The 57,671-nt window shown below is 45.3% G+C and carries 55 protein-coding genes and 2 tRNA genes (2 of these 57 running past the window's edge); 22 read left to right on the forward strand and 35 right to left on the reverse strand.

The window, feature by feature from the left end:
- From QUA53_RS00775 to QUA53_RS00815, 9 genes are all read left to right on the forward strand, one after another.
- On the forward strand, positions 1-325 hold the 3' portion of the coding sequence (locus tag QUA53_RS00775; RefSeq protein ID WP_333094359.1) for a hypothetical protein. It extends 119 nt beyond the left edge of the window; the window shows 325 of its 444 coding nt (coding positions 120-444); its start codon lies off the left edge, out of view; its stop codon occupies positions 323-325.
- A gap of 45 nt (positions 326-370) precedes the next feature.
- Positions 371-796 carry a hypothetical protein gene (locus tag QUA53_RS00780; protein WP_333094360.1) on the forward strand — a complete coding sequence of 142 codons (426 nt, stop codon included), beginning with the start codon at positions 371-373 and terminating at the stop codon, positions 794-796.
- Between the two features lie 196 nt (positions 797-992).
- Positions 993-1,532, forward strand: coding sequence for a Uma2 family endonuclease (locus tag QUA53_RS00785; RefSeq protein ID WP_333094361.1), 540 nt, complete (start codon positions 993-995; stop codon positions 1,530-1,532).
- Positions 1,533-1,728: 196 nt separating this feature from the next.
- Positions 1,729-2,910, forward strand: coding sequence for a GTPase (locus QUA53_RS00790; RefSeq protein WP_333094362.1), 1,182 nt, complete (start codon positions 1,729-1,731; stop codon positions 2,908-2,910).
- A 146-nt stretch (positions 2,911-3,056) separates the two neighbouring features.
- Positions 3,057-3,596 carry a Uma2 family endonuclease gene (locus tag QUA53_RS00795; RefSeq protein ID WP_333094364.1) on the forward strand — a complete coding sequence of 180 codons (540 nt, stop codon included), beginning with the start codon at positions 3,057-3,059 and terminating at the stop codon, positions 3,594-3,596.
- Positions 3,597-3,840: 244 nt separating this feature from the next.
- A complete protein-coding gene (locus tag QUA53_RS00800) occupies positions 3,841-4,158 on the forward strand; it encodes a 2Fe-2S iron-sulfur cluster-binding protein (RefSeq protein ID WP_333037336.1) in 318 nt (105 codons plus the stop codon).
- Positions 4,159-4,215: 57 nt separating this feature from the next.
- Positions 4,216-4,407, forward strand: a complete 192-nt coding sequence (locus QUA53_RS00805) for a hypothetical protein (protein WP_190738159.1) — start codon at positions 4,216-4,218, stop codon at positions 4,405-4,407.
- A complete protein-coding gene (locus QUA53_RS00810; protein WP_333094366.1) occupies positions 4,404-5,486 on the forward strand; it encodes a DUF3326 domain-containing protein in 1,083 nt (360 codons plus the stop codon). Before QUA53_RS00805 ends, QUA53_RS00810 begins: the two co-directional genes overlap by 4 nt.
- 31 nt (positions 5,487-5,517) lie before the next feature.
- Positions 5,518-6,111, forward strand: a complete 594-nt coding sequence (locus tag QUA53_RS00815; RefSeq protein ID WP_333094367.1) for a CPBP family intramembrane glutamic endopeptidase — start codon at positions 5,518-5,520, stop codon at positions 6,109-6,111.
- A 167-nt stretch (positions 6,112-6,278) separates the two neighbouring features.
- On the opposite strand, the gene QUA53_RS00820 is transcribed toward QUA53_RS00815, so the two are convergent.
- From QUA53_RS00820 to radA, 8 genes are all read right to left on the reverse strand, one after another.
- Positions 6,279-6,683 (reverse strand): TIGR02588 family protein, encoded by a 405-nt coding sequence (locus QUA53_RS00820; protein WP_333094368.1) that lies wholly within the window; start codon positions 6,681-6,683, stop codon positions 6,279-6,281.
- Complete coding sequence (locus QUA53_RS00825; protein ID WP_333094369.1) at positions 6,680-7,534, reverse strand: TIGR02587 family membrane protein; 855 nt, start codon at positions 7,532-7,534, stop codon at positions 6,680-6,682. Before QUA53_RS00825 ends, QUA53_RS00820 begins: the two co-directional genes overlap by 4 nt.
- A gap of 56 nt (positions 7,535-7,590) precedes the next feature.
- A complete protein-coding gene (locus QUA53_RS00830) occupies positions 7,591-7,920 on the reverse strand; it encodes a type II toxin-antitoxin system PemK/MazF family toxin (RefSeq protein WP_333094370.1) in 330 nt (109 codons plus the stop codon).
- A gap of 3 nt (positions 7,921-7,923) precedes the next feature.
- A complete protein-coding gene (locus QUA53_RS00835) occupies positions 7,924-8,145 on the reverse strand; it encodes a hypothetical protein (protein WP_333094371.1) in 222 nt (73 codons plus the stop codon).
- A gap of 140 nt (positions 8,146-8,285) precedes the next feature.
- Positions 8,286-8,486 carry a hypothetical protein gene (locus tag QUA53_RS00840; protein ID WP_333094372.1) on the reverse strand — a complete coding sequence of 67 codons (201 nt, stop codon included), beginning with the start codon at positions 8,484-8,486 and terminating at the stop codon, positions 8,286-8,288.
- A 31-nt stretch (positions 8,487-8,517) separates the two neighbouring features.
- Positions 8,518-8,904, reverse strand: a complete 387-nt coding sequence (locus QUA53_RS00845; protein ID WP_333094373.1) for a type II toxin-antitoxin system VapC family toxin — start codon at positions 8,902-8,904, stop codon at positions 8,518-8,520.
- On the reverse strand, positions 8,901-9,131 hold the full coding sequence (locus QUA53_RS00850; RefSeq protein ID WP_333094374.1) for a type II toxin-antitoxin system prevent-host-death family antitoxin: 231 nt from the start codon (positions 9,129-9,131) through the stop codon (positions 8,901-8,903). The genes QUA53_RS00845 and QUA53_RS00850 overlap by 4 nt, the downstream gene beginning before the upstream one ends.
- A gap of 45 nt (positions 9,132-9,176) precedes the next feature.
- Positions 9,177-10,712: a DNA repair protein RadA gene (gene radA, locus QUA53_RS00855; protein WP_333094375.1), complete on the reverse strand. Its 1,536-nt coding sequence runs from the start codon at positions 10,710-10,712 to the stop codon at positions 9,177-9,179.
- 164 nt (positions 10,713-10,876) lie between these two features.
- Between radA and rpaB the strand changes: the two genes are divergently transcribed.
- Both rpaB and QUA53_RS00865 read left to right on the forward strand, forming a co-directional pair.
- Positions 10,877-11,608, forward strand: a complete 732-nt coding sequence (rpaB, locus tag QUA53_RS00860) for a response regulator transcription factor RpaB (RefSeq protein ID WP_071587789.1) — start codon at positions 10,877-10,879, stop codon at positions 11,606-11,608.
- Between the two features lie 83 nt (positions 11,609-11,691).
- Positions 11,692-12,333, forward strand: coding sequence for a cofactor assembly of complex C subunit B (locus QUA53_RS00865; protein WP_333094377.1), 642 nt, complete (start codon positions 11,692-11,694; stop codon positions 12,331-12,333).
- Between the two features lie 151 nt (positions 12,334-12,484).
- Here QUA53_RS00865 and QUA53_RS00870 read toward each other — a convergent pair whose 3' ends face one another.
- Together QUA53_RS00870 and QUA53_RS00875 are read right to left on the reverse strand one after the other, a co-directional pair.
- The gene (locus QUA53_RS00870; RefSeq protein WP_333248611.1) at positions 12,485-13,033 is read right to left on the reverse strand and encodes a transposase; all 549 of its coding nucleotides are present in this window, start codon (positions 13,031-13,033) and stop codon (positions 12,485-12,487) included.
- Between the two features lie 66 nt (positions 13,034-13,099).
- Positions 13,100-13,399 carry an IS110 family transposase gene (locus QUA53_RS00875; RefSeq protein ID WP_333094415.1) on the reverse strand — a complete coding sequence of 100 codons (300 nt, stop codon included), beginning with the start codon at positions 13,397-13,399 and terminating at the stop codon, positions 13,100-13,102.
- Between the two features lie 520 nt (positions 13,400-13,919).
- Between QUA53_RS00875 and QUA53_RS29105 the strand changes: the two genes are divergently transcribed.
- Positions 13,920-14,111, forward strand: a complete 192-nt coding sequence (locus QUA53_RS29105) for a DUF2809 domain-containing protein (RefSeq protein WP_445304906.1) — start codon at positions 13,920-13,922, stop codon at positions 14,109-14,111.
- A 128-nt stretch (positions 14,112-14,239) separates the two neighbouring features.
- On the opposite strand, the gene QUA53_RS00880 is transcribed toward QUA53_RS29105, so the two are convergent.
- Positions 14,240-15,346, reverse strand: coding sequence for an N-acetylmuramoyl-L-alanine amidase-like domain-containing protein (locus QUA53_RS00880; protein ID WP_333094379.1), 1,107 nt, complete (start codon positions 15,344-15,346; stop codon positions 14,240-14,242).
- A gap of 179 nt (positions 15,347-15,525) precedes the next feature.
- On the opposite strand from QUA53_RS00880, the gene QUA53_RS00885 reads away from it, so the two are divergent.
- Positions 15,526-17,028, forward strand: coding sequence for a serine hydrolase (locus QUA53_RS00885; protein ID WP_333094380.1), 1,503 nt, complete (start codon positions 15,526-15,528; stop codon positions 17,026-17,028).
- Between the two features lie 477 nt (positions 17,029-17,505).
- On the opposite strand, the gene QUA53_RS00890 is transcribed toward QUA53_RS00885, so the two are convergent.
- Both QUA53_RS00890 and QUA53_RS00895 read right to left on the reverse strand, forming a co-directional pair.
- Positions 17,506-17,577: transfer RNA gene (locus QUA53_RS00890), tRNA-Gln, on the reverse strand.
- Between the two features lie 101 nt (positions 17,578-17,678).
- Positions 17,679-20,486 (reverse strand): GAF domain-containing protein, encoded by a 2,808-nt coding sequence (locus QUA53_RS00895; RefSeq protein ID WP_333094381.1) that lies wholly within the window; start codon positions 20,484-20,486, stop codon positions 17,679-17,681.
- A gap of 740 nt (positions 20,487-21,226) precedes the next feature.
- Between QUA53_RS00895 and QUA53_RS00900 the strand changes: the two genes are divergently transcribed.
- Complete coding sequence (locus tag QUA53_RS00900; protein ID WP_015175702.1) at positions 21,227-21,613, forward strand: response regulator; 387 nt, start codon at positions 21,227-21,229, stop codon at positions 21,611-21,613.
- 147 nt (positions 21,614-21,760) lie between these two features.
- On the opposite strand, the gene cheB is transcribed toward QUA53_RS00900, so the two are convergent.
- The 10 genes from cheB to QUA53_RS00950 form a co-directional block, all read right to left on the reverse strand.
- Entirely contained in the window at positions 21,761-22,846 is a 1,086-nt protein-coding gene (gene cheB / locus QUA53_RS00905) for a chemotaxis-specific protein-glutamate methyltransferase CheB (RefSeq protein WP_333094382.1), read from the reverse strand.
- A gap of 269 nt (positions 22,847-23,115) precedes the next feature.
- Positions 23,116-25,605, reverse strand: coding sequence for a hybrid sensor histidine kinase/response regulator (locus QUA53_RS00910; protein ID WP_333094418.1), 2,490 nt, complete (start codon positions 25,603-25,605; stop codon positions 23,116-23,118).
- 105 nt (positions 25,606-25,710) lie between these two features.
- Positions 25,711-27,420, reverse strand: coding sequence for a methyl-accepting chemotaxis protein (locus QUA53_RS00915; protein WP_445305226.1), 1,710 nt, complete (start codon positions 27,418-27,420; stop codon positions 25,711-25,713).
- Between the two features lie 497 nt (positions 27,421-27,917).
- The gene (locus QUA53_RS00920; RefSeq protein WP_333094384.1) at positions 27,918-29,378 is read right to left on the reverse strand and encodes a methyl-accepting chemotaxis protein; all 1,461 of its coding nucleotides are present in this window, start codon (positions 29,376-29,378) and stop codon (positions 27,918-27,920) included.
- Positions 29,379-29,926: 548 nt separating this feature from the next.
- A complete protein-coding gene (locus QUA53_RS00925; RefSeq protein ID WP_333094385.1) occupies positions 29,927-31,057 on the reverse strand; it encodes a chemotaxis protein CheW in 1,131 nt (376 codons plus the stop codon).
- 3 nt (positions 31,058-31,060) lie between these two features.
- A complete protein-coding gene (locus QUA53_RS00930) occupies positions 31,061-32,737 on the reverse strand; it encodes a CheR family methyltransferase (RefSeq protein WP_333094386.1) in 1,677 nt (558 codons plus the stop codon).
- 381 nt (positions 32,738-33,118) lie between these two features.
- A complete protein-coding gene (locus QUA53_RS00935; RefSeq protein WP_333094387.1) occupies positions 33,119-34,885 on the reverse strand; it encodes a R3H domain-containing nucleic acid-binding protein in 1,767 nt (588 codons plus the stop codon).
- A 136-nt stretch (positions 34,886-35,021) separates the two neighbouring features.
- Positions 35,022-36,173, reverse strand: a complete 1,152-nt coding sequence (ldpA, locus tag QUA53_RS00940) for a circadian clock protein LdpA (RefSeq protein WP_333094389.1) — start codon at positions 36,171-36,173, stop codon at positions 35,022-35,024.
- Positions 36,174-36,599: 426 nt separating this feature from the next.
- Positions 36,600-37,922 carry a four-carbon acid sugar kinase family protein gene (locus QUA53_RS00945; RefSeq protein ID WP_333094390.1) on the reverse strand — a complete coding sequence of 441 codons (1,323 nt, stop codon included), beginning with the start codon at positions 37,920-37,922 and terminating at the stop codon, positions 36,600-36,602.
- Between the two features lie 210 nt (positions 37,923-38,132).
- On the reverse strand, positions 38,133-38,801 hold the full coding sequence (locus QUA53_RS00950; RefSeq protein ID WP_333094391.1) for a hypothetical protein: 669 nt from the start codon (positions 38,799-38,801) through the stop codon (positions 38,133-38,135).
- 96 nt (positions 38,802-38,897) lie between these two features.
- Between QUA53_RS00950 and QUA53_RS00955 the strand changes: the two genes are divergently transcribed.
- On the forward strand, positions 38,898-40,070 hold the full coding sequence (locus QUA53_RS00955) for an IscS subfamily cysteine desulfurase (protein ID WP_333094392.1): 1,173 nt from the start codon (positions 38,898-38,900) through the stop codon (positions 40,068-40,070).
- A gap of 133 nt (positions 40,071-40,203) precedes the next feature.
- Here the strand turns inward: QUA53_RS00955 and QUA53_RS00960 are convergent, their stop codons facing one another.
- The gene (locus tag QUA53_RS00960; protein WP_333094393.1) at positions 40,204-41,208 is read right to left on the reverse strand and encodes a glycosyltransferase family 2 protein; all 1,005 of its coding nucleotides are present in this window, start codon (positions 41,206-41,208) and stop codon (positions 40,204-40,206) included.
- 52 nt (positions 41,209-41,260) lie between these two features.
- Positions 41,261-41,992 carry a C40 family peptidase gene (locus QUA53_RS00965; RefSeq protein WP_333094395.1) on the reverse strand — a complete coding sequence of 244 codons (732 nt, stop codon included), beginning with the start codon at positions 41,990-41,992 and terminating at the stop codon, positions 41,261-41,263.
- A 108-nt stretch (positions 41,993-42,100) separates the two neighbouring features.
- Between QUA53_RS00965 and QUA53_RS00970 the strand changes: the two genes are divergently transcribed.
- Positions 42,101-43,039: a serine hydrolase gene (locus QUA53_RS00970; RefSeq protein ID WP_333094396.1), complete on the forward strand. Its 939-nt coding sequence runs from the start codon at positions 42,101-42,103 to the stop codon at positions 43,037-43,039.
- Between the two features lie 157 nt (positions 43,040-43,196).
- On the opposite strand, the gene QUA53_RS00975 is transcribed toward QUA53_RS00970, so the two are convergent.
- The 4 genes from QUA53_RS00975 to alr form a co-directional block, all read right to left on the reverse strand.
- A tRNA-Ser gene (locus QUA53_RS00975) sits at positions 43,197-43,285 on the reverse strand.
- Positions 43,286-43,382: 97 nt separating this feature from the next.
- A complete protein-coding gene (locus QUA53_RS00980) occupies positions 43,383-44,522 on the reverse strand; it encodes a patatin-like phospholipase family protein (RefSeq protein ID WP_333094397.1) in 1,140 nt (379 codons plus the stop codon).
- A gap of 47 nt (positions 44,523-44,569) precedes the next feature.
- Positions 44,570-45,418 (reverse strand): mechanosensitive ion channel family protein, encoded by an 849-nt coding sequence (locus QUA53_RS00985; protein ID WP_333037311.1) that lies wholly within the window; start codon positions 45,416-45,418, stop codon positions 44,570-44,572.
- A gap of 211 nt (positions 45,419-45,629) precedes the next feature.
- A complete protein-coding gene (gene alr / locus QUA53_RS00990) occupies positions 45,630-46,832 on the reverse strand; it encodes an alanine racemase (protein ID WP_333094398.1) in 1,203 nt (400 codons plus the stop codon).
- Between the two features lie 134 nt (positions 46,833-46,966).
- Here alr and QUA53_RS00995 point away from each other — a divergent pair, with 134 nt between their 5' ends.
- Positions 46,967-48,532, forward strand: a complete 1,566-nt coding sequence (locus QUA53_RS00995) for a peptidoglycan-binding protein (RefSeq protein ID WP_333094399.1) — start codon at positions 46,967-46,969, stop codon at positions 48,530-48,532.
- A gap of 96 nt (positions 48,533-48,628) precedes the next feature.
- Here QUA53_RS00995 and QUA53_RS01000 read toward each other — a convergent pair whose 3' ends face one another.
- From QUA53_RS01000 to QUA53_RS01010, 3 genes are all read right to left on the reverse strand, one after another.
- Positions 48,629-49,666: an S-layer homology domain-containing protein gene (locus QUA53_RS01000; protein ID WP_333094400.1), complete on the reverse strand. Its 1,038-nt coding sequence runs from the start codon at positions 49,664-49,666 to the stop codon at positions 48,629-48,631.
- Between the two features lie 77 nt (positions 49,667-49,743).
- Complete coding sequence (locus QUA53_RS01005) at positions 49,744-51,177, reverse strand: DUF3370 domain-containing protein (protein WP_333094401.1); 1,434 nt, start codon at positions 51,175-51,177, stop codon at positions 49,744-49,746.
- A gap of 12 nt (positions 51,178-51,189) precedes the next feature.
- On the reverse strand, positions 51,190-52,032 hold the full coding sequence (locus QUA53_RS01010) for a Uma2 family endonuclease (protein ID WP_333094402.1): 843 nt from the start codon (positions 52,030-52,032) through the stop codon (positions 51,190-51,192).
- A 203-nt stretch (positions 52,033-52,235) separates the two neighbouring features.
- Between QUA53_RS01010 and QUA53_RS01015 the strand changes: the two genes are divergently transcribed.
- The 4 genes from QUA53_RS01015 to QUA53_RS01030 all read left to right on the forward strand — a co-directional run bounded on the left by QUA53_RS01015 (position 52,236) and on the right by QUA53_RS01030 (position 53,970).
- Positions 52,236-52,466, forward strand: a complete 231-nt coding sequence (locus QUA53_RS01015; protein ID WP_249069860.1) for an addiction module protein — start codon at positions 52,236-52,238, stop codon at positions 52,464-52,466.
- Positions 52,463-53,371: a hypothetical protein gene (locus QUA53_RS01020; protein ID WP_333094403.1), complete on the forward strand. Its 909-nt coding sequence runs from the start codon at positions 52,463-52,465 to the stop codon at positions 53,369-53,371. Before QUA53_RS01015 ends, QUA53_RS01020 begins: the two co-directional genes overlap by 4 nt.
- A gap of 111 nt (positions 53,372-53,482) precedes the next feature.
- Positions 53,483-53,578: a type II toxin-antitoxin system HigB family toxin gene (locus QUA53_RS01025; protein ID WP_333094419.1), complete on the forward strand. Its 96-nt coding sequence runs from the start codon at positions 53,483-53,485 to the stop codon at positions 53,576-53,578.
- 14 nt (positions 53,579-53,592) lie between these two features.
- Positions 53,593-53,970 carry a transcriptional regulator gene (locus tag QUA53_RS01030; protein ID WP_333094404.1) on the forward strand — a complete coding sequence of 126 codons (378 nt, stop codon included), beginning with the start codon at positions 53,593-53,595 and terminating at the stop codon, positions 53,968-53,970.
- A gap of 97 nt (positions 53,971-54,067) precedes the next feature.
- On the opposite strand, the gene QUA53_RS01035 is transcribed toward QUA53_RS01030, so the two are convergent.
- From QUA53_RS01035 to QUA53_RS01045, 3 genes are all read right to left on the reverse strand, one after another.
- A complete protein-coding gene (locus QUA53_RS01035; protein ID WP_333094405.1) occupies positions 54,068-54,952 on the reverse strand; it encodes a hypothetical protein in 885 nt (294 codons plus the stop codon).
- Between the two features lie 118 nt (positions 54,953-55,070).
- On the reverse strand, positions 55,071-55,676 hold the full coding sequence (locus QUA53_RS01040; protein WP_333094406.1) for a DUF1517 domain-containing protein: 606 nt from the start codon (positions 55,674-55,676) through the stop codon (positions 55,071-55,073).
- Positions 55,677-56,133: 457 nt separating this feature from the next.
- Positions 56,134-56,679 (reverse strand): hypothetical protein, encoded by a 546-nt coding sequence (locus QUA53_RS01045; protein WP_333094407.1) that lies wholly within the window; start codon positions 56,677-56,679, stop codon positions 56,134-56,136.
- Between the two features lie 357 nt (positions 56,680-57,036).
- Between QUA53_RS01045 and rfbB the strand changes: the two genes are divergently transcribed.
- On the forward strand, positions 57,037-57,671 hold the 5' portion of the coding sequence (gene rfbB / locus QUA53_RS01050; protein ID WP_333094408.1) for a dTDP-glucose 4,6-dehydratase. 472 nt of this gene lie beyond the right edge of the window; only the first 635 of its 1,107 coding nucleotides appear in the window; its start codon is at positions 57,037-57,039; the stop codon falls past the right edge of the window.

Consider the following 57,671-nt stretch of genomic DNA (forward strand, 5'->3'; position numbering starts at 1 on the left):
CTGGGCGCATATCCTGTACGTGCACGCCAAAGGCATGAGTCGGTTTGTCAGTTATGCGGACTTTCCGCCTGTTTTGGGAGTGGAATCGCCCTCTGGTTTAGATTTTGGTTATTGGAAGCGCCGTTGGGCGAGTCAGAAAGAGAGACACGCACCGGATTTTTGGGTGGATTTTTATGCGGCGAGATTTCAGAAAGCTGTTTCTGTTTCTGAATTGTTGGAGTGGGGGGAAATGGTGGGGGTGATTAAGTTTATGTTGCGATCAATAGCCGTGGAGTCGCTGCGAAAGGTTTACGCACAAGAGAAATCTCTCCTGGAACATTTCTAACTGCTATTTTTTTAAACTAGAATTACGAACTAATTTTCTGCTTAGATGCGAGAACAAGATGCTGAATCCGTACTGGCTTGGGTGAAAAATAAATTGTCGCCTAAAACCACGGCACCGGAAGACTTTAACTGGCTTTTGTTAGCCGATGTTTTCTCCGCTAATGCTCGAAACAGTCAAAATGGTTCAGGTTTGCCCGATCGCACATGGGCAGAAGTAGCAACCGCAATTTACGATCGCCTAGCCGATGATGCCGATCGCAAAAAACCAGGTAGCGGTGAGTTTTTTATAATTTCCTCAATGATGCTGCGGGCTGGGGCGATAGAAAAACACGGAGTAATTTCCGGTCATCCTGTTCTCGATGTTAACTTAATTCTACAAGGGTTTTGGAACAACATCAAAGAGTCCTGCGAAGATGTGGAAAAAAAGCACCTAATTGGAAAACGCTACCCATTCCAGAAATTCGCGAGTTAAGACAACTTAAAAATCGCTTAAAAGCGATAGCAGCACTCACTGACAGCGATCGATATGTTTTAGATGAAAATCTCAACAGTTGGCTTTCCCTGCGGGAGAAACTACCGTAAAAGTGCGGGTACTCATCACGCAACAACTTCTCACCGTATCAGCCATAATAGTAACAAGTGAGTTTGGTAAAAGCGAGGAAATAACTATGGTCACTGCTACTGCTGTACAAGATAATTTTACTTTAGAAGAGTTCATCACCGAGCCGCCCGACAACATGGAATTGGTAGATGGCAAACTTGTGGAGAAAAATGGCATGACACTAAAGACGGGTAAAATTCAGTTAAGCCTGGGGGATGCTTGGAAAAATTACAAAGATTCTAGCGGACAAGGTGGAGAAGCTTATGTCGAGGTTCCTTGCCGCACCAACCAACAAATTCGCCGTCCCGATGTCGCTTATCTCACACCCGAATTAGTTGCACAGTTTGGCAATCTTGCCACTTTACCCCAAAGTTTCCCTTTAATTGCCGAAATAGTTTCACCCACCGATATCGCTGAAGATGTCTTTCTCAAAGCACAGGAATATTTAGAATCTAGCTGTCAGGAAGTCTGGTTAGTTTTTCCCGAAAGTCGTTTAATATTCGTGATGAATCAAAATCAAATATTGACATTTAGATCCGGCGATACCGCCCGCACCCAACAAATCCTCATAGGTTTTAGCATCGAGGTCGATCGATTGCTAGCTTAAACTAAATTCTACAACCTTTCATGTAGCAGCACGCGACACAAAACTCTCCTCTACCCGTTGCACCAGTGCTGAAATCAAATTGCTACAATATGTTTAAGACTCCCCCAGTCCGCCTTCGCGGACTTCGTTTGTAGAGCATCGAAATTCTCTTCGGTGGTATTGAATTAATATCCCACCCTTATCGGAGCAAACCGCCATGTCAGACGACTTTTCCTTAGACGAGCTTTTAAATAGAAGTTACTACGCCTTCAAAGACGCAGAAAACCAAGTGGGACAGTGCAATGTTTTAGTCATCGGCAAAACCGGTGTCGGCAAAAGTACCCTAATAAATTCCGTTTTTCGCCAACGCTTAGCAGAAACCGGAGTCGGCCGCCCCATAACTCAAGGCATTCGCCAATATACAAAACCGAATTGCCCAATTACAGTCTACGATACTCCCGGACTCGAACTCAACGCCGAACAAATTAAAGTTATTCAATTAAACGTTGCTAAACTGATTGAAGACCAAAGACTCCTGCACCCAAAAGAACACATTCACGTCATTTGGTACTGCATCAATCACAGCGCCAATAGAATAGAATCTGTGGAGGAAAGCTGGCTAAAAGAAATGGAAGTCAAAGATGTACCAGTTCTTTTAGTGCTGACTCAGACGACATCTAAAAAGCCGGGCGAGTTTTTCAAGCAACTGGAACACATGAATTTGCCAGTCAGTCAAATCATCCCGGTCATGGCTGAACCGGAAGAAATAGATGAGGATTATACAGTAAAATCTCACGGCTTAGATAAGTTGGTAGATGCAACTTTTCAACTGCTGCCGGAAGTAGCTAAAAAAGCTTTTGTTAAAGAACAAATTGCAAATATTGCGCTCAAATCCGATATGGCATTTAAGTATCTAAGTGCTTATGTTGCAGGTTCTGCAATTGTCGGGGCGACTCCTGTACCGTTTGCTGATGCGCCGATTTTGATGACGATGCAAACGGCAATGATTGCTAATATTACTGTAATTTTTGGAATGCCCTTTGATAAGGGGTTTATTTCGGCGATGCTGTCTGCTATTAGCGGCACAGGCGGTGTGACTGCTGTTGGCAGAAGTATTGTTACTAATTTGATTAAAATGATTCCTGGTGCGGGTACTGTTGTCGGCGGTGCAATCTCCGGGGCAACGGCAGCAACTCTCACGCTTGCCCTCGGTTTGGCTTACATTGAAGTGCTTAAAGCTTACATGAAAGCTCAAGTTAATGGCGAACAACTTTCTTTGCAACAGTTAACCAAGATGTTTGTGGAAATGTACAAGGAGTATGCTAGTTCTGGGCGTAAAACTTTGAAGGATGAGCCACCGAATCAACCTAAGCCTCCCAATCAAATTAATATTGAGTAAATTGGGCATGGGGCATGGGGCATAGGGCATAGGGCATAGGTTATTTGTTAGTTCCAATTCCCAATTCCCAATTCCCCATTCCCAATTCCCCATTACCAATTGATTGCTACAATATCAGTGAATTATGCAAAAAGGAGTAAATAGCTATGGTAATGGCAGCAGTTTTATCAGAAAATGTTTCTCTAGAAGACTTTATGGCTAATCCCCCCGACGATATGGAATGGGTGGACGGGCAAATCGCGGAGAAAAATGGCATGACAGTAAAACACAGTCGAATCCAATCTAGACTAGATCGTTCTTGGGGAAATTACAAAGATTCTAGCGGACAAGGCGGCGAAGTTTATACAGAAGTTCCTTGTCGTACAGACAGGCGAGTGCGCCGTCCTGATGTAGCTTATCTGACTGCTGAACTTGTTGCTCAATATGGCGATGTTCCTACTTTGCCTCAAAGCCCGCCGTTAATTGCAGAAATAGTTTCTCCTACTGATATTGCGGAAGAGATTTTTCTTAAAGCACAAGAGTATTTAGATTCGGGTTGTCTGGAAGTTTGGATAGTTTTTCCAGAAAGTCGCTGGATAATGATAATGACTCAAACTCAAAAGTTAACTTTTAACCTGGGTTCTACAGTCAGCACTCAGCTAGTGCTGCCGGGTTTTAGTGTTGCGGTTGATGAGTTGTTGGCTTGAAGGCAAAAAATTAATTAGGTATAAGTGCTTTGTGGCACATTTCGGCCGTGAGGCTTGTAATAATTTGTGAAAAAGTCATTGACAAAATGCCACTCGCTCGCCCAGCCATTTAATAAAAAAAATTATCAATAAAAAATGCAGTTGTAAAATTGCACAAAAGCACAAACAGCGGTAAAATACTGATTGCTTTGTTTCCAAATCTAGCGTAAATTCCAATTGGGGAATTAAAACCAATAATTGAAATATGTCTAAGACTTACACTGTTGAATTGATCCACCAAGGCTCTACCTATACCGTAGAAGTACCCGAAGATAAACAAATTCTCCGCGCCGCCAACGCCGCCGGCATTGAGTTGCCGAGTTCTTGCAATGCGGGGGTTTGTACTACTTGCGCTGGTAAAATTATTGAAGGGAAGGTCGATCAAGCTGATGGTATGGGCGTTAGTCCGGATCTTCAGGCAGAAGGTTATGTGTTGCTGTGTGTTGCTTATCCCCGATCGAACTTGAAGATAGAAACAGAAAAAGAAGACATTGTGTACGATCGCCAATTCGGTAAATCCTAGGACTAAGCTAAAATAGACCTAAGTACCGTTAGCGGTAAAACCACTATGGATCGCCCTATGACCACCCATTTCATTTCCGCAGAAGTTGACCTCCACGAGACCGCCGAACAACTGCACTCGGCTATTGAAATTGAACTGCAAAAGTACGGCGAACCCCTGCGGTGGGCAGTCACAGATGTGGATGTCGATCGGCAAAAGGCTGTGGTAGAAGGCTACGTGCTCGTGGAAGCATCCCCCGCAACATCGTGAACCCCCGCCCTTTGACCGTGGTTTTGATAGTCCCCACAGGCGTTGGAGCCTCGATTGGTGGGTTTGCAGGAGATGCGCTGCCCGTGGCTAGGGCGATCGCCCAAATTTCAGACACCCTGATTACTCACCCCAACGTCCTCAACGGCGCTCAACTTTATTGGCCGATACCTAACGCTCTCTACGTTGAAGGTTACGCCCTTGACAAATTTGCTGCCGGATGCTGGGGACTGCAACCGGTACATCAAAATCGCATCGGCTTAATCCTCGATGCTGGCATTGAATCAGACTTGCAGTTGCGGCACTTGCAAGCGGCTGATGCAGCGAGAGCTACATTGGGCTTGAATATAACTGATTGTGTTTTAACCGATCGCCCTTTGCAAGTAGAATTGCGTATTTCTGAATCAGGGGCATCCTGGGGAACCATCGGCAATCCCGACAGTTTATTGCGCGCTGCAGAAAAATTGCTCGAACAAGCAAGAGTAGAGGCGATCGCAGTTGTGGCCAGATTTCCCGATGATGAAGGCAGCATCGCCCTAGAAAACTACCGCCGCGGCAAAGGAGTTGACCCCCTCGCCGGCGCGGAAGCTGTCATCAGCCACCTCATCGTCAGGACGTTTAAAATCCCCTGCGCCCACGCCCCCGCGCTTTCGCCACTTCCCCTCGATCCGCACCTGTCTCCGCGATCGGCTGCTGAGGAAATCGGCTATACTTTCCTACCTTGCGTCCTTGCCGGCCTCAGCAAAGCTCCCCAATTGGTAGCGCCAGAAAGCCAGCAGCACAATCAATTATCAATTACCGCCGATCGAGTGGATGCGGTGGTGATACCCGCCACAGCCTGCGGGGGCAGTGCTATTGTGAGTTTGAGCGGGCGATCGTCGGTACAAATCATCGCTGTGGGGGACAACAAAACCCAGATGCAGGCGACTCCAGAAAAACTCGGAATCAAAGCTTTGCAGGTAAACTCATATTTAGAGGCGATCGGAGTTTTGGTCGCTTTGCGAGCCGGCATCAGTCCAGCTTCCTTGGGTGCAGACATCTCCTCCCTGCGTTGTTTGTCTGACTCAACAAGACAAATCTAAAATCTCAAACCTCAAATCTAAAAGTGATTAAGTGGCAGAAAAACTTCCCAGAAATCCTGAAATTGAACCCTTGACGCGCACCCAAGTTTTAGTAGCAATGGGCGTGACAGCAATTATGTTGCTGGCGGTAGCTAAATTGTGGTTGCTATTTGGATCGGTATCGCTTTTGCCAGTCAAATTGATAGGAATGGACTTGCTAAAAGGATGTGCCATCGGGCTGGCAATTACAGGCGGCAGTGCGATCGTTTATCACCTCTGGCCTGGTTATCGCCGCAGTGCAGACGTTTACTTGGAAGTAGTGCTCAAACCTTTGTTTTGGCCTGATTTAATTTGGCTGGGACTGCTGCCGGGACTTAGCGAAGAATTGCTATTTCGAGGCGTGATGCTGTCTGCTTTGGGATTGAATGTTACCAGTTTAGTTTTATCGAGTTTTTGTTTTGGCATTCTGCACTTGGGAGGCATCGATCAGTGGCCTTATGCTGTTTGGGCAACGGCTGTCGGATTGCTCTTGGGTTACAGCGTTTTAGCTACTGGGAATTTGTTAGTGCCAATTACGGCTCATATCTGTACGAATTTGATTTCTAGCTGTGTTTGGAAGTGGGAACACAATCTGGTGAAGCGGTAGATCGATCGCAATTCCAAAGCGATTGAAATCGCGGCTGCGCAAAATACAGCAATAAATGCCAACGCGCAAGGGGGTTTTTAGATTAAACGAGCCGCGAAGACGCTAAGGGCGCGAAGAGGAAGAGTTCACAGAGGTGAAAAGGTTTTAACCGCAGATTTTTATTTTTGTTAAGGCAGTTTGTAGCTGCTCGATCGCACGATCAACTCACCTTGACTGGGATCGTGGCTGAAGATAAAAGCTCCTTCTTGAGTTTCGCCGCTTGACAAAAAATCAATTTGCTGGTCGCCAGATTCCAAGACTTCGCCGTTGACGCGCAGTTCGGCAATAATTTGCACTGATTCGGCCGTTTCGCCGCCCGTGTTTGTCACTGTAAACGGTACGTAAAATTGCCCTTGATTTTTGCGAATAGGCGTGTTGCGAGTGACAGAAATAATCGGAGGTTCCTGCTTTTTAGTCACCCAGTTGTAGAGTACGAGCCCGGTGATGGTAAAAAGGATCGAGCAGGCGATCGCAAATGTCACCCATTCAGCAGGAGTTCTTTTTTTTTGCTGTTCGTTATTACTTTCACTCATACTGCCAACCTCCCCGCCGCGCCGCCAATAGTCGCCGGCAATCCCAATACTAACGTATAGTTCAACCAAATCGACCACGGGTCGTCAAAACTGAGTTTGTGGAAGAAAAACATCATAAATGCAGAAGCCACCAGCGACACTAAATAGGCCATGACAGTTTCGCTGAGGGGACGCTGAAAAATCCCTTGCTGCTGCTGCCGTTTTGCTTGGTAAGTAAAGCCTGCTACAAATACAATACCGTAGGAAATTAGCAGCGAGGCGGCGATAATTGCTAATTGCCAAGGCGGCGAAATACCTGCCGCTAGCATGGGAATTTCGTCTGTTGGGGCGATGTTGAAAGCAATGATCATCGCCCCAATTAAAGTAGCGCCAATATCTGCTAAAGTTGGGTTAATATTAGGTTCGCTGTCGCTGTCTGAACTTTGATAGCGATCGCCGCTCAAGAAACCGCTTGCTAAGGCCACTCCCAACGCAAACGGCAAGCCTTCAAAGATGATTTTCCCCAGAGTTTCTTGCAGTGGAGTCTCCGGCGTAATTTCCCGGAGCAAAAACAGGATCAAAGCCGCGCAGACAATGCCGATCGCGATCGCTTCTACGGTATCGATGGCAGCTTCTAGCCAGCGAATGTCTTTAGTTTTGCGAAAACCTTCAGTGCGAGTCAGCAAGAAAACCACGATAAAAGTAGTTGCGATCGCGATCGACATTTCCGCTGGTTTAGTATGCGAACCGATCCACCAAACTTCCATCGTATAAAGCAGGGGAATTCCGAATAAAAAGCCGCCCGATGCACCTCTAATGATGTCGTTTAGTTCATTTGACCACTGATTTTTACGTCTTTTTGATTTCTTCATTTTTTAGTGAAAACGCACCTCAAAAATTTGGCAAGTAAATATTTTTTTAAACCAGCTCAAATAGAATACCATATTTGTTGTATTCTTTCTCTAACTTGCGTCCAGTCGCTAGCGGTTAAAATTCCCAAGTGACGATTGACCAAACGCTTTTCTATTGTGTTCACCTTATGCAGCCGAACCACTGACGAACGCAACAAACCTGCCTGCTCCCATTCTACAATCTCAACATCAAAAACAGTCCTAGTTGTTTGACTTGTCACTCGTGCAACAACAATATCTTCATCTCCTGTATCCAAAAGTACCAGCACAGGACGGAGTTTTGATGTTGTTACATCGGCAAAAGGTAGTGCCAGTAAGAGAACTTCTCCTGATTGATAATGGGGCATATTTCAAATATTGTCGTAGATAGAATCTTCCTCGCTGTAGCCAGCTAATAATTGCTCAGCAGCAAGGATCTGCCAAGCAGCGTTTTCCTCTTCTGTGTCAGTTGGTTCTTCCACCAGAACAATAACTCTGACTTGTTGGTTAGCTGCCAAGTATTTTAAGAGGGTATCGGGAAATTCTATTTTCCCTTCATCTGTGACTTTTGCGGGAAACTCGTAAGCTTTCATGATTCTTATATTTAGTTTTTTACAAAGTTACGCAGTTTGCGATCTAGCTTATATTTGCTTAACTTGGTTTGGCAACCTTTCAACTTCATCAATACTGTACTGGCTGAGTTTGCAAAGCTAGCAAGCCATCAGCATTTATACTAAAAAATTTCGATTGCAGGTGGTTCGTTTTCCATTATCTCTTTGCCAAATATCTCGATGTAGCAGCGAATAGCTGACTTGACATCAGCTAATGCTTTCTCATAGGTGTCACCTTCACCAACTACGACACCTTTGATTCCAAGGGGATAGGCTACATAACCATCAGGATGTTTTTCAATGATGATTCTAAATAGTTTCATCTTCACCTCTTTATTTTTAAGCTAACGTAATTTACCACACCCGGGCGATCGCATAAGCATCAAAAATAGCATCAACGCTCAAAATCGGTATCTGTTCCGCCATAGATTGTGCAATTATCAGCCTGTCAAATGGGTCACGGTGATGCAAAGGCAGTGAAGCCACAACCTCAATGTGGTCGAAAGTTATTTCCAGTATCTCAATTCTATTAACTGCGAGCTGCTGCTTGATAAACTCCATAAAAGGCATACTAAAATTTAGCCTGCCTATATTATGTTTGATCGCCATTTCCCAGACGCTAGCTGTACTGAGGAGAATATCGTTCTCTCCGTTGTCAATTAGCGATCGCCCTGTTGCGGTGAGTCTCGAACTGTCTGTCGTATACCAAATAAAGGCATGAGTGTCCAACAACAACCTCATTCCATGTACTCCTTAAATTCTTCTAGCGGTTCGTCAAAATCATCGGACATCCAAACCATTCCTTTGGCACTTCCTGCTTGCCGATTGGGTTTAGCTTGTTTGGGAATTACTACCAATTTTACAACAGGCTGGTTATCTTGAGTAATCGCCACTTCTTCGCCTCTCATCGCCGCAGCGATTAATTCCAGAAGCTTTTCTTTTGCCTCAACAATGTCTACTTGATACATAATTCGTGCCTCCTTACTATCAATTTATAACATCACCATTCTAACTCAATTAAACAAATCCTCTTCCTCCAAATCAACAGACTGCAACTGAGCGGGTGTAGCAGGAATCGCCGCAATAATTGCATCGATTACTTTCGCCACCGGAATAATCTCCATCCCCAACTCCGGCACCGGTTGATTCTTAGGAATAATCGCCCTTTTGAAACCCAATTTTGCCGCTTCCCTCAGCCGCAATTCTAATTGGGAAACTGGCCGCACCTGTCCGCCCAAACCCACTTCTCCGAGCAAAACAGTGCGCGCATCAACCACCCGATCGCGAAAACTGGCCACAACGGCGATCGCAACTGCCAAATCCGCCGCCGGTTCGTCCACCTTCAACCCGCCCACCGTCGCCAAAATCACATCTAATTTAGATAAAGGAATCCCCACCCTTTTCTCCAAAACAGCTAAAATTTGCTGCAATCTAGCATTGTCCACACCAGTAGTAGTGCGGCGCGGCGAACCAAAACTCGCAGGGCTGACTAATGCCTGAATTTCTACTAAAATCGGTCGAGTTCCTTCGCAAGTAACCGTCGTCGAAGTACCGGGAGAAAATTCATCTCTATTCCCTAAAAACAACTCTGACGGGTTATCTACTTCTCGCAAACCGTTTGCTACCATTTCAAAAACACCGATTTCGTGAGTAGCGCCAAAACGGTTTTTCATCGATCGCAAAAGTCGATGAGAAGCAAAGCGATCGCCCTCAAAATACAGTACAGTATCTACCAAGTGTTCCAAAACCCTCGGCCCCGCCAAAGCTCCATCTTTCGTAACGTGACCGACAATAAATAAAGTAATATTTTCCCTTTTCGCAACCTGCATCAAAGCAGACGTACATTCCCGCACCTGAGCCACCGAACCCGGAGCCGATGTTAAACTAGCAAAATAAATAGTTTGGATGCTGTCAATCACCGCCACATTCGGTTTCAACGCTTCCAACTCCCGCAAAACAACCTCTAAATCCGTCTCTGGAAGCAAATAGAAATTCTCCGCTGAATGATCCTCCGAATCCTTTTTAGCTTCCCCGTTACTGCCAGATTTATGCCCGCCGTTGCTTGACAATTCAACCGGATTAGCCACGCCCAAACGCTGCGATCGCAACTTCACCTGCTGGCCGGACTCCTCCGCACTGACATACAGTATCCGATCCTTGCGGGCCAACATATTCGCCACCTGCAACAGCAGCGTCGATTTCCCGATTCCCGGTTCCCCCCCAATCAACACCAGCGAGCCCGGAACAATCCCGCCTCCCAAAACTCGATCGAGCTCCCCGTAACCAGAAGGCCAGCGAGACTGAGTTTGGTCGGAAATCTGCGATAATCTGAAAGATACCCTGGGTTGACCCTTCGACTTATCACGGGGCGAACCGCCCACTGTCTTAGTTGTCACCCCTGTTAAACCAGCCCGCGACACACCAACAGTAGGTTGTTCTAACTGCTCGTCAAAAGAATCCCACTTCTGACAGCTAGGACACCTGCCAAAATATTGTGGTGAATCATACCCGCATTCCCGACAAATATATTGTATTCGAGGCTTAGGCATTGTTTACTATGATAAATAGTCACCCTAACATTTAGAAAAGTCTGAGTTAAAGCAATTATCAAGCTTTCAGACCGATCGCCACACATGATTCAATTTGTGTCTTCTATGATAGGGTACAAAAAAATAACATTATCTGAAATGTAACTTAAGGAGTGCTCGGTAACTTGGAAAACCATAAAGAAAAAATTCTGGTAGTCGATGACGAAGCCAGTATCCGCCGCATTCTGGAGACTCGCCTTTCCATGATTGGCTACGATGTCGTCACCGCTGCTGACGGCGAAGAAGCTCTCGAAACATTTCGCAACACCGAACCCGATTTAGTGGTTTTGGACGTGATGATGCCGAAGCTAGACGGTTACGGCGTCTGTCAGGAGTTGCGTAAAGAGTCCGACGTACCCATCATCATGCTAACTGCTTTGGGAGACGTAGCCGATCGCATCACCGGTTTAGAATTGGGCGCCGACGATTACGTCGTCAAACCTTTCTCTCCCAAAGAACTCGAAGCCCGCATCCGTTCGGTACTGCGGAGGGTTGACAAAAACGGAGCATCGGGAATTCCCAGTTCCGGAGTCATCCACGTCACCAATATTAGGATTGACACCAACAAGCGCCAAGTTTACAAAGGCGACGAACGAATTCGGCTTACGGGCATGGAATTCAGCCTGTTAGAACTGCTTGTCAGCCGTTCTGGAGAGCCTTTTTCGCGATCGGAAATTTTGCAGGAGGTGTGGGGATACACGCCAGAACGCCACGTAGACACCCGCGTAGTGGATGTTCACATCTCGCGACTTAGGGCAAAGTTGGAAGACGACCCCAGCAATCCCGAATTAATTCTCACCGCCCGCGGCACCGGCTATCTCTTCCAGCGAATTGTCGAAATTGGAGAAGTAGGATAAAGTCAGTTGGCAGTTGGCAGTTGGCATTAGTTAAATTACCAACTACCAATTACCAATGACTAATGACTAATGATTGCTGAGTAATGACTAAATCTGATCCCAATAGAGTTTTGCGACAATTGCCCTTAGTTGCAGGAGGATTAGCAGGTACGCTGCTAATGGTCAACCGCTTGCTGACAGAGCAAATCACAGATTCTCAAGCTCGATCGGACGCTTTGGGAGTAATTGTCAGCGCTTTGCTGATTTTAACAGGTCTGCTGTGGCAGCAGGTGCAAGCGCGATCGCCCGATTCCGTAAAACTTATCGGCGAAGAAGGTTTTGAATTTGCGCCGGATTTGCCGGAGGCTGTGAAAATAGAATTAGCCTGGTCGTCGCGTTTGCTGTTGACAAATACCGCCACAAGGTCGATCGTAATTGTCTATCAGGGAAAAGTCCTATTGCGGCGCGGTATTTTAGGCATCAATCCTGAAGTCAAACCGGGGCCGATATTGCAGCGAGTGCTCGACAAAAATAAACCAGTTTATTTAGTAAATCTCAATATTTATCCTGGTAGAATAGAATTTGACTATTTGCCAGAAAATACTCAAGGAGTTATCTGTCAGCCGATCGGCACCCAAGGCGTTTTAATTGTAGGTGCTAACGCACCCCGCAGCTATACAAAACAAGATGAAAACTGGGTTGAAGGCATTGCCGACAAACTAGAAAATACCATCAATCGATTTTAGATTGTAGATGTTAGATTGTGGATTCTAGGTCTGAGATTCTAGATTGTGGGTTTTAAATTGTGGATTTGAGATTGTGGATTGCACAAGGCCAGCCCTCTCAAGGTGCGATCTTCTTAGTTGGTGTAGCCCCCGTAGATACTGTCTAGACAAGTCAAGGGGTAGCAGTCAAATAATTGGGGTCGAAAGGCTTTTGGGACTTTAAAATACCAAAAGCCAAATGCACCAACTTCCGCATCAAAGCACCAATCACCTGCATTTTGACCTTGCCGCGACCCAATAATCGGTCACTCATCGTCTTGAGTAACGGATTGTGACGCATCGCCACTACCGCAGGCAGATACAAAGCCTTCCGTAGTCGGACGTTTCCAGTACAAGACAAACGAGTCTTGCCTTTAACCGAAGTGCCAGAACTGCGTTCACAGGGTGTTAAACCCGCATAAGTCGCTAATTGACGGGCATTGTTGTAATCTGAAACATCACGAATTTCAGCTAACAATACGGAGGCTGTCTGTTGACCAATTCCGGGAATTGAGGTCAAGAGATCGCGCTGTTGCTTTAAATGTGGATGTTGGTCAAAATGGTCGCTAATCAGTTTTTTGATCGGTGGTTGTTGCTGTTTGAGATACTCCCAATGTTCCTGGGTAAGGACAGCAACTGTGGGCGTAGCTGTTTCTAAACGGTTTTGTTCGCTCGTCATCATTTCTGTGACTGATTCGAACCGCCGCAGCAAAGCTTGTAATTCCTTAACTTCAGGTGCGGTTGGTGTCTACTGAGACGGCTTCATAGCTGCACAAAAACGAGCAATTAATGCGGAATCTACGGAGTCTGTTTTAGTTCTCAGAAGTTCGCTTTTGGCAAACCCTTTAATTCGGACCCGATTGACTATGCTCACCTGAAATTCTTCTCCATACAAGAATTCAGCTAAGGCTTCTCCATAAATGCTAGTAGCTTCCATGCCAACATGGAGTTCGACTACATTTTGTTGTTTCAGCCAGTTATGTAAACTTTCAAACCCTTGAATGTTGTTGGTAAACTTTTTTGGTTTAGTCGCACGACTTTCTCTCAGTAATCAGACATGAAAGTCTCTTTTACTGATGTCTATGCCTAAGACTGTTGATGTCATTGTTTGCTCCCGAGTACTCCGATTTATAAAAGAACCGACAGGCAATAGAAGACTAACCTTGTCAATGCAGGCTTTCCCGATAATACCGAGAGCCTAAGATACCGCCTGTGCTTTTTATATGCGCCTGTCATCAGTCATGGGAGCTTATCTACGCAACAGACTTGTGAGTGTCTAAGGGGCGGGCCAACTTCACCAATTTCTGATGTCCGATCACAACACTTTTTACTGTCATGTGTACCTTAAGGAAGAAACTTTAATGGTTTCTTTATCTTTACTCGTGTTACGATTCAATTACAACCGTGTCTGCGATTCGATTACAACCGTGTCTGCGGTTCTATAGCCTGCGATCTACGGTTTGAGCGCCTGACTCTTTTAAGATACAAGGGGCGGGCTGCGCTAACGAGGCAGTTGCGTCATCCCAGGGGTAGGGGATCGGCAATAAACCTAGTTTATTGATAATCTGTTGTTCAAAGAATGGGGAGTTTTCATTTTTAACTCCGTAATTGAATTTAGCCAACTGTGGCATCCTCATTTTTTGCAATGGATTAGGGCTACATTATTCGGGCATTTATTTATCGGTAGCGGCTTTGCTTGCGAGGATTTATCGCCTATATTTTGGGAGGTATTCTGGACTGGGTTTTGGTGGTTTGCCTGAAGCATAAAATCCTGAAAATACACCAAAAATCATAACAGCTTCGCAGTAAGGACTTTAGTCTTTTCTTTTGATAACAGGTTTGTAGTAAGGACTTTAGTCCTTTCTTTTGATAACCTCACATATCATCTTTATCTAGGATCTATCGGCCTAGCGACTACTATCCCGATCGCACTTTCGACTCTCCTAATATATCTCTGCAAGTCGTAAGCAACTGTCACCTCCCCAGCAGGCGAAGCGTGAATTAGACCGAGGTTCCCGTCAGCATTTCGATAAACTAAACCTGTGTGCGTGACATCCAATCCTTTAACATCCGTGGCTACTGCTACAATATCCCCTGGTTTTAACTGAGAATAAACACTTTTTATCCGATTTGTCGGGATGTAATTAACAGTAGTTTTGGCTAATTCTGCTTCTTGGCTGACTATGCACTGATAAGTTGCTTCATCTTTGACCATTTGCGCGTAACTGCTGCGGTGCTGGCTCATGAAATTTAGTGTTTTATTCATGGGTACTCCACCTAATTCAGCGGTGATATTTTCCACAGTTTGCCGTTTTTGATTGTCGTTAATCCAGTCGGAAAAATAGTGCAGTCTGCTGCAATAACCGTTCATTTTACCGTTTAAATACCGCTGTTCTTCTATGCGATTGACCAAATTTTGATAGTCGTAATCTTGTACTGCTATGCCCCTGGCGATCGCCAAAACGGTTTCTACAAACAAAACGCAATCAAATTTATTCAAAGTTACGATCAACTTTTCTTCGCCGGATTCGTCCAGCAAACCAGCGGCGTAGGGTTTTCCTAGGAAATTATCGGCGATCGCCTGGACGATTTCTCCCATCGAGCGATCGTGCAAATTTTGTTGTTTTGCATACTGTACCACCTTTTCAAAAGGTGCTATGTCTTCAGGCTGTGCAACGGTTTCTCTCTCCGTATTATTTGATTCAGGTCGTCTCGCCAGCACCTTCAGCAATTCGGAATAGGAAATTTCCGCTAAATTGTTGAAGTCCCACAACATACTCGGAAAACTGGAAACAGTTTGCTTGTTTGTTATTTCCAGATTTTTGCTTTTTCCCGTCAAGGAAAACGCTAAATCCGCGCCCTGTCCTGCTGTTTGTCGCTCGACAACATATCCCGTAGCAGATTGAGACTGAAATGCCCAAACATCAGGTATCAAAGAATTATTCACGCCGACGATCGCAAATCCCAAAACAGCCAGACTCAAAAAAATTCTCATGTTTTTCAAAGGATTTTGCTTCAACTCAGTGCTATCCTGAAAATTTTACAATTACTAGAAGTCTCAATCAGCCTAGTAGACCGATAAAATTGGCAACAGCGGACTAGATCGATACACTTGTCATTTAGATGCCGCCCTATTATAAACTGATCGTGCGAGTTTGATAGCACAAAACTGTAATGCAAGTAGAACGCCGACGCCGCCCCATCGGGCCCCAACGCCCAATCGAGTCCCGACGCCAAAGCAGCGAGCGTCCAGTCCAGTCCCGACGCCAAAGCACCGAGCGCCCAGTCCCATCTCGTCGCCCAATCCAGACCCGACGCCCCATAGACCTCTTGCAAAAGTCGCTCTCAATTCTTGAAATTATCTGGGTTCATCTGCGTTCATCTCCCTTGTATCTGCGGTTGACCGATCGAACTCAGATTCATGCAACAGGTCTAATCCAATCCCGACGCCAAAGCAGCCAGCGCCCAGTCGGACGCCGACGCCAAAGCAGCGAAGGTCCAGTCCAATCCCGTCGCCGAGTGAGGACGAAATTTTCTCGGTTAAAATACCGTAACATCCTGTGCTTAATTGCCGGGGCGATCGTGATCGGTTGGATTGTCACAATACCGTTCAGAATTCGCCGTCCCCCAGAACCGCCAGTCATCTTAGCTCAACAGCCCATCTCGCCTCAAGAAACACTCTCGCCTCCGACAATTGAACCATCGGAAAATTTAGCCGATCGTCAAAGCGAGCCTACCTTTAGCTACAACATCAAAACGCCTCCCAATCCCGTTTACTCTCAAGAATTGCAAGGGATTGTTGATGAATCTGTGAAGATTGCAACCAGTAAAGGACTGCCGGCAGAACGGCTATCAATTACCTTATTTGATGTCAGCAATCCTAAAACTCATACTTTCGCCGGATATCAAAATCAAACTCTCCGATTTCCCGCTAGCGTTGCCAAGTTATTTTGGATGGCAGCCTTTTACTCAGCCATAGAAAAAGGCATTATTACGCAACGAGAATCTACCTTTAAAAACGACCTAGATCAAATGATTCGCGTCTCCAACAACGATGCTGCCAGCAGGATTTTAGACAAAATCACAGATACAAAATCCGGCGGACGGCTCGCAGGAGAAGAATTGCAAACCTGGCTGAAAAAGCGCACTCAAATTAACACATTTTTCCAGTCTGCAGGCTACAATGATATTCGTATAAGCACCAAAAATTATCCCATATACTATTTGAGGCAAGAAGGTCCTATCGGTCGCGACTTGCAATTGCGGGGCGATGCTTCCCAGCCGATTCGCAATCAAGTAACTACCGACCAAGCCGCCCGATTAATATATGAAATCTATACTAGGCAAGCGGTTTCTAGCGTCGCGAGCCGCAAAATGGCTTACTTGCTAACGAGAGACTTAGACCCCAAGGCGTGGAAAAATGACCCTAGCAATTCGATACAAGGATTTCTCGGCGAATCTTTACCAACTAATATTTATTTTGGTTCCAAGGTAGGCTATACTTCCAAATCCCGCAGCGAAGCGGCATTTGTTAGAACTTTAGACGATCGCGCGATTTATATCTTAGTTGTTTTTGCAGACGATCCGGCTTATGCCAAGGACGAAACAGCATTTCCGGCAATTTCCCGATACGTTTTCGATCGACTAAATGCTCGTGGCCCCAGCACTGTGCAGTGATATGGAGTAGGGCGGGTTGACTGTTGACTGTTGACTGTTAGTCGAAAAGTTGACTGTTGACCGTTAGTCGAAAAACTGAAGGATGGTTGATATCAAATCCGGTAGCATGGGAATTATTCATCTCTGTGTTCTCTTTCTCTGTTTTTTCGGCGTCAAGAGCGGTTTAATCATTCCAATGCAACCCGATTTGATATGAGTGTTGAATGTTGACTCGATTTTACAATTCCGGTACACTCAGAAGCGATCTTACGCAAAAACAACGGTTTCTACCAAAAAAGGGTACTGACGACCAAAAAAACCAATTTCTTGACCACAAATCTAGGCTTTTAGGTAAAACCCGCCGCAAGAAAGCCGGTTTCTTATATCCTGTGAGCAACTCCTAATTACGTTTGTAGTTATGGAGTATTTTTTATATCGTCTGTCAAGAACTAACTCTAAACTATGAGTTAAATAATTGATTGACATCAAACAATTTAACTGGGGCGAAAGGATTCGAACCTCTGAATGGCGGGACCAAAACCCGCTGCCTTACCACTTGGCGACGCCCCAACGTCTTAACCTTCACTATCTTAACATTCAAACACAGCAATCTGTCAAGCATTTTGACAATAAAATTTAAAAAATCTTTTTGAAACCGATCGCCCGCAGGTTTATTCTTTGAGCGCACGCGGGCGAGCTACCGGGATTTCAATCCTGAAATCCGCTCCCTCTCCTGGTTTGGAGATACAGTTCAAGCTTCCTCCGTGTTTTTCCACCACAATCTGGTAGCTGATAGACAAGCCAAGTCCCGTACCCTTGCCCACAGGTTTAGTGGTAAAGAAAGGGTCAAACAAGTGGCATTTAGCTTTTTCGGCCAATCCGGGCCCGCTGTCTTGAATCCGAATCACCACAACTTGACCGCTTGACTTTCCTGAATCATCAGCCTCCGAGCCTGGGCCCACCACCGCCGTCGAGATTTTAATCGTCTTGGGTGGAGGCTGATTTTCCAAAGAGTCGATCGCATTCGCCAAAATATTCATAAATACTTGGTTTAGCTGCCCGGGATAGCACTCTACCTTCGGCAAGTTGCCGTAGTCTTTAATTACCTCAATTCCCGGTATGATCCCATTTGACTTCAAGCGGCTCTGCAAAATCAGCAGCGTGCTGTCAATCCCTTCGTGAATGTCCACCCGCTTCATCTCGGCTTCGTCGTGCCGTGCAAAGTTCCGCAGAGACAGGACAATTTGGCGGATGCGTTCAGTTCCCATCTCTATTGAAGACAGAATTTTCAGCAAATCCGGCGCTATGAAATCAACATCGATTTCTTCGTTTTTGTCGAGTATTTCGGGGCAAGGCTCGGGGTAGTGCTTTTGATACAAGTGCAGCAAATCCAGCAGATTTTTCATGTACTGCTTGCAATAAGTCAAGTTGCCGTAAATAAAATTAACCGGATTGTTAATTTCGTGGGCGACGCCGGCGACCATTTGACCAAGAGAGGACATTTTTTCGTTTTGGATGAGCTGAGCTTCTTTCTGCTGCAACTGCTGCAAAGTTTCCGTGAGTTGGCGGGCTTGAGTTTGGGCTGCTAAGGCTGCCGCGCGGGTTTGGGCGTAGAGTTCGGCTTGGTCGATCGCGATCGCCAGTTGATCCACCACCGCTTGCAGCAATTCCACTTCGCTCGTCGCCCAGGAACGGTGGCTGCTGTAATGGTTGCAAACTACAGCACCCATTTGACCGGAGCGAGTCTTGAGCGGCAGCAGCAGGTTAGAAACAATCCCCATACGGGTCAAAAAATCTCGCGTGGGCGGTTCTATGCACAGTGCTGTTGCCGCGTCCCCGATCCGGAGGGTTTGGCGGTGGCAAATTTTCTCGGCCAGCAGGGTTACTTGTTCGATCGGGTATTCTGTGAGCCGCTCCTTCAGTTCGGGATTTGCCGCCTCGTGGGTGATTGCAAAGCTTGGCTGCCCGTCTCGCGAGATGGAGTACCACAAAAAGTAGCACTGGTCAACCTGCAACAAGCTGCGAATTTCGTTGACAGCCGTATCTAAAATTTTGTCGAGGTCGAGGGAATTTCGCATCTGGCTGGCGAGGCCGAACAGCAAGCCTTCCCGGCGGCTCAACAATTCTTCTCGGGCCGTGATGCGATCGATCGCCACGGCGATGGCGTTAGCCATGCAGCTCAGAACTTCTAGCGCTCCCTCACTTACCAAAGCGCTACTGCACAGAGCCATCACTCCCACCAGTCGCTCCTCCACTATCAGCGGATAGGCAATGGCGCAGAGAGACGGGTTCGACATTAGGCATACAGGAGCCGTTTGGAGTTTTCCCGGTTCTGCTCGCACCCAATCTTCTATTTCCCGTTGCCACCCTTCGGTGCTGAGTCCTGAATCGGCCTGCAATTCTAACTGCTCTGTCTGCGGGTTGAACGTCCAGATACTCGCCTCTTTGGCGTCGAGGTAATCTACCATTGCCTCGGTGCAGCGGTTGAGGATGGGCGATATTTTCCCACCTTGTCCGAGGGCGGCACCGACTTTAGCTTGCAGAGCTCCCAAGCGCAATCGCTCTTCTAGCGACGCGGCCGTTAGTTGACCGGAGGTGTCCCGCGGGCCGGCATCAATTTCTCCGATTTGTTTGGTATCGTCTGCACGCCCGATGCTCGCTGAAGTTTCCCACAAATATTGAGATTTGCCTGTTTCATCGAGCGTCGGGAGCTTTTTTGTTGCGTATATTCTCATGCTGCTCTGTGGCGTATGTACCGCACACAAGCTGGAGGGGTTCGAGTCACGACGAACTAACTCCGAGACTTGCTGGCTGTCCGAGCTAATATCTTCTACCTCTGGCAACTGTTTTTGAGCTTTGACTAATTGCCAGCGCAACTCCACCAAACTCGCAACTTGCCGGCTCAAAGCTTGTAGAGATTCTATCGTTTCTTTTGTCAAGTCTCGCGGCACCGAGTCCATGACGGATAGCACTCCCAGCACCTGGCCATCAGAGCTGACAACTGGGATGCCGGCGTAAAATTTCACGAAGGGGTAGAAAACGATCAGCGGGTGTTCGCCAAATCTCACATCTGTGGAAGCGTCTCGGACAATGGCGGCGGGCAGTTCTTTAAAGGAATTTATAGGGAGTTCAACCGCCAATTCGGGAGCAACTGGCGGTTGTTGCAGGGAAATTGCCCGGTCAAATTCCGAGTTTGAGTTTGATCTCTGGGCGAACTCTTCGGGAGTTTGGTTCAGGGCGCGATCGCAAAAATTCAGGTAACGGTGGGCCAAAGTTCGATCGATACCTAACTGCGACTTCAACCAGTGGCGATTACCGTCAATCAAGCTCAAGAAAGCAATAGGAGTTCGGCTGATTTGAGCTGCCAAACCTACCAAATTGTCTAAGCAAGCGTCTGGAGCAGAGCCTAGAAGTTGATACAAGTCAATGTTATGGAGCTTGAACACTTTTTTACCAAGAGGCAAGGGTGCTTTCATCATATGTAACTGCCCGTCTAGTTGCTGGCAACCGCCCTTCTCAATACTTCCCTTGAAAAACAAGCTATGAATTCTGTGCTGGGAGACTCTGGGCGCAAATTCGGCGCAGGTTGCTTGCGCCGAATTCAGACTAACCTCTTGACTGATCGGGAAACTTTTGAGTTATCGGAGTTAGAGCACCCCAAATCTTAGACTATATAAATTATACTTCCAGTTGACTATGCTTTTGAATACCTCCGGCTCTCTAAATTTAAGAGCCTCTGTTGGGAGGAAGCCGCTTTCCAAAATATATGACTATTGCTTACCTATAATTTTTTTATCAGTTTAATTGTATTTTAACAGACTTGTCTAATCGTGGGTAGCTGGCTTGCTGGTAGATTTAAATCAGGGGTTTGTGCAACAATACCAGTGTCCTTTACCGAGCTGTGCCTTAGCCGGGAGTTCAACTACTGTTAGGAGATGAATTACAAAAGATTGGTAAGATGTTAAACTTTGTAACAATAGTTGTTCAAACTCGACCTTTAGGGTTTCTGGGCCCGGATGCACATTTGGCAACTGTTGTAATTGCCGATCGACCACTCTCCCAATTCCTTTTTTCGAGTTTGAGGTAAAAAAACAGGGGTAATGTTTCAACTAACGCTCCAACGGGGTTGACAATTATTGTATAGAGGCAACCCTCAAAAAATAAATGCAGGAAGTATGTTTTGTATTTTCAAGAACTATAAATAAACAGGGAGAAGAATATGTCTGCAAGTAGCAGTCAAGTACCAACTATTTTGGCAGTTGATGATAGTGTCGTGATGCAAGGACTTGTTAAACAGGCCTTAAGTAAAGAGTTTCGAGTTCTCGTAACCGACAATGCAGTGGATGCTTTGTCAACTATTTATCACGAACAAATTTCTGTTTTGTTGCTGGATGTTTCGATGCCGGGTATTGACGGATTGGAACTCTGCCGCACGGTGCGGAGCTTGCCTCAGTTTCAGAATTTGCCGATCGTAATGCTGACAGCGCGAGATGGAGCTTTTGATAAGGTACAGGGGCGTTTGGCGGGAGCAACAGAGTATTTAACTAAGCCGTTTGATGCTGATAAGTTGCGCGAGGTAATTGGTAAGTTTATCAAAATCAAATAAGCGGACTTAGAAAAAAATTAGTTTTGAGTAATTAATGAAGTAATTTGAGTAATTAATGAACTAAAAAGTTGCCAGGGTACTCTCTGAACCTCGACTTCTTTAACAAGTCTGGCGGCGGGGTATTCTGCACAATTTGCGAGGTAAGTCCTAAATTTTTAATTTAGCCAGGAGTAGGGGGGCGATCGCACTGACAGGTAGAATATATTGGGCGGCACCGAGGGCGATCGCCTCCTTGGGCATTCCGAAGACAATGCAGGTAGCTTCGTCTTGGGCGATTGTCAACCCCCCTTGTCTGGCAATCGCCAACATTCCGTCAGCACCATCTCTACCCATTCCTGTCAGCAAAACCCCCGCTGCTCCCCGACTATAAAAATTAGCTACTGACTTAAATGTCACGGTTACAGAAGGGCAGTGTCCCGCGACATGACCAGCTTCTGAATAAACAAATCGCCCTTGAGAGTCCAATTCTAAATGACGTTTTTCTGGCGGGAAATAAACAGTTCCTGCTTGTGGTAATTCCCCAAAAGTAGCTATCTTAACAGGCAGTTTCGATTCACAACCCAGCCAATCAACTAATCCTTGCAAAAAACCTTCACTGATGTGCTGGACACAAATTATAGGCACTGGAAAACTAGCTGGAAGTTTAGAAATAATTGTATATAGTGCTTGCGGTCCCCCTGTAGAAGCCCCTATAGCCAATACTTTAATAGTGGAAGATTTAACATTTTCATTGGAAAACTTGTAACTAGAAACTGGTGCTTCATTGATTTTTACAATTGGATTGTTATCTGGTGTTAGCATCTTTTTTTGATGCCGTGTAAACACCTTAACTCCTGAGAGTATTTTAACCTTAGCTATTAATTGATTGGCTAGAATAGCGTAATCTGATACCAGCCCGCCCATCGGTTTAGGAAAAACATCCAATGCACCAGCTTTTAACACTTGAAATACATTCTGAGTATCATTCGCTTGCACTGAAGCACTAATTACTAAAATTGGTAGCGGATATTTCTTCATTACTTCTTCCGTAAATTCTAACCCGTTCATTGGTGCCATGTTCAAATCGGTACAGATTACTTGGGGCTGAAGTTTGGGGATTAATTCTAGTCCTTCTAGTCCGTTGCAAGCGGTTCCTACAACTTGGATGTCTGGCGAGGACTCAAAAATTCGTTTGAGGACGATCGTAACTACTGGAGAATCTTCAACTAACAATAGTTTAATGGGCGATAACATCTGTTTGCTGGAAAATGGGGTATGGGAAATGGGGAATGAGAAATTAGGCACTTGTAATGCCCTACGACTTACTTCCCCTGGGCTTAGTGAGCGGGCAAGCCGCGCAGAGCGAGTGGCTAAGCTCAGTACAACTACCTCAGTAACCGCGTAGTCAAAGTATTGGGTATTAAGTAAGCATCGATGCACTGGTAATTGTGCACTGGGTATTGGGCCTTGCTAATTGGTAGTAAATAACAAATGCCTAATAACCAAGGACTAATGACTCATGACTAAACTAACCTTTTTAGTGTATCTACCAACACATCTTGATTGAAAGTACCTTTAGGAATATAAGCATTTGCCCCCGCATCAGCTCCTCTTTTTCTATCTTCATCCGAGGCTAAAGATGTAACTAAAATTATCGGCAACTCACTGTATTCTTTTTGCTCCCTAATTTTTATAGTCAGAGCCAAACCGTCTAAATTTGGCATTTGTATGTCAGAAATCACAGCATCAAAGTTGCGAGTTTTTAATTTATGGAAAGCATCCAATCCGTCTACCGCAGTCACAACTTCGTAACCCGCACCTTCCAGGATGCGCTTTTCTTGAGTGCGCGTAGCGATCGAATCTTCTGCTAATAGTATAACTTGTTTTCTGCTGGCAGTCTCAAGTTGCGATCGCGCACCAGGAACCATACGGGAAGAAACTTGCTGGCGTACAGATTTTATCAAATCGTGGGGATTGAGTACCATACAAACTTCCCCAGTCCCCAGAATTGTAGCACCCGAAACATTTCGCACCCGTTTCAGCAATTGACTTTGAGGTTTCATCACCACATCTTGTTCGTCTATCAAAGCATCTACAAATAATCCCAATCTTTCCTCCCCAACTTTCAAAACAATACAAGGCATTTTTGAAGAAGTTGAATTTAGGAAGTAGTTTTGATTTTTTCTCAGATCTTCGCTCCCGCTTTCCTGCCTCAAATACCGATTTTTTTGCCATCCTTGTCTATTGTTTAATTCTAGTAAATCTGTTAGATGAGCAACTGAAAGAGGCTGACCGTTTGAAAGTATAGTTTCCTTACCTTCTATAGCAAATATCTCAGACTGAGACACCTGTTGAGCCGTGTCTACAAACTCGACTGGTAGAGCATAAGGAATGTCTTCAACTATGACAATTAATACATTTGCTGTAGCTAAAGACGTGCTGATTTGCAGTCTAAAAGTGCATCCTCCACCCGGTAAAGATTCTACTTGAATACTACCTTTTAGGGCTTCAACATTAGTGCGAACTACATCTAAACCTACCCCGCGCCCCGATACTTCTGTAACAAATTTCTTAGTCGAAAAACCCGGAGTAAAAATCAAAGACTGTATTTGATTTTCTGTCATTTCTGCCAGTTTTTCAACTGTACAAATATTACGTTTTACAGCCGTTTGTTGAATGCTCTCTAGATTTAGTCCCCGGCCATCATCAGCAACTTCAATAATAATATTGCTAGCAATATTATAGCCTTTAATTCGGAGAGTAGCCACGGGAGGTTTACCTAGTTTTTTCCGCTCCTCAACAGTCTCAATACCGTGGTCTATCGAATTTCTAATCATGTGCATTAAAGGATCTTTCATTTCCTCTAAAATGCGTTTATCGGCTGTAGTTTCGCCTCCTTCAATCACCAACGCAACTTCTTTACCTTCCCGTTTCGCTAAGTCTCGAACAGTTCGAGGAAATAAATTAAAAATAGTAGACAAAGGCAGCAATCTCAAAGTGCGAATTCCTGATTCTAATGCCTCAGCGATTAATTCTAGTCTGGCAGTATCTTCATAAACTCTATTTTTCAAGTGGTTAACTAAAGTTCCGAGACTTTCTAAACGTTCTTCTGTACGTTGATAGTAATCCTGCAATTGGCTAAATTTACCGTTGGCTTTAATACCGTTTTCATTTATTTGCATCCGATCGACAGTCAACCTCGTTACAAAATATTCTCGGCTCCACTCTTCCCACAAAGTTGTAATTTGTTCTATCTCTGCAACTCGGTGTCCTAGCCGAGTTTTTGTGACAGTAAGTTCCCCCGCTTGAGTCATTAAATCGTCTAAATTTTGAGTAGCAACGCGAATGGTTTCAATGCGGTAAGATGAGGTTGAGGAGGCAGTAACTGTCGACTGCGAAGCCGACGCAGTGGCTGGTTCAGAAGGTGCAGGCAGGTTTAGAGTTTCCACTAGAAATTCAGGCTTGGATTGTAATTGTAAAAAAGAGGAATTTTTCTCTAAGTTAAGAACTTGAGAAGTTTCAACATTTGTTTCTAGTTCTTGGGTAGCAGGCTCAGTAAATTGCGGTTTTACCAACGGTTCTTCTGGTACTTGTGAAGATGAGGCATCTACTATTGAGGCTGCTGGCTGTGGCTCAGTAGAAGCACCCATCATGCTAGCGAGGATGTAAAAAGTATTAACGCCGGAATCTTCCCCGGTAACGGCTTCGTTAACGAGTTTCCGCATGGCTTCTAAACCTTGCGAAAGTCGATCGCTAATATCCGAATTCAGTTGAGTTTCTCCCCGCTTGAGGTCTCCCAAAATATGCTCCATTTGATGAGCTAAAGATGCTACATCTTTTACGCCTAGCATCCCAGCATCACCTTTAAGAGAATGGGTTTCTCGCAACAATTGTTCTAACTTACCTAAGTCGCTCGGATGTTGTTCTAAGTACAGCAATCCGTCGTCTAGTTTCTGTAAGTGTTCTTGACTCGCGACTTTAAATACATCTCGAAGTTCTTGATCTTCAATCATCATATATGTTTTTGAGTAATAGGTAATAGAACAAGGTTCATGGGTAATTCTTAATGATAATTATGTTGAATAATCAGTCAATTGCTAATGACTAATGACTAATTACTACACTACTTCTTTAAGATTAAATGCAGCTTCTGTGAGTTGTTGAGTACCGATTTTAACTTGAGTAATACCGCTGACTGTTTGAGACGCGGCTTCCTTCATAGAACTCATAGCCTCACCTACTTGCTGAATCGCGATCGCCTGCTGTTTAACGTTAAAGGAAATTTGCTGGTTGCTAGCAAACACCATATTGCAAGCTTCCCTCACACCCGTAAAAGCTTCTGCCGTATCTTGTGCTGTTTTCACCCCTTCTGCAACCGTTTTGCGACTATCTTCAGTTGCTTTTACCGTTGAGTCGATCGCACCCTTAATTTCTGGAATAATACCATTAATCTTTTGTGCTGCTTCTTGACTTTCATCTGCTAACTTACGAATTTCGCTTGCTACCACCCCAAAACCTTTACCGTACTCGCCGGCTCTGACTGCTTCAACAGCGGCGTTGAGAGCCAGCATATTAGTTTGGCTGGCTAAATCGCTAACCAAACTTGCGAGAGTCGATATATTGCCAATCTGACTCGTGCTGTCGTCGAGTCGATGATTTTGCTTAGAAATTGCCACCACAGCTTCTCTAAGATTCAGCATTTGATTGAGAGTTTGATCTACCTTTTTAGTACCTTCTTCTGCTAGATTTAAAGCTTGGCGAGCGGCAACGGCAACAGACTCAGCTTGCTCGGCTGTTTCCTGAGAATATCTGCCCAAATTTTCTAAAGTTATAGTTGTTTGATTAACCGAGAAAAATTGTCTATTTGCTATTTGCTCTTGCCCGTTCATATTAGATTCTATTTGCATTGAAAATGACGATATTTCGTAAATCAGATCCCGAATTAGAGCAACTATTTTTTGCAAAAAAAACCATCCAAAGCCCAGCACCATAGCCAGAGAAATAATAGCAATAATAGCTGCGATTTTTTGAAGAGAATCAATAGAAGAAAATAGAATTTTTTTGGGTGAACTATCCACAATTACTAAAAATTTATTTTTATATTGTTTGCTGGGAAAAACTGTATTATAACTAATCACTAGATCCCTATTATCAATATTTCCCTCACCACCTGAGAGTATTTTAGCAACAATGCCTGCTGAATAATCGTTTTTAACATTTTCCTTGGTTTTAAGTTCTAATCCCCATGCTTTTTTAGGATTGGGATGAGCCAGATAATATCCATCTTGATTTAAGATAAAAGATTGATCTGAGAATTCATGATTAAAATTTTTAACCCTATCGATCAGAGTGCTACCCAGAGCATTGCTAATCAAAACACCTTGTCTTTCTCCTTTGGGATTAAAAATTGGAGTTGCGTAGCGAATTGTTGGCTTGTAAGGAATTTCTATTTTCCCCCTTTCCTGATTCAGCTCTAAAGAAGACACATAGACTTCTCCTAATTTTAGCTTCATAGTTGCCATAAAGTAATCTCTGTCTGCTTTATTTTGTAGTTGAGACTCTGGAATAACTTGGATATTTGTGCCGTCAGAATCTACGCGCACGATCTCGTTGCCACTGTTATCTATGTAACGCAATTGCATATAATATGGCTTGGCTTCCATCATAGCTAAAAAGGTGAGTTGCATTCGATAAAGCCAATCTTTATAAGTTGAATTAGTTTGTTTGTCTACTCCATTTCCTTCTTTAGATCTAATCATTCCCTGAACAGGGGGAGTTTTGGGGAGAAACAAAATATCTGCTCTCATATTCTCAAATTTGTTAATCATTTGATTTGCGGTAGAATTAACACTGTCACTAAGGGTTATTAATGCTAAATTTTGCAGTGCTTCTGTTGAAGAATAAATTCCATACCAACCAACAATAGATACTGGAATTAAGGTACTTAAAATTAGGAGTAGCAACAGTCGGTGCTGCATTTTTTGGAAAAATTTGTTAATCATTGGTTACTATAAATTGGTTACTGGTAATTTGTACGCTCGCATAGTCTAAGTATAGGAAATTGGAAATTTGTACGATCGCGTAGCCGAAGTATTGGGAATTGGGAATGGGTAGTAAAGAAAAAATAACAACTCCCTAATAATAACTCACAACTCACAACTAACTACAATGCTGATTTAAGATCAAATTTTTATTTGACCAGGAACAAATTATTACTCCGTTAATGTCGCTGGAATTGTAGCGAGGTCGATCGCCAAAGCGATTGGTTTAATTCTTAAGGATATATTTGGCACTTTTTGGGAACTACTCATACTTCATCGATCTCCTACAAAACTGCCTTCAAATCTAAGGCTGCTTCATTCAATTTTTGAGTTCCGACTTTAGTTTGACTGATACCGCAAGCGGTTTGGGCTGCGGCTTGATTGAGAGAGTTCATAGCTTGCACTACCTGTTCGATCGCGATCGATTGCTGTTTGGCATTCAGCGAAATTTGCTGAGAGCTCAAAACCACATTGTTAATGGCATTGGCAACTCCTGCAAATGCCGCTGCGGTTTCTGAGGCAATGTTCACGCCAGATTCCACTGTTTTAGTTCCTTCGTCTGTCACCATTACCGTTGAGTTGATCGCCTTTTGAATATCAGCAACTAATAGATTAATTTGAGCTCCTGACTTTTTACTGCGATCGGCAAGTTTGCGAATTTCTGACGCCACCACGCCAAAACCCTTGCCGTTTTCTCCCGCCCGCACCGCTTCAACAGCAGCATTGAGGGCTAACATATTAGTTTGATTGGCCAAATCGCTAACTACAGTTGAGATATTACCAATGTGATCTGTTTGTTCGCTCAACTCTATAATTTGTCCTTGGATATCCTGAACTTTAGTTTTCAGAGTTGCCATTGCTTCTAAAGTTTGTTCTACAGCTTTTGTGCCACCTCCAGCTAAATTCAAAGCTTGCATTGCTTGAACCACGGCTGTTTCTATCTGCTGTGATGTCGCCCTGGAAGATGCTCCCAATTCGTCCATTGTAGTAGTAGTTTGATTTACGGAAGCTGCTTGCTGACTTGCCATGCGTTCTTGTTCTTCTACGGTGGCTGCAATTTCAGTGGAAGAAGAGGCGATCGAGCTAATTGCCCGATCGATAGTTTGGGCAATTCCTGACGAAATCAGCCAAGCTATAACCGCACCTAACACCAATAAAAATACAGAACCAAATACCAATGCCGAGATCAAGAAAACTAAAGATTGCTTCGTTTTTTCTGTAGCTTGCTTAATCGCATTTACTTCTATTTCGCGAAATTGCTTATTTATAGCCACAAATTCCTCCACAAATTTTGTCTGTTCTCCTGTATTAAATATAGCCAATGCTTCGGCTTTCTTATTTTGTTGTAATAAAACAACTATTTGGTTGGAACCATTATAATATTCGTTGCAAAGTTGTAGCATATTCTCTAAACGAACTCTCTGCTCAGGATTTTCGATCCTCAACTCCGCACTCTTGCCCGACTGGCGGGCTAATTCTGCACCTGTTTTAAAATCACTTAAAAACTGCGGATTTTTATTAATTAAATACCCACGCATCCCCCGTACCATTTGTTCAGCACCTGCGGACATATCATTTGTGTATCTGATCACATTTTCTATCCTTTCCACTTCTTTAAAATTATTCAATACCTGATTAGTAGTTGTATAAACTAGCAGAGGAAAACCCAAGTATATAGTTGCTGGTGCTACATAGGCGAGCAGCATTCTATTTTTAATATTTAATTTTATTAACTTAGAAAACATATTTTTCTCCTTAATTTAAGTACGTGAATACACCAATTAGATTGCTTAGTCAAATCTCGCTTTAAAAGCGGATTTGGTATAACTTAATACGCTTGGGTTAAAACTATTTCTTCCTCAGAGACCCCCCTCGCATACCACCCATCGTTGCGAGGACGTTGAGTAAGTTCTTGTCCCTCCCTTGAGAAGACAGGGCTGTTTCATTCTCAAGGAAATCATCGTTTTGTAGGGGTAGCGCCCCCGTGCCTACCTCCTCCACGGACCAGGGAATCGGTGTTTCAAATATCGGGGCAACCACGGGGGTGTGCCCGTAGGTCGAATGAAACCGCCCTGCTTTCTCAAGGGGGGATCGAGCTTAACTCAACCGTATTGTGGTATAACTAACTTCTTTAGTCCTGGACGCATTTCAACATAATTCTCTCATGCTAAGTCCTGCTGGTTACCAGCCTCGATCTCTGCGTTGAATCTGGATTGCGAAGAAAATGAACTATCAAGCCAGATGCTTCAGTTGACTCATAAGATATATGCTTTGCGTAAGCCCTGTTCTTGATTCAAACCTCTTCATCAACAACTACTCCTCCTTTTGTCAGCAGTTTTTGCAAATTTAGAATAGCCATCATTTTTTCCCCATAAATAGCTGTCCCCCGTAGATATTCGCGGTTAGCAGAATGCAGTGCTGCCGGAACAGCCGCAATTTCCGACACATTTAAGTATATAATATCTAATATTTCTTCAACAACTATACCAGCGACTAAATCCGCCACTTCAACAATGATCGCCTTAGAGAGATAATTTGCAGTATCCAACATATTTAAAGACATATTTAAAACACTGCGAATATCAATTAGCGTCACAATTTCTCCCCGTAAATTTATATTCCCCACTATGCGGTCGGGAGTGCAAGGAACCGGAGTTACTTGGCTAATATCCGTAAATTCGCGCACTAGCTCCAAAGGAATACCAAAGTATTCGCTCTTCAAAACAAACACCGCCAGGGACATATTAATGGCAGCATCATTTTCCCCCCCGCCTCGCCGTCTCAAATGATTAGCGCGCGATTGAAAAATTGCTTTTTCTTCCGGGGTAGCCTGCGGGCAAAAAACGTCACGAGTGCTCAAACTTTTAGGATTTTTGCCTAACAATTTTGCATTTATTTGCCAGTGTGAATTTTCCGTCTTTGCCTCACCTGCTGCTGACTCACTACCTGCATTGCTTGGAAAAACAGGCCAGATCTCCTGGGAATTTTTGGGAGAATATCGAATTAAGCGATCGAGATTCAGCAGCATGATAATATCGGCTTCCCAGCGGGCAAATCCAGATACAAAATGATGAGTAGCTTCTGAATTGTCTCGCCCGTAAGATAGCTGCGGAGTGATGGCATCTTCTGAGAGTTCCTTAACTTCGCGAACTTGATTGACAATTATACCGACTTTGGATTCTTGCCACTCGATGACGATCGTACTATCTGTCACAGCATAATCCTGCCAAGCGTATCCAAAACGGAGATTCAGATCCATCACGGGGAGAATTTCGCCCCGAAGGTCGATCGCCCCAACAATATCTTGAGGTGCTTCTGCAATTGCTGTCAACTCCGGCAGAAAGAAAATTTCCCGAACGTAGCAAGCTTCTATACCGCAGAGAAAACCGTTCTGTTCAAAGATAAGATACGGTTTAGTTTCCATATTTTAGTGTACAGCTTCTTTACTGTATAATTGTAACAATTTTTTTTTAACATTCATCAGCACTTGACTAGCTGTCATTTTACCCTGTGAATCTATGGGAGTGTTTGGCGGTAGTGCTTTCAGGATTTCACAAGATGAATTGTACATTTTCAGAGCTCTTTTTACTTGACCTTCTTTATTGTATATATTCCCTAGTTCTATATAAGCTGAAACAAAAGATGGGCACATATAAATAGTCCTCTTTAATAGTTTTTTTGCTATTTCCAATTGCCCCTGTTCTTCAGCTATTTGAGCTTGTAAATAATCAGTATATACTGATCCAGGCTCTACTTTTCTAGCTCGATTACAGTATTCTATTGCCTGAGAATAATTGCCTGCATTTGCCTGCACTTGAGCGATTAAAAAATAAGCATCAAAATTATGCCCTTGCAAGTCTATTGCCTCTTGTGCCTTGTTAATTGCCTCAGCATAATTTTTATTTTTAAAGGATTTTTTGGCCTCTAAAATTAGCATTTGAGGCGTTTTAGTTTGAGTATTTTCTGCTATTATTTTTTCTGTAACTGACACGGCAGTGTTCGGCAAACCTTGCTCCAGATAGGGAGAGGACAGCATCTTCCCCAGCGGATTACTTATTTTTAATACGGGCGGCATCTCTATCTCGGGAAAATTGCTGTTAGTAGTAAAACGAGGTGGCATAGTTTCCCCTGTTAGCAACTCACCACTATCATCGCCCATAGTATCTGCTTTCGGCAATTCCCGAAATGCCGAGTTGGCTTCCCCTACCGTCGCAACCCTAGACTCTATTTGAGAGCCTTCCTCCATTACTGCATCCCGACGCTGATAAACCACCGACTCCGGGAAAATCTTGGGTTCAAACTCGTTCATAATTTGACCGTAAACTTCAGCATGACCGGTCATTAAATATCCTCCAGGTCTCAGGGTATTGGCAAATTTTTTCAGTACCAGTGAAATATACTTATGTTCAAAATAAACAAAAACGTTTCTACACAAAATTAAGTCTATGTTATAAAGATTTTGGTAAATATTAGGAAACTCATCTGTGATTAAATTTACACAGCTAAAGGTTACACTTTCGCGCAATTCTTGATTGATTTGCCAATCATTTTGCCTCTGATGAAAATACTGCTTTTGTATCTGCGGTTCAACCAAGCGAAATGACCAATGACTGTAAACTCCCTGGGGCGCTTTTTTGATTACTTTTTCATTGATATCTGTACCTAAAATTAATATTTTCCATTGTTCCCAATCTGGAATCAATTCTTTTAAAACAATAGCTAAAGAATAAGGTTCTTCACCGGTAGAGCAGCCCGCACTCCAGATTCGCAGTGTCGGCTGCATTCCCAATGTCTTGTGCAAGTTTCTTTTCTGCTCTATCAATTCAGGGAAAATTAGTTTTTTTAACAGAGAAAACTGTCCTTTATCTCGCATGAAATAACTTTCAATTGTTGTTAATAGCAATACTAATTCTGACCATTCATTTTTACTTTCCCAATTTTTGGCAGTTAAAAGCTTATAATATTTTTCGGGTTCGGCGATTTTTTTGGCTCTCATTCGAGTCATAATTTTATGAGACAGACCAGCTCGATCTTGGGACCTAATTCGCACACCAATCTCAGTAGTAATTAAGTTGATAAATAGCTGAACTATGGAATCATTCATGTCAACTTAGGGAGATTAATTTAATAATTTGGGAAGTGCAAATTTTACTGAGCTGGTGCTGAGTTTGTGCTGATCATAGCTGCTAGCCTGCGGCTCATCCGTTCGCAAAGCCGAAGGGAGCTGAAGGGAAGTGCGTAGCTGAACTATTGAGAATTGGGGAACTTGTAAGAGCGTGTAGTCGAAGTATTGGTAATTGGAAATTGGAGAATTGGAAATTAGAAATTTAGCCGATCGCATTAACAATAACAGTGTCACAGAACATCATATCAGAAAGTGGCCAGCTACTTAAAGGAAAAAGGCAACAGGTAAAAGACAGAAGCCAGGAAAAAATTATCCCTTCTGCCTTCTACCTTCTGCTTTCAAAGGCACTACTCTCCAACTTTAAGCTGGATATATCCGCAAGCGGCGATTGGGTTCTTCCCCAAAACTGTGGGATTTCAGGTGATAGTGTTCCACAAGTTCGTGCTGCATTTTGCGGACGTTGGGAGAACGGGGCAGGAGTTCCACCGGCTGTCCCTTGGGAATGACAATTTGCTCGACTGCCAAGCGGGTTTCTTCGAGAGCTTCGAGCTCGTCAGAAGAACCGCTGCGGGCGAATAAGGCGAGGTCTGCAACTTCCGGGGTGCCGGGGTCATCCATGTCCAACAGGCGCCGCAAAGCTCTCGCTACGTGGGGAATAGTGCCGGCTTTAATTGTGTGCAGGGGAACTTGACGAGTTTTGGCCAAGTGCCTCAATTTCGACTGGTTCCGAACGTTCGATCGCAAAGCCAAAACCACGTCAGCGCTCTCAATATCCTTCGTCAGCAGTACCGGCAGGTTCAGCGTCGAAATCACCTGTTCGAGCTGGTGGCGAGCTATGCCGTAAGGATAAACGTGGAGGGGCAAATCTTCGCCGTTAGGGCCGACATTCTGGGAAAAACGTCCGGGCTTAGGTACCGGCTCGACGGACAGGGATTCTTCGAGCAGTTGCTCGAAATACCGAGTCTCAGCAACCGGCGCGCTTTTAGCAGCGAAGTTCTCGCTGGGAGCGGGCATCGGCACCATTTTGCCAGCACTCCGCCACCCAGAGAGCGGTGTGACGGGTCGGATTGCCGATACCGCAGCCGGGCCGCTGGAAGCTGCCATCCCCGGAAACCGGGCGGGGGGAGTGGCCGACTCCTGCTCGATAATTACTTCTCCAGTCTCGCTGACGCTTCTGATTTGCTGGCTCGGTTCGCGTCCCCGCAGCAGAGTGTCGATCGAATCTGCAACTCGCTCGTGTATTACCCAGCGCTGGCGTTCCAGCATTTCGATGGCAATTTCAAAAGTTGGCGGTGCTTTGCGCTCCAAAACCGTCTTTTGAGAACCGCGCCGTCTTGCTTCGTCATCTCCCAGCGTCACCGCTTGGATGCCCCCAATTAAATCTGCCAGAGTCGGGTTTTTCATCAAGTTTTCGATCCGGTTCCCGTGGGCGGTACCGACCAACTGCACGCCCCTTTCGGCGATCGTCCGAGCCGCCAAAGCTTCGAGTTCCGTGCCGATTTCGTCAATCACGATCACTTGCGGCATATGGTTTTCCACTGCTTCGATCATGACTTGGTGCTGGAGTTCGGGACGGGAAACTTGCATTCTGCGAGCTCTGCCGATCGCTGGGTGGGGAATATCTCCATCTCCGGCAATTTCGTTGGAGGTGTCGATGATTACCACCCGTTTTTCCAAGTCATCGGCGAGCACGCGGGCAATTTCTCGCAGGGCCGTGGTTTTGCCGACTCCGGGGCGGCCGAGCATCAAAATTGACTGACCGGTTTCCACCAAATCGCGGATAATACCGATCGTCCCGAACACAGCGCGGCCCACCCTCAAAGTCAAGCCGATAATCTCGCCGCTGCGGTTGCGTATGGCGCTAATTCGGTGCAGGGTTTGCTCGATACCGGCTCGATTGTCGCCGCCGAAGTGGCCGACTCGCTCTATGCAATAGTTGAGGTCTGCCTTGGAAACTGGCGTTTGGGAAAGAGGTTCGGCCAAGGATGGAAAACGAGCTTCAGGTCGGCGGCCCAAATCCATGACAATCTCAATGAGATTGTTGCGCTGCGGGTGCTGCTCTAAGGGCTGCCGGATCTCATCTGGCACGATGTCTAATAATCTGTTGAGGTCGTCTGTAATCTGCATTCGCCTCGATGTGTTCGGTGACGTTTTCAACTTTTTACTCAGTTGTCAGTTAACAGTTATCAATTGCCAGTTGCCAGTTGTTTTTTACTTGTAACTAATGACTTCTGACTAATAACTAATAACTAATGACTTCTGACTAAAATTCTTTGAGCTGGGAAACTAGAGAACAAGCTAAACTCACGGCCTCCGAGAGAAGTTCTGGGACGGCTTCGAGCTGAGGTAGCCGAGATGTTTGAACTTCGGCTGCTGGCCGCGCCACTGCCACCGGAACGGCATAGGCTCGATCGATCTGCATTGTTTCTAATTGTTCTAAAATTGGCGATAGCAAAACCCTGGCATAGCTGCCGTAAGCTACACCTGCAATGTATGGGACAGGGGGAACTGACAAATTTTTCCCGCCATCCTTCATCAGTCCCTCGGCTCTCAGCTTGCTGACAGTGTGAGCATTAGTGCCGCCTGCAAGTTGCACGTATCCCGGCAACTGGGCAGCCAAAACTTTTTGACCGAGTTTGACCGCGGCTCTAGTAGTTCCTGTTCCGATATCTCCGCTCATTGGCCTACCGTCAGTTTGCCAAATTAGGGGACAAGGAAGGGGGGAAATTATTTGATACAGTGTCCGCAAATAATCAATCAAACCGTCTCCATCGGGGCAACTAATTGCTATTACCTTGAGTTGAGCGACCCAGGGAGCTATACTCGACCAAAGTCGCGCAAAATCTGCCTCTCTGCCTACTTGCGTGTGGATTTCTAGGGCGTCCGCACCGGATTGCAAGATTAAAGGTGCGATCGCGGCTGGAGCAGACACGTAAGAACGAGTATAAATTAGTTGGCTCGGACAAATCGGCAGACAGCGACCGCAGCCATAGCATTGCTGGTCTATCACCCCGGAAAAACCACTGCCAGCACTCTGAAAAACTATTGCTTCGGCTGGACATATTTTTTCGCACGGCCGCCAGCAGTCCGCCGGACAATCGGCTGGGTTGAATTCGGCTTTGCGAAAATGCGGGTCTTCCCCATCGTTTAAACTCACCATCAGCAACGGCAACCCTTTGCCGCCAAACCTGCGGTTTTGAGTTCTTGCCTGTAATTCGCTGGCCACTTGTAGGGCTTCTTTCGCTGCGGCGACGGCGGCGGGATCTGCCGCGACATCGATACAGTCAGCGCCTGCTAAGGTGTAAGCCAAGGTGAGATTCCGTACAGCAGGCAGGTGTTGAAAGCTCGCCCCACAGATCAGCTTGAACCAATGGCCATTTTTTAATGAGTTTAGGGGATGATAATGTTCTGTCACCCTTATATGCTAATCCTTTCAGCTAAAAATTACTATGTGGAAATTTCTACTTAATTTTAAAATTTACGCTGATACAAGCTGGAAACGCTACTGATAGCAGTAGCTCTAGTGCTGTTTGCCCTATATGTAGAGTTCTGAGGTAAGTATTTTTGAGAAATCTAATTTTTTTGATAGTGCCTAACGATGAGGCGATTTTCAACTTTGGCGATCGGTTTGGCTTACAGACAGACCCTCTATTGTATCATATTTGGATAGATTTGGCAAGAAAGAAGTAGGCTAGAAATTTTTTTTGCAGTGGTCGCGCAGTGGCAATTGCCATAAAGTTCGATCGAGCATTGAAACCCATCGACCAACCGCAGATGAACATTCTCCTCCCTGACTCGAAGCTAAATTCATCTGGGTTAATCTGCGATTGGTCGAGCTATACTACTTGCTCAGCCGCTTGTAAACCGTAGCCAAAGCATGGCTATCCCCCACATTTCCCGGAAACAAAACAACTGGCAAATTGGGAAACAGAGGATGATTAGCCTCGGTTTTCACCACCGAACAACCTGCGATAATTTGACCGATTTGCCTGACACTTTTGAGCGACAAACCTGTACTCAAAACATCATTAGAAGTAATGCCACCCTTGCTAATCAAAAACCCGATATCTGCGGGCAGTCCCCGCACGATATCCATCAACAAAGCAGAAACCGCCTCTCCAAATTTTAACCTGGTTTCTGCATTGTCAAATTCGAGTTCCTTACGGCTGGTATAAATTACAGGCGTTTTGCCATCGGCATGAGCAGTGCGGACTTTTTCGAGAATTTCATCCAGCATTTGAGCGCGAGACTCTAGTGAATCTTCTACCAAGTGAGATACATCTATTTCAATGCTAACTATATTGGGTTCTTTTAACAAGCGCTCCAATTGTTCCGTAGTTTTCTTAACGTGGGAACCAACTATTACTGCACCAGGTTTGCCATCCCTCACATATTTTGCCATTTCGTCGGCTGCTACTGGCTGCGGGCCGAGGTCAGCTAAGGATGTTAAAATACTAGCTGCGCTGCGAAATAAAAACTTTTTGCCTTGACTGACTGCATTGAGAATGTGTTTGGCAAATGTGTCTAAATCGCCTTGGCTTTGGCCGTCAACAACCGCACATTGGTTGTCTGTCATGTCCATCAGTCGATCTAAACTTCCGTAGCGAATGTCTGCCAGTAAAATGCGATCGACTGCATCAGCGGGGATACGACCTTTGGTTTTTTCTTCTACATAGTCTGGCAGGTAACTGTGACTGTATCCGAAGACTGAATCTTTGGCAAATTCGGTTTCGTGTACTGGTGTCGGGACGCTGTTAACTATTAGGTAATGCACGCTGTGGCGGGTAATTCGGCCTCCTTCAAAAAAGGCGGGAATCAGAAAATGAGCGTCGAAGGGGCCGAGTTCTTCGGCGATCGCGTCGGTTTCGATGGGATAGTGGCCGCGCAGGGTAGAATCGGAACGGCTAACTATTAGGAAGTCTTCGATTTCTTCGCTGGCGATCGCCCTTTTTAGATTTTGGCACACTTCGCGGGTGACGGAGGCTGCTTTTTCGGGAGTTAGCGATCGAGTATTTGTCAGTATGAAGAAAATCGGGCACTTGTCCCGCAGCCCCAAACGCAGGGTGTCTTCGTCCCAACGTGTCAGCAGCAAGCAACTGTGCACGGTTTGAGAACCAGTCGGATCGTCGTCGAGAACTATAATCTTGGGTTTAACAGAAGACATACTGACCTGGTTGTTAACGTCACATTTCCAAGATATCCTTACCTGTTACGTAACAGGTAAAAATTTACAATAGTTATGATATTTTTTTCACAATTCTCATAAATTATAATTTTCTCATAACTTATAATTTGGAGAATATGTTTGAGTTATATCCGTTCAGTAACCTGCATATTGCTACGGGGTAAGAGGCGCACGCAGCCGTGTTCGCTACTAAGTTTTGCCATTTTTAAAATTAGCAGCGTTTCGATCTTGCAACTTTTTCATTTCTGCTTGAACTCCCACGGCTACCTGCAAAGCTTCGTTGAGCAATCGTCCTTGTTGGCTGGCTCGATCGCTAATTTGCAGGGCATTCAAATTTTTTAAGTTATTGGCAAACAATTCGGAGTTAGTAGCGACAAATTTTTTGTTTTCCCTAAGAATTCTTTCTGTTTTCAAAGCTCGAACTAAATCGTCTCTGATTAGTTGCAAAGCTTGAATAACTTTTGCGCGATCGCCGATTTTGACTTCCGCATTGCCAGCATCTTCTATCTTGTCATTAATTTCAATCGCTTTGATTATACCATTATAGCGATCGACATCATCAAAAAGATGGATTAAATGTTGGTTTTGCCGGCTGCACCGAATTTTCCAGGCATCCTCAAAGATTAAACCAACTATGGCAGCGAAGTGAAGGGCGAACCACAACAAATAAGCTCTAGGAAATATCGCAACTAGCAGCCAACAACTGATGAGAACCAAAACAATTAAACCGACTGTTTTCAAAGCTTCGCGGGCAAACTTAGTCGCTGTCGGGGGCCGGTATACGCGATGGGGCCCCGCGCCGGTGAGGTGCTTGAGCTCACCGAGAGTAATTTCTAATCCCTGAATGTCAGCTCGCATAAATCTTCACAAATATATGTTAATTATAAAGTTTTGTAGTACGAGAAGGGGGTCGTCTACAATAAACCTAACACTTTTTTCAGCAAAAACTGCACTATGTCCGCACGTCCTATATACCTCGACAACCACGCCACAACCCAGGTAGATCCACGGGTACTTGAGGCAATGCTGCCGTATTTCACCGAACAATTCGGCAACGCAGCCAGTATCAACCACGTCTACGGCTGGGAAGCAGAAGCAGCGGTAAAACAGTCACGACAAATCATAGCAGAAGCGATCAATGCCTCCCCAGAAGAAATTGTTTTTACCAGCGGCGCAAGCGAAGCAAATAACTTAGCGATTAAAGGCATTGCTGAAGCTTATTTCAGTAAAGGAAAGCACATTATCACTGTAAAAACCGAACACAATGCAATTCTTGACCCCTGTACCTATTTGCAAAAATTGGGGTTTGATATTACTGTTTTACCAGTGAAAAGCGACGGGCTGATTGATATAGGCGATTTGATTAAAGCGATTCGCGCAGAGACAATTTTAGTTTCCGTGATGACGGCTAACAACGAAATTGGCGTCATCCAGCCGATCGCAGAAATTGCTGCAATTTGTCGCGGAAATGACATTATTTTTCACACAGATGCGGCACAGGCGATCGGCAAAATTCCCCTCGACGTAGAGGAGATGAATATCGATCTAATGTCCTTGACAGCCCACAAAATCTACGGGCCAAAAGGGATCGGTGCTCTGTACGTGCGCCGCAACAAACCGAGAGTGCAACTAGCGCCGCAAATGCACGGAGGAGGCCACGAACGGGGAATGCGATCGGGAACTCTCTACCCGCCGCAAATAGTTGGATTTGCCAAAGCAGTAGAATTGGCAATTGCAGAAATGGAGTCGGAAACCGAACGAGTGGTTAATTTGCGGCAGCGTTTGTGGGAAAAATTGAGTGAATTAGGCGATGTTTTTCTCAACGGTCACGCTACGAAGAGATTGCCGGGGAATCTCAATATTAGTGTAGCCGGGGTTGACGGTCAAGCGTTGATGTTGGGTTTGCAACCGGCGGCGGCAGTTTCTTCGGGATCTGCTTGCACTTCGGCGAAAATATCTCCATCTCATGTTTTAGCAGCGATCGGGCGATCGGACAAATTAGCTTATGCTTCAATTCGGTTTGGTATTGGCCGCTTCAATACTGAAGCCGAAATAGATGCAGTCGCCGAACACGCGATCGCAACTATTACATCTCTCCGACAAGCTCAAAAAGTCAATCAATTTTAGATTTGAAATTTGAGATTTTAGATGAGAGAATTGAAGATTAGGAAGTAGTTTTGAGTTTTGAGTTTTAAATTATTTAACTTACAACTCAAAACTTTCCCTCTTTTTATGGCGGAGTATAATTGGTATCGACCCCTTACTTAGAACCAAACACCTCGCGCACCCGATAAATCGGTTTTCCCTGCGACTCGTGATAAGTCCGCATCATCACTTCCGCCAGCAAACCAAAACAAAATAACTGCACGCCAGTCAACAGCAAAACTACAGCCAAAATCAGCAAAGGACGATTTCCAATAATTTGACCAAAACCCAATTTTAAGACTGTTAAATAAATTCCTAAAACCGTTCCCAACGTCATAGAACTCAGTCCCAAAAGTCCAAAAACGTGCATCGGTCGAGTCAGGAACTTTTTCATAAAAGAAATAGTTAACAAATCCATCAACACCCGAAAAGTCCGCCAAATTCCGTACTTACTTTGACCGAAACGGCGGGCGTGGTGTCGCACAGGCAGTTCTGCAATTCTCGCCCCTTCAATAAACGCCAATGCCGGCAAAAAGCGGTGTAATTCCCCGTACAGATTCAAGTCTGCTACCAACTCGGATTTATAAGCTTTCAAAGAACAGCCGTAGTCGTGCAGAGTTACGCCTGTAACGCGACCAATTAACCAGTTCGCAATTTTAGAAGGAATCAGGCGGCTGATAGTATTGTCCTGCCTATTTTTGCGCCAGCCGCTAACTAAATCGTAGCCTTCATTTAACTTTGCCAACAACAGCGGAATATCAGCCGGGTCATTTTGCAAATCGCCGTCAAGGGTAACAATAGCACGGCCGCGAGCGCGATCGAAACCTGCCGACATGGCAGCAGTTTGCCCGTAATTGCGGCGCAAAATTACAGCACAAAGGTCATCGCGAGTGCTGGCTAACTGCTGCAGAAGTTCAGCAGAACCGTCCTTAGAACCGTCATCTACACAAATAATTTGATAGCTGAGTCCCGATGGTTGGATAGAAGAGGCGATCGCCTCAATCAAATGAGGCAAACTTTCCACCTCATTATAGACCGGCACCACCACCGAAACATCAAGAACAACCTCAGCCTCAGCTTGCTGTGCAGCCAATTTTTCCAAAAATAATGCAGCGTCCATTTTTTTATTCGATAATATCAACAGTCAACCGTCAACAGTCAACCGTCAACAACTAACTAGGTTGATAACTTGCCACAACTTTACCATATCCCCGCAATTGCTGGTAATAAGCTTGACTGACTAGATCCCCACCCTCCGACAAAACATCGATACCGATACCGTTGCGACCTTGTGCTTGTCCCGAACTGTGAATGTAGCGATTATCTCCGAGATACAATCCTACATGAGTTGCTTTTTCCGGCGTACCAAAAAATACTAAATCACCCGGTTCTAAAGCGCTAATACTAATAGGTTTAGTAAAAGCTTCCTGCTGATAAGCATCCCTAGGTAACCAGATGCCCGCAGCCACAAAAGCAGCTTGCATCAATCCCGAACAATCATAATTTGGCCCGACTGTACCGCCCCAAAGATAATAATTGGATTGGTTCATAGCCTCACAAGCAAAACTAATTGCAATTGGCAAATTTTCCCTAACTTCTGCCTCAGAAATCACCAGAGGATGATACACTGTTTCGGCCACATCGAGCAACTCAACATCTCGAATATCCAGCCATCCCGGATAATCATCTTCGCACAGCCGCACCATCACAGCCGTTGTATCCCCCTCAACAAACGAGTCTATGCCATTTCTCTCCCCCGACCTAACCTGGGGGGGGTCAACTACTCGCAAATGTCGCCCCAGCGCTGCTTGAGTTGCCAATCGATCGCACTTTGGGGAATCGTAAATATTTATGTGCGATCGGGCTCGGTACTCCACAACATCTGATAATTGATAATTGGCCATTGCTAATTGCTCATTGTTTGCTGTTAATTGTTCGCATTTATTGTTCGCATTTAACGAGAGATTGCCATTAGCTGCTAGCCGTTAACCGTTAAGCGTCAGCCATTAACCATGACATTTTTTCACAAAGACGAACAATTAGAAACCCTCGGCAGTAGCATTATAGACTCCGCATTGTCAAAATTTACAGGATTAAGTGGCGATCGTACAGCCATTACCTGGGTAGTCTACGATCCGCCGGTGCGAGTCAATACAGGCGGCGCCCTGAGTCCAGAAGAATTTTGGAAATATCAACCGCGAGGTTTTAGCGCTAGAGCTTCCGAACGAATTTATCCCGCCAGCATCGTCAAATTATTCTACCTCGTTGCCATCTGGGAATGGGCGCAAAAAGGCATGATTCAAACATCCCCAGAATTAGAACGCGCCGTCCGAGATATGATAGTTGATTCCAGCAACGACGCCACCAGTTTAGTAGTAGACGCCCTCACCGGCACCACCAGCGGCCCAGAATTATCACCCGCCCCCTTTGAAACTTGGAAACAGCAGCGAAACATCGTCAACCGTTACTTTCAATCATTAGATTGGCCAGAATTAGAAAATATTAACGTCAATCAGAAAACCTGGTGTGACGGCCCCTACGGTCGCGAGCGAGCAGTTCTGGGAGAATTAATGGAAAATAGAAATATGCTGACCACAAATGCAGCGGCGCGTTTGCTGCACAGTATAATTGGCGGCGTAGCTGTTTCTGCCCAAGCATCGCAAGAAATGATGGGTTTAATGAAACGCAGTTTAGATCCAGCAGAATTAGAGGCAGATCCCGAAAATCAAGTTACAGGTTTTTTAGGTGGGGGATTGCCAGAATCAGCAAAATTGTGGTCAAAAGCGGGACTGACAAGCCAAGTTCGTCACGATGCTGCTTATATTGAAATAGCGGGTTTGCGGCCGTATTTGTTGGTTGTATTTACCGAGGGCAAAGAGAATAGCAAGAATGAAGAGATTTTGCCATTTATATCGCGGCAATTTGTCGAAGCGATGAAAGTGCTTAATTAGATTTAGTAGTTGATTATTGCGGCTAGACTAGACTTGAATTGCAAAAATAATTTATTTGGACGCTGCTCAAAGCCCATCCCACAAAATTTTGTGGGATGGGCGTTGAGCGGCGGCCAAAAATTTGATTAAAAGGAATTTTTTCCGAGAAGCTTTAAAACGGAGAGGGAGGGATTTGAACCCTCGAAGGATGTTAACACCCTTAACAGATTAGCAATCTGCCGCTTTCGACCACTCAGCCACCTCTCCAAGATGACAGTAACTAACTATAGCACACACATCTTCTTTTTGCCAACCCCTTATTGAAAAATTCCTCAATCCCTTACTCTGTATACTTTTCGCGGCCTCAACCTTCAGCCTCTTCCCCAAAGCCCCTAGCCTTCAAGTGCTTCTCCCAACTAAAATTGGAACTCAAAAAGAACCTCTTAGTATACAAATATCCCAAGCGGTACAGGTGAGCCTTGCGATCGGCATCGAGATTAAAGTCCGTCGTCGTCACCCCAGCTTCAGTCACATCAATATTAATCACCCTGCCCTTATCCATTTCTCGCTGGTGATAGCGGTCTCTTGCTTTCATCATCGTTCTGAACATCGCCGCCAGCATCGACAGGGGAGTATCAATCTTAGCTTTAGTCTCAATTCCGGTATCGACTAATCGAAACCCAAAGGTAAACCAGCGCGGCGGTGCAGGAGTCGAACCGACGGATTGTTTGTCATAAATCCACAGGGGGAAATTGCTCAAAATTCCGCCATCTACAATTAAGTCATCGCCGAGTTTTCCGGGTTCAAAAAATAGGGGAATACTCATCGACAATCGAACAGCTTCAGCAACGCTAAAATGTTCAGCGCTTTGGAGTCGCAACTGCTCATACAAAGTATCGGAATCGGTCGATTCGCGTCGGTGTAAATCATCGGGCAGTACCAACATTTCACCGCGAGTGAGGTTGGATATTACTACTTTTAATTCCCGGTCTTTTACGATTTGTTTGACATCGGCAAAAGTGTGCAAGTTACCTCGACCGAGCATTGCTTCCAGCCACTGTCGGAACGGCTGCGCCGAATATTCTCCCATCTGACGGCTAACTGTTAGGAAAAGCAGCGTCCAAGCAGGAGATTGCAAGTCGTCGGCGGGGTCGCCGTTTAAAATGAGAGGACTGTTTTTTTGAGTTAAAAATATGCTGTAATCGAGCTGTCCTAAAATTTCCTCTAAATCATCAATTGACAAGTCGGTTGCCAATACAGCAGCAGTAATTGCACCTGCTGAAGTGCCGGCCAATTTTCGCCACCGGATGCCCAAATCGCTACAGCACCTGAGTGCTCCTAAAAATGCAACTCCCCGCACGCCGCCGCCTTCAAAAACTCCGTCGGCATAGATTTGACCGTTTTCATCGGCAGGCGGAAATTTGCTGAGAATTGTTTCTTTCTCGGTGGCGGTGATCCTGACACCGGGTTCTTGCAAAATTTGCTGCGGATACCACTTGCTCATGGGAAATACCTCCGATAAATTTTGGGTTTTAGATTTTAGATTTATATCTATTGTTCTTGATTGTTGTCGGCATCCATTGCCTCTTTGACGTATTGTTGAACTTGCGATCGCACTTGTTCGTAAGCCACCGACGCGCACCAAGGTCGGAGAGATAAAATAGTTGTATCTGGAGTAATCTCGGCCACCAAACAAGTCGGGGGCGGATTCTCCAGCACCAGCGGGTGAGAGTGGGCAATTTCTAATAACTCAGCTACAGTTGGACGAATTGGCCGATCGCCAATATCAATCTTCAAGTCTACTCGCCTCGTTCCCATTGCCGTTGTATTTTTCAATGTACCGTTAAACAACTGATTGTTCGGGACAATAATTTTTATCCGATCGTCTGTCACCACGGTTGTTGAAAAAATCCCGATGCTGTCCACCACTCCCTTAACATCCCCAGCTTCGATCCCATCTCCGACTTCAAAGGGGCGCAAACTAATCAACATTACCCCAGCAGCAAAGTGCGACAAAGTATTTTGCCACGCCAAACCAATGGCCAAACCCGCGGCACCCACCACCGCAACCACGCTGGTAGTTTGAATGCCCAACTGACTCAAAGCGGCGACTACTCCCACTACCAAAATCGTAATTTCAGCAGCTTGAACTAAGAATTTCCGCAGTGTGGCTTCGGTGCGACTCAGTGCTCGGCGAGTCACGCGGCCCGCAAAGCCGATCGCAAATCGCGTAATTAACAATATGCCGATCGCCCACAGCAGTTGAGGTACAATTTTAAACCCCAATTCTACGAATTTTTTTGAGAATTCTTGGGCTACTTCCAAGGCTTGTGTTCTTTCTGCATTTAGCTGAGAATAGAAGGTTTGGGCTATTGGTAAAAACGTCTGAATAACTGTCATGTTAATTGGGAATTGGGAATTAGAAATTGAGAATTGCAGTCTCAGTCTTATCGCTTATTGCGAGAGTCCGACAGGGGTTTTCAACCCCTGTCTCATAGCGGAAGTCCTCTAAAAGAGGACTAAAATCGATAATTTTATCCTTCAAACTCTTGAGTCGGTTTAAACCGACTTTAGCTATGAGTCAGGAGTTTAAACCCCTGCCGGACTACTGTTAATAGTTTACTGCTACGCGGGGCAATCGGTGTTTAAAACCGCAGAGAATTTCCCAAGAAATAGTTCCTAAAGTCGCGGCCCAATCGTCAGCAGTAATTTGATATTCCCCATCTTTGCCCAACAGCGTCACCACTTCGCCGACTTCTAAATCGGGAATATCAGTTACATCCAGCATTAATTGATCCATCGTCACTGCTCCCACTTGCCGCACGAATTCACCCCTGACTAAAACCTGCATTTTATTAGAAAGATTGCGCGGAATACCATCTGCATAGCCGATACCAATTACGGCAATCTGTGTCTGCCGCTGAGCTATAAATTGATAGCCGTAACTGACGCCGGTTCCTGGTTCAATTGTTTTCACCTGCGTTACCCTAGCTTTTACCTGCATTGCGGGCTTCAAATTGGCTATCGACTCCAAGTGAGGTGCTGGATAAAGACCGTAGGTAGCTAAACCGACTCGCACTAAATCGTAGTGCAAATCCGGGTCAGCGAGGGCGGCAGCAGAGTTGGCCAAGTGGAGGCGAGGGGGGTTAATTCCTGCTATTTTAATTTGCTCGATCGCCTGCTGAAACCGCTGGTGCTGCTCTCTCATAACTGCGGGGTCGGGACTGTCTGCTGTTGCCAAGTGAGAGTAAATACTCGCTAATTTTAAATTGGGCAACCGCTTGACTAATTGCACAAATTCTGTAGCTTCCTGCCAGGGCGTACCCAGGCGAGACATTCCCGTATCCAACTTAGCGTGAACTGGCAAAGATTGGTTAATGCCTGCGAGAACTTCCGAAAAAATTAGGGCTTGTTTGGCAGTACAAATAGTGGGCTGCAAGTGCCAATGGGCGATCGCCTTTACCTGTTGGGCTGTATGGGTTGCTCCCAACAGCAAAATCGGCGCTTCTATCCCAGCTTCTCGCAATTCTATGCCTTCGGGAATTGTCGCCACTCCCAGCCAACTAGCACCTGCTTGCAATGCTGTTTGACTGACTGCAACAGCACCGTGACCGTAAGCATCCGCTTTCACAACTGCCATCAGTTCTGTCTGGGGAGATAAGAGCTTTTTAAGCTGTTTTACATTGTGAGTTAAAGCTGCTAAATCGATTTCTACCCAAGCCCGCTGGCAAAGTCCCCCGTTATCGTCCCACAGCAACGTCTGGCGGGATTCTTTTGTCGTTGATTCTGCGGTTGTTTGTTCCCCACTCCACATTGTCGATCGCTCCTACTTGCTTACACCATTAAAAACTGCTTGGAGATTTTACCCTAAGTTTGATTATAATAAGATTCTCTCTTTCATCAAAGTTAACTGGTGTATCATAGCACCAAAAATACCCGGTAAAAACTATGGACGGACTAGCCTACCTACATTTAGCTGAAACTTGGGAAACGGCTGCGGGTCAAACTCGATCGACCCACTCAAAAATGCACCGGAATTTAGCATATACTCCTTTACTTTTCTTTACGATCGCTCTCACAATTTTCAATTTAGTCAATCCCGCACTCGCCATCAAAAAAGGTGATTCCGGCGCGGAAGTAGCCGAACTCCAGAAAACTCTACAAAACGCAGGCTATTTTCGCGGTAAGCCTACAGGATTTTACGGTTCTCTCACCCAGGCTGCTGTGAAAAAGTTTCAAGCAGAGAACAACCTGAAAGTTGACGGAATTGTTGGCCCTAAAACCTTGTCAGCACTCAAAGGTAAGCCGGAAGAGGCGAGTATTGAAGCTGCGGAAAAAATCGCGCCAAATGTCGATCGATCTTCGCCATCTCCTACCGCCACAGATAATACAAACGAACTCGAAGATAAAACTCAAACTCAGCCCCAAGAACCCTCTTTGCCGCCCTTTAAAACTGAAAATTCCGAGGATAAAGAAAGTGAGTTTCCACCCACAGATCTCGTAAATCCTCCTGATAATACTCAAGGAAAAATGACGTTGAAAAAAACCATTTACGGTAACATATCGCCAAAGTCAATAGTTTATTCGGGAGCGGGTTTGTTTTTTGCTCAAAACATGATGTACCGTCACACAATCACAGTTTACGACAGGAACTTTAAATTAGTCAAGACTATTCCCGATACAGTAAACTTGTCGAAGTTCGGCTTTTCTAAATTCAAAGGCAATTATAAAGGCTCTCCCGTAGAAGCAGCTTTTTCAACCGATGGCAAATATGCCTACGTCTCCAACTACAAAATGTACGGTTCCGGGTTTAGCAATCCGGGAACCGACAGGTGTTCTCCAGCGGCCAAACACGATCAAAGTTTTCTGTACCGCATCAATACCCAAACTTTGAAAATAGAAAAGGTAATTCCTGTAGGTGCTGTTCCGAAATTCAATGCTGTTTCGCCTGACAATCGCTTCGCGCTATCTAGCAATTGGTGCAGTTGGGATTTGAGCGTAGTAGATATCAATAAAAATCTCGAAATCGAGCGAGTGAAACTGGGTGCATACCCTCGCGGAATTGTTGTTACTCCCGACTCAAAAAATGCCTATGTTGCTATCATGGGTTCTTCCGATATTGCGAAAGTGAATCTCATCGACTTTTCGGTAGAATGGCTGAAGAATATTGGCAATGCGCCGCGTCATTTGACGATAGATCCCAATGGAAATTATTTGTATGCCACTTTAAATGGTGAAGGAAATGTGGCAAAAATTGACCTAAAAACTGGTAAAGTGCTTGATAAAGTTTCGACAGGAAAAGCACCTCGCAGCATGACAATTTCCAATCAGGGAAAACTGCTTTATGTGGTTAACTATTTCTCGAATACTGTTAGCAAAGTTAGGACGAGCGATATGAAAGTGCTGCAAACAGTGAAGGTTAATTCAAGTCCGATCGGGATTACTTACGATCCGGAAACTAATCAGGTTTGGGTAGCGTGCTATTCGGGCAGTATTATGGTGTTTCAAGATTAATTTAGCTGCTTTGTAGTGAAGGCTTGAGTCCTGACTACAAACAATAACGATTAAATGTTATTGTGGGGCGTTGCTCGGAGCAACGCCCCTAAAATATTATTTGGGCAACTTTAAAGGCTTCACAACATACTCTGAAGACTTAGCAGGGACTTTGCCTTTTTTAGCCATAGCTTGGTAAATCATGGCTGCTACTTCAGCACGAGTTGCTGTTCTATTAGGCTGCAAAAGTGTGCGCTTCGGGTGGTTAACAACAATGCCAGCTTCTGTGGCTGATGCTACTTTGTTAACTGCCCATTTCGGCACTTTTGCCCTGTCTGTATAAACTTGTAAAGTTTTGGTTGCTTTTGTTGATGGTTTCAGGCTCAAACCGCTCGCTAAAGCTGCGATGACTTCGACACGCGGAATCTGTTTGTCGGGACGGAACTCATTGTTTGGGTATCCTTTAAGATATCCAGTTTTGACGGTGTGATCGATCGCAGGAGCGGCAGGACTCTTGTCTTTTACGTCTTTAAAATCAATTGGTTTTCTGATCGGCTCTTTGTCGTCGGACATTCGTTGAATTAAGCGCGCTAGTTCGGCTCGCGTCATCGGTTCGTCGGGGCGAAATTTGTTGTCGGTGGACTCAGCAAAAATTTTCCGATCGACTAAAGCGACAATGAACGGACGCGCCCAATATTTGTCTGGAACATCTGAGAATCTAACGGGCCCAACTTTGGGTTTATCGGCTTTGGGTTTATCGGTTTTCGGTTTGGTAATTGCTGGATCGGGAGTCGATGGCGCAATTGGCTGGTTGGGAGGAACAACGATTACACCCACCGGAGGATTTTGCGGTAAAATCGGTCCTAAAGGTGTCACAGGTGCGACTTCCCGTTCTGAGGGAATCAGGGTTGTAGCGGGCGATCGCAAATCCGAATTGGGCGACGCAGGTGTTAATAGTCCCGGGCTCGCGGGCGTCACAGCAGGTTGAGAGAAAACGGCTGGAAATTGCCAATTTCTGGCATTCAATCGCTCGGGATTTTTACCTGTTACCCAAAATAAAATTGCTCCCATCGTGCCGAAGGCAACCAAGATCGCAATCAATTCATCCAATCCTAGAGGATTTCTTTCCCCTGACGGGGGTTGTGAAGAAGACATATTGTCACCTACATACCAATGTAGAAATTAAATCACATATTTTTTGGGTCTGGTAGTGACTCAAATAAATAAATCAACTATTCCAAAGTTCTCACTGTTAATACTTGCGGCGGCGTGGAATCGGGAGGATAAATAAAATCAACTTTTACCGATCGCGTTTCTGTCGCAGCTAACCTCAACTTTACCATCGGTTCCACAACTTGACCGACACGGTGCCATAAATGCAAGTAGCGAGTTACATCGTAACCTCCATCATCTTGGTAGCGCAGCCTCACAGTACCTCGAAAATAGGGAAAATCTAGGGGAGGTTGACGAAACCGCAATCCATTTTTTGAGAGTAGATCTTCTTTTAAAGGCGTTTCCAAACTCACCGCTACCGTTTGCGGTTTTTGGGCAGTGTTGTGCAGCGGCAAAATCAGATTGTAGTGTACGCCGTAATTGCCGTGGGCTTCGTAAGCGGTGTCGGGATAGCGCGCCAGCATTTTTCCGGCTTGCACTTGTTGGGTTCCCAAAGTGCCCCCGCGCAAGGTAGAGATCGCATAGGATATCGCTTTTCCAGTCTGGGGAATTGCCAGATTTTTAGCATCGCGATCGACTAATTCCGCTTCCCATCCAGAACCTTGCTGCACCCCTGCCACGCGGCCGTAAATCAGGCTTCCGGAAGTGGCGTCGGGGGGAGTCGGGGTTTTGTCGCGGGGGCCTGCCAAACCGCCATTATTCAGCAATTGCTGCCATTCTTCCAGAGTTGGCGCGCGTTCGCGCAGCCCTCGAAGAGGATCGCCCCCATCAGCATTTTGAGGTGCATACATTGCCAAAGTAGCGGCATAAACCTTGCCGCTACTTTTGAGCCGCATAAAGGTAGAACGACCATTTATCGGCTTTTCCAGACCCCGCACGGGAATAGGGCGATTCATCAACAATGCGGTTTCTCCCGGTGCAACGAGCAGTTTTGCCGGAAAATCCGGCTGCCGCATTCCCCGCAAAACGCTATCGACAGCCCTAATCCCAGGGCCGGAATATACTTCGCCGTCGGGATTCTCACTTAGTGCGGGTTTCTGTTTGAACGGTGCGTCTGGTTCCATCAGGTAACTGGCTGCCTGCAATACTTCCACCGTCACGGGCGCGGAACTGGGGTTGTACAACAAAGCTCCTATATACAACGTGCGCGAATTCAGCGGAGTGTGAGAAAAGTGGTGAGCAAACAGGTTGAATTGTCCTTGAAAGGCAAAGTTCAGGTGAGCTGCGGGGAATTTTTTGCCGTCTGGGGGAAAAGTTGAGAGCAAAATACCTTCTTTTTTGACCCATTCGGGACTGTCGCTGTTGAAGAGGGGGATGCTGTCTAGTTGTCCGGGGAGCTCGCGCACTTCCGCAGCTTGTACAATTTCTGCGGGTGCTGGTTTTGCGGGAACAGATTGTACGGGTTTTTTGACGTACAACAATCCGCCGGCTGCACAAAGGACGATCGTAGAAATGCCAGCAATTCGAGAAAAGAGATTTGGTTTCTGAATCATGAAAGTTAACTGTCAGCCCAATCTCTGTACATCTTCCACCGACAGCGACAGCGCCTGAGCCACTTGCTCTACGGTTAAACCCATTGCCAGCAGTTGGGGAATCGCATCCCGTTGGGTTTGTTCTGCGCGATCGGCCCTTTGGCGTTCCTGTTCGGTATGGAGGCGTTCTAGTTTAGCTTGTTCGCTACCAGTTAACAACAAATTCCCCTGATTATCCCACCAACGCAACCATCGCTGATGCTGATTTTGATAGCTACCTTCCCACACACCTAACTCTACTCCCATCAGGTCGATCGGATAATGCCCGCGATCGTTTGGTTGCAAACGGCGATAGCGAGTATTCACCCAGTTATAGACTTCCAATTCACTCGTTTTAATGATGTAAATCGCATAGTAAGGAATGCGAATAATCTGCTCGTATACCCAAAACTTTCCGGGTTTCTGGTTGATACCTTCTGGTAAGCGAGATAAAGGAGTATTATCTCGTTCTTCAGCCCCATTTCCACTTGCAAATTCGATCGCAATTAATGGCACAATATACTCGCGCCAAATCACGTAAGAGCGGCGAATTTCCCCATCTATTAGGGGCCCAACGTTGGGAACGTAGAACCAGTCAGGCGCTTCGGCTCCCTTTTCTGGAGGGTCGGTTTCGCGCCAGTAAATGCCACAATCTTGCCCGATCGCATATTGTCCGTCCGGGTGGAGGGTTTGCAGGGTAGTTTCCAGGGAGTCGGTGAGTAGGATACTCTGGGGATGTTCTTGGAAGTTATGTACAAAAGTGCCGTCGGAGTCGGGGAGTTGCGTGTGATCGGGAAAGGCGGGGGGTATTGTTGTGGGGTTGAAGCTTTGGGTCATGTCAGCTATCCGATCGTGAAAGGACAGATGCTTTGTTACAGCATAGCAATTTTAGATTGAGGGGTTTTATACTGTCTGATAAACTGTTTGTCTACGCTGTTCGATCGCCGCGATAGCGAAGCACATCAACCCCGGATAGATGACCTTCTATGGGTCTAAAATCTGTTACATTACGATCGTAATTAAGCATTTGGCGACAAGCTATGCGGTCAATTGAACAACTAACAGAAGAGCTTTTATCTCTGCCTAGTGCATCAAGAGCGCTTTTGGCAGAAAAACTCGCAGAAAGTTTAGAATTCGATATCGACCCAATAATTCAGGCAGCTTGGACAACTGAGGCTCATAAACGACGTAACGAGATCCGAAGCGGTGCTGTCCAAGCAATTCCCGGGGATGAAGCCTTAGCTCAAGTGAGGCTGTTGCTTGACCCATGAAGTATGTATTTCATCCTGAAGCACTTGCCGAATATGCTGAAGCTGTCCAATACTATGTAGTACATTTTGATTCTCGCAGTAACGCATTGCAGTCGAGAGCCTGGGTATTGGAAAAGCCACAAATAATTAAAACATTCAGCAATCCAACATTTAAAATGTCTGAGATAACTCTGCTACATGAAATTGCTCATTGCCCCCATGCACGGTTCTGTCGAGAAAATCCTGCTGCTGAACATCCATGTAGCGAAATTGTTGATTATCAAAGATCGCTCAATTTAGACAAGTTTCAAGTACCTGAGCCTTGGAGTGGACATATAGAGAAAGCTCCTATTCTTTTTCTGAGTTCAAATCCATCAATTGGCTCTGTTGAAAACTACCCAAATTGGTCTTGGTCAGACGATGATATGGAAGATTACTTCAGTTATCGTTTTGGAGGGGGACGCAAGGAATGGATCGTCAATGGTACGAAATCCTTACTAATGGACGGGACATATAGCCATGCTGTTAAGTTCTGGGCAGCAGTCCGGCAACGTGCTATGGAGTTATTTGAACGGGATGTGGTTCCAGGAATTGATTATGCGCTTACCGAAATAGTGCATTGTAAATCCCATAATGAAATTGGCGTAGAACGAGCGCAATATAAATGTGTTGAAGCCTATTTGTTGAGGACTTTAGAACTGGCAGGGGCAAAAGTAATTGTGGTGCTGGGAGTAGGTGCAAGGAAAGCAATTCAAAGTCAATTCAATATCCCTGAAAAAATCTCAGTGTCTGAGGCAATAAAGATAGGGAGCAGTGAAAGATTTTTTGCTTTCCTTCCACATCCAAATGCCTACAAAGATCGTTCTTTTTCCAAGTGCTTTCAGGATGATGATATTGAAAAGTTACGTGCATCTTTGCATCCGTGAAAAAATGGTCAGTGATGCACATGGTCAAAGTTACTTCAACGAGCGATCGCCCGATTGCAAACCTTACCTTCTAGTAAGCAAGATGCGATCGCGTTATGATAGAAGTATCGGCTGCTTGTGGCAATTCACTATGACCTTGGTATTATTTTCATCCGATTTATTGGCACTCATGCCAAGTATGACAAAGTAGATGCAGAAATAGTCTAAACAGAGGTGGATGTATGGAATTGCGCCCAATTAGAAATGAAACCGACTATCAGGAAGCCCTTCGAGAAATCGAATTACTGTTTAATGCAGCCCCAAACACTCCTGAGTACGATCGATTAGATTTACTCAGCACCTTAGTGGAAGCCTACGAGAAGAAACACATACCGATCGCAATCCCCGATGCGATCGAAGCGATTGATTATTACATGGAAACTCGCCGATGGTCTCGTCGCGATGTAGAGTCATGTCTCGGTAGTCGGGCTAGGGTATCCGAGGTTTTATCTCGTAAACGTTCCTTGACATTGGAGATGATTCGGAAGTTGAATCAAGAACTGGGGATTCCCGCTGAAATTCTCATCCAACCCTATAAGTCGGTAAAAATCCCCGCGTAACAATATAACTCGATCTACCTTGATAGTTATATGGTGCGTCGCTGGGGGAAACTTCTCACTAAGGCGCCCATAGTCGAGGGCGACGCACCCTACATTCTTAACGCCTTCTACTCCCGAAAGAACGACTGCGACTCGGTTGACGAGAATTCCTGCCGCTACCAAAACTCGGACTCCGCCTTTGCTGCCGGGAATTTGAGTTGGGCGATCGCCTCAAAGTGCTCCCACCGTAACCCGAACCGGTCGATCGATTGCCATTTGGCCGTGCTGAGGGTCTTACTGGCTGGTTATATGTAGGCGATCGCAGGCGGCCGGTCGTCCTTAAAACTTGACGGTTTCTCACAACTGGAGGCGGAGTTTGGTAGCGAGTTTGATACCGCTGAACAGCTTGGCCGTAAGTATTGCCATACCCGCCATATCCTGTCATAATTCCCGGCTGATAGACTGGTGGCATATAATATTGCGGTCTAAATAACAAACTGCCGATCGCCTGACCAGCTATAGCCCCAGCAAACGGCGCCCAGAAGCCAGATTGCTGTCGCACTACTACGGTTTGTGGCTGACCTGTTTGAGGATTAGGAACAGTTTCGGTAACGTTGTGAACGTACTCAATTTTAAAATCTTCTGTCAAATGCAAAACCGCTTGATTGTTATCCACATTTAGATAACTTTTCTTGCCTGCCGATATTTCTTCATCCGTTAACCGAGCCATTTGCAAATCCGTAGTTCGGTAAACTGGGGGACTGCCGGGGGGAGTATTCAACAACATTAAACTGTATTCGCCATCAGCATCGTCGTAGGTAGCTTGCTGTACGGGATATTGACCTGGACTCAAGTTATTATTATTTGGTGTAGGACGCACTGTGTTAATATTTGGATTCCCAGCAGGATTTGTATAAGTTTGTCTGCTTGGAGAACCGCAGGCAGTTGCCGTCGCTAAGAAAATTAAAGCCATTAAATAAATTGTCAGTTTTCGCAGCATCATAAATAGTAATTTATAATTTGGCATGGATTGTTTGATAATGGCTCCTTCTTCCTTCTTCCCGACATCAGTTACATCAATTACACCCGTTACTGAATCCGTTGCCGAACTTCTTCCTTCCTTAAATCGGAATAAGTTCGGGGAAATTGACCAACACTTGGTCGTTAGTAAGTTCGTCTCCCAACTGTGCGGGAGAAAAGTGAACTTGCACAGCTCGGAGCCTTTCTTGGTAATGTAAATTCATCAGGGCTTTTAAACCGACTTTCAGCGCGTTGATATCAGCAAGGTCAGTTTCTAGGGCAGGAACTTCGCCTTCATAAGCAACTGTGATCATCACCACCATATTTCTAGTTACAGGCAAAGACAAGGGGGAATTTTTATCGTAAACAGATGTACTGTATTGAGGCTCGCTGAGATAGCGATCGGCTGAATCAATGAAAAGTTCATCCACATAATCGCCCGCTTCGCCTTCATTCCAAAAAACATCGCCTTCATTGGCGGCTGATTGCCAGTAGTTGTCGTACTGCAACAGGTGATTGCAAATTTCTACAAGACCTTCTCCTAAAACTGCTATGTCGCCATCGGCATCAATTGCTCTTCTGGCGGTGCGGTTGAGAACTCCTAACAGCGGTGCAACTTCTTCGCCTGTTAGGTGAACGAACACCCGGCAAACTGCCACTCGAGTTTTACCTGTAAATTGATTGAATCGATCGCGCCAAGCATTCATAATAACCTAGAGTTGTAATCTGTAGGGCTATATTTTCAACGATAACAGGTCACTTGAACTCTTGCCGTCTACCCTCAGATTGATCTGAAGAGTATTTTTAGCGATCGCCTCCACAACATACTATCTCACTATGACTCATCTAATTTTATAGCAGTTTCAATCGCATCAAATACAGTAGGGAAATGGCACAGCCTTGTCATGAGGGGCAGTAGCAACTTTTAATAATTGGTATAAGATTGAGGATGGTAGCAATTTTTTTAAAACTGATATTAATTAAACCCTCCGAGAGCTTTGCGGGAATAGGATATTGTTTGCTATCGATTCATCTGTTCTCAATTGTTTGCACTGCTTTGCGAGCGGCAGGAAAATAAATTTTAGGGTAGATAATTTCCAGTCAAAAAACCTCCAATCTGGCAAGATTGGAGGTGCGCTAAGCGAATACTTTGGTTTGAGATAACTATTTGAGGATCGCGCTTTGGACTTGTTCGATCGCAATTTCAAAACTCAACTCAGCAACTTGTGAAACTGGCAAATCCAGCTCGCCGCCCGGAGCTTCTGGGTGTTCCCGAACGGCTGCAACCGCATCTGCTGACTCAGCTACAGCACCCGCCGCCCCCAAATCGAGCAACACGGGAATTTCCATGTGTCCAGAAACACCTGCATCTGCGATCGGATCGATCGACTCTTCAAAAACTTCAAAATTATCGGTCATCGCCGCGCAAGCAGCAGAAGCGCGCTTGCCAGCGCGGTAGCTCATGTAGGCCGCACCTGCGCCCCCAAGCCCAGCCAAACCGAGGAAACCGAGAGCTGCTGTTTTGTAAGATTTCCACGGATTCATTCGCTCCGAGCCGCCGGAACCTAGGATTGTTGTCGCAGAACCAGATTTAGCCGCCCCAGATTTGCTGTAGGAACAGGGGAAAGCAGATGCGGCGTCACAAACAGCGATACTGCTTGCGATCGCGACAACGGAAGCAATGCCAGCTAACACTTGAAACTTCTTCATGGTGCTCTGGAGATTGTAAAGGATAATTAAAAAATTAATGGTAACAGCTCTTTACAAATGTATCAACTCTGCGCGCCACCCATATCGAAGATCGATCGCAAAAGTCAGCTATAGCCTCACGCAATTCAAATTTAAATTTGCCAGCTTAAAAATTTGCAATGCTTGCTTTGTAAGCGTTTCGGCCAAAAAAAAGGTAAAAGTTAAACTTTTGTGAACCAATACTTCGATCGCGCCCAACTTAGAAAATCTGCGGTGAGACACTAGAAAATTTAGTTGCAGACTGGCAAACACTTGGTGACAAACTACTTTTAAGGCTACTTTTGTAAAGGCTTAGTTATTGGAATAACTCTTATTTTTATGACAGACAACGCGACTCAAGGCATTGAGCGAGATCCTCGCCGATTGTTGGTGACGGGCGGGGCTGGATTTATCGGCTCAAATTTTGTGCATCACTGGTGCAGCACCTATGCGGGCGATCGAGTAATCGTACTCGACGCTTTAACCTACGCCGGAAACAGACAAACCCTGGCAACTTTGGAAGGAGGAGAAAATTTTCGTTTTGTGCAGGGGGATATTTGCGATCGTACCTTAGTCGATACCTTGCTCAAAGAAGAAAACATCACCACAGTCGCGCACTTTGCCGCAGAATCCCACGTTGACAGGTCAATTATCGGGCCTGCAGCCTTTGTTCAAACAAACGTTGTCGGAACCTTCACGCTTTTAGAAGCCTTCCGCAAGCATTTTGAAGCAATTGACGATCCCTCTCTCAAAGCACAAATGCGCTTCCTCCACGTTTCTACCGACGAAGTTTACGGCAGTCTCGGTCCTGATGACCCAGCCTTCACAGAAACAACTGCCTACTCGCCCAACAGTCCCTACTCAGCCTCCAAAGCTGGCAGCGACCACCTCGCCCGCGCCTATTTCCACACCTACGGCGTCCCGACAATTATCACCAACTGTTCCAACAATTACGGCCCCTATCACTTCCCAGA

It is taken from the genome of Microcoleus sp. Pol12B3, from assembly GCF_036701355.1.
In the GTDB taxonomy this organism is placed as follows: domain Bacteria; phylum Cyanobacteriota; class Cyanobacteriia; order Cyanobacteriales; family Microcoleaceae; genus Microcoleus.

Bases quoted from the DNA above. Each gene is read 5' to 3' on its own strand.
- QUA53_RS00910 (WP_333094418.1), bottom strand. From the start codon at position 25,605: ATGATTGAAGATCAAGAACTTCGAGATGTATTTAAAGTCGCGAGTCAA.
- QUA53_RS00845 (WP_333094373.1), bottom strand. From the start codon at position 8,904: ATGAGGTTGTTGTTGGACACTCATGCCTTTATTTGGTATACGACAGAC.
- QUA53_RS01035 (WP_333094405.1), bottom strand. From the start codon at position 54,952: ATGATGCTGCGAAAACTGACAATTTATTTAATGGCTTTAATTTTCTTA.
- QUA53_RS01015 (WP_249069860.1), top strand. From the start codon at position 52,236: ATGCGGTCAATTGAACAACTAACAGAAGAGCTTTTATCTCTGCCTAGT.
- QUA53_RS00820 (WP_333094368.1), bottom strand. From the start codon at position 6,683: ATGAGTGAAAGTAATAACGAACAGCAAAAAAAAAGAACTCCTGCTGAA.
- QUA53_RS00805 (WP_190738159.1), top strand. From the start codon at position 4,216: ATGACCACCCATTTCATTTCCGCAGAAGTTGACCTCCACGAGACCGCC.
- QUA53_RS00830 (WP_333094370.1), bottom strand. From the start codon at position 7,920: ATGCCCCATTATCAATCAGGAGAAGTTCTCTTACTGGCACTACCTTTT.
- QUA53_RS00780 (WP_333094360.1), top strand. From the start codon at position 371: ATGCGAGAACAAGATGCTGAATCCGTACTGGCTTGGGTGAAAAATAAA.
- QUA53_RS00790 (WP_333094362.1), top strand. From the start codon at position 1,729: ATGTCAGACGACTTTTCCTTAGACGAGCTTTTAAATAGAAGTTACTAC.
- QUA53_RS00885 (WP_333094380.1), top strand. From the start codon at position 15,526: ATGCAAGTAGAACGCCGACGCCGCCCCATCGGGCCCCAACGCCCAATC.
- QUA53_RS00935 (WP_333094387.1), bottom strand. From the start codon at position 34,885: ATGCAGATTACAGACGACCTCAACAGATTATTAGACATCGTGCCAGAT.
- QUA53_RS00960 (WP_333094393.1), bottom strand. From the start codon at position 41,208: ATGGACGCTGCATTATTTTTGGAAAAATTGGCTGCACAGCAAGCTGAG.
- QUA53_RS00965 (WP_333094395.1), bottom strand. From the start codon at position 41,992: ATGGCCAATTATCAATTATCAGATGTTGTGGAGTACCGAGCCCGATCG.
- QUA53_RS00955 (WP_333094392.1), top strand. From the start codon at position 38,898: ATGTCCGCACGTCCTATATACCTCGACAACCACGCCACAACCCAGGTA.
- QUA53_RS00915 (WP_445305226.1), bottom strand. From the start codon at position 27,420: ATGATTAACAAATTTGAGAATATGAGAGCAGATATTTTGTTTCTCCCC.
- QUA53_RS00995 (WP_333094399.1), top strand. From the start codon at position 46,967: ATGGACGGACTAGCCTACCTACATTTAGCTGAAACTTGGGAAACGGCT.
- QUA53_RS00800 (WP_333037336.1), top strand. From the start codon at position 3,841: ATGTCTAAGACTTACACTGTTGAATTGATCCACCAAGGCTCTACCTAT.
- QUA53_RS00825 (WP_333094369.1), bottom strand. From the start codon at position 7,534: ATGAAGAAATCAAAAAGACGTAAAAATCAGTGGTCAAATGAACTAAAC.
- QUA53_RS00835 (WP_333094371.1), bottom strand. From the start codon at position 8,145: ATGAAAGCTTACGAGTTTCCCGCAAAAGTCACAGATGAAGGGAAAATA.
- cheB (WP_333094382.1), bottom strand. From the start codon at position 22,846: ATGTTATCGCCCATTAAACTATTGTTAGTTGAAGATTCTCCAGTAGTT.
- QUA53_RS01030 (WP_333094404.1), top strand. From the start codon at position 53,593: ATGGAATTGCGCCCAATTAGAAATGAAACCGACTATCAGGAAGCCCTT.
- QUA53_RS00865 (WP_333094377.1), top strand. From the start codon at position 11,692: ATGACTAAATCTGATCCCAATAGAGTTTTGCGACAATTGCCCTTAGTT.
- QUA53_RS00900 (WP_015175702.1), top strand. From the start codon at position 21,227: ATGTCTGCAAGTAGCAGTCAAGTACCAACTATTTTGGCAGTTGATGAT.
- QUA53_RS00795 (WP_333094364.1), top strand. From the start codon at position 3,057: ATGGTAATGGCAGCAGTTTTATCAGAAAATGTTTCTCTAGAAGACTTT.
- QUA53_RS00870 (WP_333248611.1), bottom strand. From the start codon at position 13,033: ATGATGACGAGCGAACAAAACCGTTTAGAAACAGCTACGCCCACAGTT.
- QUA53_RS01000 (WP_333094400.1), bottom strand. From the start codon at position 49,666: ATGTCTTCTTCACAACCCCCGTCAGGGGAAAGAAATCCTCTAGGATTG.
- QUA53_RS00920 (WP_333094384.1), bottom strand. From the start codon at position 29,378: ATGTTTTCTAAGTTAATAAAATTAAATATTAAAAATAGAATGCTGCTC.
- QUA53_RS00880 (WP_333094379.1), bottom strand. From the start codon at position 15,346: ATGAGAATTTTTTTGAGTCTGGCTGTTTTGGGATTTGCGATCGTCGGC.
- alr (WP_333094398.1), bottom strand. From the start codon at position 46,832: ATGTGGAGTGGGGAACAAACAACCGCAGAATCAACGACAAAAGAATCC.
- QUA53_RS00785 (WP_333094361.1), top strand. From the start codon at position 993: ATGGTCACTGCTACTGCTGTACAAGATAATTTTACTTTAGAAGAGTTC.
- QUA53_RS00980 (WP_333094397.1), bottom strand. From the start codon at position 44,522: ATGAGCAAGTGGTATCCGCAGCAAATTTTGCAAGAACCCGGTGTCAGG.
- QUA53_RS00930 (WP_333094386.1), bottom strand. From the start codon at position 32,737: ATGAATGATTCCATAGTTCAGCTATTTATCAACTTAATTACTACTGAG.
- QUA53_RS00945 (WP_333094390.1), bottom strand. From the start codon at position 37,922: ATGTCTTCTGTTAAACCCAAGATTATAGTTCTCGACGACGATCCGACT.
- QUA53_RS01005 (WP_333094401.1), bottom strand. From the start codon at position 51,177: ATGATTCAGAAACCAAATCTCTTTTCTCGAATTGCTGGCATTTCTACG.
- QUA53_RS00850 (WP_333094374.1), bottom strand. From the start codon at position 9,131: ATGTATCAAGTAGACATTGTTGAGGCAAAAGAAAAGCTTCTGGAATTA.
- QUA53_RS00950 (WP_333094391.1), bottom strand. From the start codon at position 38,801: ATGCGAGCTGACATTCAGGGATTAGAAATTACTCTCGGTGAGCTCAAG.
- QUA53_RS00895 (WP_333094381.1), bottom strand. From the start codon at position 20,486: ATGATGAAAGCACCCTTGCCTCTTGGTAAAAAAGTGTTCAAGCTCCAT.
- radA (WP_333094375.1), bottom strand. From the start codon at position 10,712: ATGCCTAAGCCTCGAATACAATATATTTGTCGGGAATGCGGGTATGAT.
- QUA53_RS00925 (WP_333094385.1), bottom strand. From the start codon at position 31,057: ATGGAAACTAAACCGTATCTTATCTTTGAACAGAACGGTTTTCTCTGC.
- QUA53_RS00985 (WP_333037311.1), bottom strand. From the start codon at position 45,418: ATGACAGTTATTCAGACGTTTTTACCAATAGCCCAAACCTTCTATTCT.
- QUA53_RS01040 (WP_333094406.1), bottom strand. From the start codon at position 55,676: ATGAATGCTTGGCGCGATCGATTCAATCAATTTACAGGTAAAACTCGA.
- QUA53_RS00840 (WP_333094372.1), bottom strand. From the start codon at position 8,486: ATGAAACTATTTAGAATCATCATTGAAAAACATCCTGATGGTTATGTA.
- QUA53_RS01010 (WP_333094402.1), bottom strand. From the start codon at position 52,032: ATGACCCAAAGCTTCAACCCCACAACAATACCCCCCGCCTTTCCCGAT.
- QUA53_RS01045 (WP_333094407.1), bottom strand. From the start codon at position 56,679: ATGAAGAAGTTTCAAGTGTTAGCTGGCATTGCTTCCGTTGTCGCGATC.
- QUA53_RS01020 (WP_333094403.1), top strand. From the start codon at position 52,463: ATGAAGTATGTATTTCATCCTGAAGCACTTGCCGAATATGCTGAAGCT.
- QUA53_RS00970 (WP_333094396.1), top strand. From the start codon at position 42,101: ATGACATTTTTTCACAAAGACGAACAATTAGAAACCCTCGGCAGTAGC.